Consider the following 57,671-nt stretch of genomic DNA (forward strand, 5'->3'; position numbering starts at 1 on the left):
TTTAATCTCCTCGTTTGAAGCTGAGTTAAGCTTATTTAACGTCCGGGCAAGGCTCTCACAAATATCTCCATTGAAGCGAATGGCAATCTCTGATGTAAGTTTGTAAGGACCAAACCGAGCCCCTAAATCATCTCCGGACACACAAACACACAGTTCCTTCAGGAAAGCATTCTCGTAGTAATTGGAGGGGTCCACTGTATAATCGTAATACGCAACAGCAATACCAACATCACGAACTACAGAACGATACTTTTGTGACAGTTCCCCAGCAAGGGTCTTTAACTCAGCCTTATTGCCTGCACTCAGTCTGCCCTCAAACAGAGCGATAAGGTCTAAATCTGATTTTAAAGCTATGGCTTCCCCTCTGGCTACGCTGCCGTATACATACACACTGTGCAATTGTTCAGGAAACAATTTTCTAAGACCGGCGACAGATTGCCGTATGCAAGGCACATACATATTATCAATCTTGTCTTTACTTACATCGCTTACAATAAATCCATTAGAGTCAAGGCCATATCCTGCTTTTAAAATCACCATTTCACTCCCCTCTTACTGTCACTCCGGTACTTTCCTGTTTGTGCTGCCCGCCATGCAGGCAGACCGAACACGCTTAGCTTTACTGATTTTATTCTCTATTTATGCCTGATATGCTTCTGTTCTTTCGTCCGCTTCTTCACCTGCTTTCATCTCAGGGTTATCGCCACAGGCCTCGAGCAACAAATCAACGATATGAACCGCCCGCACCTTATCTGACAGCCCCTCCCGTTCGATACCTAATTTCATTTGCAGCAGGCATCCCGGGTTTGCTGTCACGATTGTATGGGCATTCGTTACGACGACGTCTTCCATTTTATGATCGAGTATTTGCATGGACATTTCTGATTCCACGATATTATAGATGCCGGCGGATCCGCAGCAGCTGTCCGCCCTTTCCATTTCACGGTAGTCTGCTCCTTCGATGGCCTTCAGTAACTCCCGCGGCGCTTCCGCTGTATGCATCACATTGCGCAAATGGCAGGAGTCCTGGTAAGTGACTGTCTGGGCAGGAACGGCAAGCTTTATTTTTTCGTAAAAATTCAGTTCATATAATAGCTGAGAAATGTCCGTTATTTTTGTAGTGAAGGCTTTTGCCCGTTCCCCGTACTCTGCATCATCTTTTAACAAATGGGCATAGTCCACGAGAAAAGCGCCGCACCCTCCAGCGTTACTGATGATAAAATCGGCGTTCAGGTCTTCAAACGCATCGATATTTCTTTTGGCTAGTTCTTTCGCTGTATCCTTTTCCCCGCTGTGGCCATGCAAGGCGCCGCAGCAGTTCTGGTCTTTCGGTATGACCACTTCACACCCTGCCAGCTGCAGGAGCTTAATGGTGGCCTCGTTCGTTTCTTTAAACATCGTATCCATGAGGCAGCCGCTGAAGAAAGCGACTGTCGCCGTTTTGCTGGTAACCGGTGCGTAGGCAGATTCGATTTTCCTGCCCCGTTTTCGGGAGACAGCCGGGAGAACCTTCTCCATATCCTGCATGCTTTTCGGGAAAAGCTTCATAAACCCGATTTTTCGCGTCACGTTCTGCAACCCGCTTCTCTGGTACATCCCCAGTAATCCAACTGCTTTTTCCATCCGGTTTTGATGGGGAAAGAGGCCGTTGAAAACCGTTTTTCTCACTGCTTTCACGTGGGGAGAATGGCGCTTATGGCTGTTAAAAATATCTCTGGCGTCTTCTAAAAGATGCCCGTAATTTACACCGGCAGGACAGACAGGTTCACACGCACGGCAGCCCAGGCATAAGTTCAGCGATCTTTCCACATCATCATCAGGAGCAACGAGGCCGTCATGGACAGCTTTCATCAATGCAATTCTTCCGCGAGGGGAATGGGCTTCGTCATATCCCGTCTCAATATAAGTGGGACAGGACGGCAGGCAAAAGCCGCATCTCATGCAATTAAGCAGTTCCGCCTCGTCCATTTGCTCACGAAAGGACTCGTGGATCTTTTGTTCCCGCTTTGTCATTTTCACAGTCATGAGGACAACACCAGCCTTTTCCGTGAGTTTTCAGTGAACATCTTACCTGGATTCATAATATTCGCCGGATCAAAAGCATGTTTAATCCCTCTCATAATGGCCAGGCCTTCTTCGCCGACTTTCCACTCCAGATAAGGGGCCTTCATCTCTCCCACCCCATGCTCGCCGGTAATTGTTCCTCCAAGTTCAATCGCTTTGTGAAAAATCTCTTCGAACGCTTCTTCCACCCGCTTCATTTCATCTTTATCTCTGGAATCTGTCGGACAGGTTGGATGCAGGTTTCCATCCCCTGCATGGCCAAATGTACAAATAGTGACGTCATATTTTTGGGCAATCTCCATAATGGCTCTCACCATGTTGGCAATTTGTGAGCGTGGGACTGTGGCATCCTCCAGGATCGTTGTGGGTTTCAAACGAGCGAGGGCTGAAAGGGCAGCTCTTCTGGCGGTCGTCAATGCCTGTGCTTCCGCTTCGGAATTGGCAACCTGGACAGCTTTCGCATTTTCATACATACATATGTCAGCCATCTTTTTCATATCCCGTTCTACGATTTCTGGCGGACCGTCCTGCTCAATTAATAGTACTGCTTCCACGTCTGTCGGCAGACCGACTCTCGCGAATTCTTCCACAGCGACTAATGTTGGTTTGTCTAAAAACTCCAGTGTGGCAGGGATAATTTTAGCCGCAATAATCTCCGACACTGTTTTTGCCGCTGTATCCATATCATGAAACATCGCAATCATCGTCTGCTTCGTTTCCGGCATGGGAATCAGTTTTAACGTTGCCTCTGTGATCACACCGAGTGTTCCCTCAGACCCTACGAAAAGGCGCGTCAAATCGTAGCCGGCAACATCCTTCGCAAGCTTCCCTCCTGTCCGGATGATCTCGCCGTTTGGAAGGACTGCTTCCAGGGCCATGACGTAATCCCGGGTCACCCCGTACTTTAAGCCCCTTAACCCTCCGGAATTTTCATTGATGTTCCCACCAATAGTGGAGATTTTCATGGAGCTCGGGTCCGGAGGATAAAACAAGCCTCTCTCCTCTACTGCGTTAATGAGGTCCAGTGTAATGGCACCAGGCTGTACCGTGACGGTTAAATTTTCTTCATCAATTTCGAGAATTCGGTTCATATGTTTAAAAAGCAGGACAATGCCCCCTTGCGTCGGCACCGTGCCTGCACACAGGTTCGTGCCTGACCCTCTTGGGACAATAGGGATTTTTTCTTTTCGGCAGACTTTCACAATCTCTGAAACTTCTTTCGTGTTGCGGGGAGCGACCACCGCATCGGGCATCGACTGGAAGTTCGGTGTCGCGTCATAGGAGTATACAAGGCAGCCTGCTGAGGAATCATCAAAGTTTTCCGGGCCAACAATTTCTATCAATTTCTTCCTGGGGCGTTTCTTAAGCATCATCGTCCTCCTTTATTTTTGTGTGACTTTTAAATTTGGCGTGATTAGGGCTGAGTTTGGCGCGATAACCCTTTAGTTCCGCGTGATAATCTCCTCATTCGGCGTGATTAAACTTCAGTTCCGCGTGATAACCCTCTCATCCGGCGCGATTAACCTTTTATTTCGCATGATAACCTCCTCATTCGGCGTGATTAACCTTCTGTTCCGCGTGATAAACTCCTCATTCAGCGCGATTAACTTTCTGTTCCGCGTGATAACCTCCTCATTCGGCGTGATAACCTTCTGTTCCGCGTGATAACCCTCTCATCCGGCGCGATTAACCTTCTGTTCCGCGTGATAAACTCCTCATTCCGCGTGATTGGAGGGGTAATCGCACAACTTCCCCCTGGTTCGCGTGATTCACCAGGTGATGCGCACAGGATCCTGAGCCATTCGCACAACTTAGAATAATTATTAACTAACTTCCGTGCTTACTCGACAGCTGTTGCTTCGCAGCATCATGTGGATCCGTTCTTCTTAATTAGTAGATTAGTCTAAAAACGCCCATCCTTCTATAGAGAAAAATAAAAAATACAGCTGTTTTATCCGTTATTTTTTGTATGATTATCCAAAAAGTAAAGAGCCATATAAAGATTTACTGCATCAGGAAAATGTTTTAAATTCAGGCCGGTTAGTTCCTCCAGCTTTTTTATCCGGTAATGAAGGGTGTTCACATGAATGTGGAGACTTGATGCCGTTAATTTCACCGACATGTTTTTCTGAAAAAATACCCGGAATGTCTCCAGCAGCTCATCGTTATTTTGGACATGAGCTAAAATACGGCGAGTAGACTCTTCCTGAGTTTGAGGGCTAACTTCATTTAAACAGAGCTCCAGCCGCAGATTTTCTTCATAGACAACTTCTTTTTTTTCACGAATAGCCGTTTGCAGAGCTTTCTCTGCCTGCTCAAAACTGTCTGCCAGAGCATCGCTGTCAGCTCGCCGGCCAATTCCGGCCGCTATGTTTGTTTCCCACGAGCTCTTTACAAATACTTTCAGCTGGTTTATCTTCTGATTTAAAATACTGGCATTATGCTGTTCATCAACACTATGTATCAGGAGGATTCGGTCTTCTCCCCAGGGGATTAAAATGTCTTTCGGGAAGGAATTATTCCATACAGAGGTTAGCTGCCATAGGCCCGTGTACATGAGCCCTGTTTTATTCAGTACTTGAGTTAAGATCACTTGCCTTGGGTCTGCCAAAGAAATATCCAGTACTTTGGCACGTTCTGAAAGCTCCGGCCGTTTGTTTTTCGGCTGCAGCCAGTCAAAAACAAAAGCCTCTGTCATTCGCGAACGGAGCTGTGTCTGTTCAGTGTAGTAACTCTCCTGGATTAACAGCTCCGTCATTTTTTTAAGCAATTCACCATACGGCTCGGTCTGTGCAGGCTCCCCTGTTATCCCAATAACGCCAACCACTTTATTTAAAAAGAAGACCGGTAAGTTTAAGCCGACCTTTACTCCTCTTAATCGTTTTTCATCTTCTTTGTTGATAAAAATTTTCTGTTTTTCCTCGATACAGATGAGCGCTCCTTCATGGAAGCTGCCAGTTCGCTTTTCATCCGTACTGGCAATAATGATTCCATCCAGGTTAACCACAATGATCTCTTCATCTATGAGCTTCTTAACTTCTAAAATTATTTTTTTCGACAGCGAATCAGATAGCATGGGGCAAGCTCCTTTTTTAAAAAAATAGACGATGCATTATAATCACCAATTCTCTTTTTCCGCAGAAAAATCCTTTAAATATATATCTGGGAGACCATTACGTGAAAAAAGCACACTCCTTTTTTTCAGAGTGTGCTTCTGGTTATTTCTAATGTTTTAACCGTTCGTATCATTGTCGTTCAGGCCATCCAGACTGTTATTATCCTCCTCATTGATTTCGATATTCACGTCTCTGTGGTCTTCTTCCACGTCCGTTTCCGTGCCGCAGGCTGCCACGACTAACAGACCCGATATAGACAATGCAGTAAGTAACTTTTTCATCGCAAAACCTCCTAAGTGAATGAATAAAAATATTAGATAATTAGTTCCTCTGTTAGTACTTATAACTTTTTTCCATACATTTGAAACATCGGTTTTGATGAAGGGCAGTGGATCCAGCGTGAAACAATCGCTGTGAAACAAGATTTTTCGGGTGGTGACAGGCACCACCCGAACCACCCGAATAGTCCTAAAGTATTATAGGAAATATCACTTAGGGGTAATTGAATTTTGCAGGAGGAAGCAGGAGAATAATACTTAACTTTACTTTTCGGTAAAGTTCGAAATCCCGGTATTGGTTAGTGGGCAGCCATTTGACCAGTCCGGGATTTTGTTTTTTTCAGGAGAGCTTAGTATAATTTAAGTGCAGAAAATTCAGATAACAGAGGTGCCATTATGAATACTATCAGGAGAGAACAAAAAGCGGGAATATATATGGGATTCCTTTCTGCTGCGGGCTGGATACTCGTGCTAATATGCATGTTTTTTCTGACTCCGCCTGAACATTACCTGCTGTATTTTATGCTCGTGATCTTTCTTGGCTTTACGGAGTATTTTCCCCTTCCCGTATGGAAAGGAAGCAGCTCTTTAAGCTTCCCGATTATTTTTTCACTGGATCTGGTTTTTGGTTTCCCGGCCATTATCTTCAGCTATGCTCTGGTAGTTATGACTGTGAATCTCCTTCACAGGCGGCCTTTAAGAATTATATTGTTTAATCCGGCACAGCTTGTAATCAGTTACGCTGCGGCAAAAGGAGCTGCGGTATTATTTTTCAGCGGAGGTTTTTTTGCGGATCATTTGGTTCCAATGAGTGAACTGGCAGTGTTAATCGTTTTATTTTATCTGATTAACAATTTTCTCGTGGATATCGTGTTATGGATCAGGCCCCAGCCGTACCGCTTTTCGGTCTGGATGCAGAAGTGGGCTTCAGAAGTCTTCAGCGCTTTTATTTCCTTTTTCTATATTTCCCTTATGTTCTTTTTAGGCAGCCAGGAAAACCGGGGCAACCTTGATGTCTTTGCCGCATTTTTCTTTTTTTCTCCCCTTGTCGGCCTGTCCCTTCTTTCCTCAACCATTGCACGTCTGAAAATAGAAAAAAACCGCCTCAACGCTATGTTTTCTTTCACAAAGGATTTAAACCAGACGGTACATACGGCAGAATGGAAAGACGGCCTGACCAATCATATTCAGGAGTTGTTTCACGCGCAGGCAGTCTTCTTAATCAGAAAAGAAGGAAACTGGAAATTCGATTTTAAAGACGGAATGACTGCAGATACAGATAAACCTCTGGAATCAGCTCACGTCGGGGAAATCAAAGACGTACTTGTAATAGAGAACAGAAAGAAGATGTCCGGCCCCCTTGATTATTATTTTCATAAAGGAATAAGGTCCGTAGTATATTCTCCCCTAACCCTTGAAGACGACTGCATCGGCGTGTTAGCGGTTGGGCGGACCAGAACATACAGTTTTGAGCCCCAGGATATCCGCTCTATTGCTACTCTGGCAAATCAGCTTGCAGTAGCGTTGAAAACCAAATCTTTAATTACTGAACAAAAGGAGAAAAGAGTGCTTGAAGAAAGGAACAGAATTGCCCGGGAGATTCATGATGGAGTAGCTCAGACACTGGCAGGGGCGGTGATGAATCTGGAAACGGCAAAGAAGAAGTTTTCAGAGAAGCCGGATGAAGCCTTGCTGCTTATGGACAGGAGCCTTCACGGCCTTCGAGGGGGATTGAAGCAGGTGAGGGAATCCATTTATGCATTGAGGCCAAAGCCAACTGAAAGAGTGACACTCCAGGAAGCGATCCAAAAACGCGTGGAAATTATAAGAAACCAGCAGACCTTCAGCCTCGATTTTGAAGTTCGCGGCAATCCCTTCCCGATGCCTCTGTATGTTGAGAAAGTAATGTTTGATACTTTTCAGGAGAGCATTCAGAATACTATTAAGCACGGACAGGCAACCAAAGCGGAAGTTCTGCTCAGCTATCAAAGCGAACATGTTTTATTAAAGATTAAAGATAATGGACAAGGCTTTTCTCTGTACGATGCTATTTTAAAATCAAAAAATGAACCCCATTTCGGTCTTTTAAGCATGAATGAAGAAGCGGAGGAAATTGAAGGTTCATTGCAAATAGACAGCAAACCTGGTGAAGGGACTGAGATATCATTAACGGTACCGATTGAAAAAATGAGAGGAGACGAGGAGAATGATTAAGATCATGCTTGTTGATGATCATGGTGTGTTAAGGGACGGGCTGAAAAATATCCTGCATCTGGAAGAGGATCTGAAAGTTATCGAGGAAGCTGTTTCCGGAGAAGAAGCATTGAGAAAAATGGATAAAGCAAAGCCTGATATCGTAGTGCTTGATATTAATCTCCCTGATAAAAACGGAGTGGAAATCACGAAAGAAATGAAACAGAAATACAAAGATGTGAAAATATTAATTCTTACGATGCACAGCCATAAAGAGTATTTCATGTCTGCTATACGTGAAGGGGCGGACGGCTATTTACTGAAAGATGCCCCTTCTGAACAGGTTGTAGAGGCAGTACGCACTGTGATGCGGGGAGAGTCTGTTATTCATCCCGTTATGACAAAAAAACTCCTGAGTTTTCATCATCAGGAAGAAAAGCAGGAAAAAGAATCAGAACTCACAGAGAGGGAAAAAGAAGTGCTCGTTTGCCTCGTGGAAGGGCTGAGTAACAGAGAAATCGGGGAGAAATTGTTTATCAGTGAAAAAACTGTCAAGATTCATGTAAGCAAAATCTTCAGAAAGCTGAATGTTAAGAGCCGTTCCCAGGCGGTTATTCATGCGGTTCAGCAAAATTTAGTCCCTCTTCCATAAGTAAAACCGAAGGCTGATAAATCCCCAAAATATAGCCCGCCAGCCGGCGCTAATACTTTAGTATTAGTTGAAAATAAAACTTCCGCTTACTTGTTTACTCCTTCTGCAGAATAGATTACTCCGTAAGAAATTGTGATAATTTGAGTAATATTTCAAAAAATTCTGTACAGGAGGAATAATAATGCGGAATTACGTAAAGTTAACTCTGGCTTTTTTACTTGTATTTTCTGTTTTTCTGCCATACGGAACAGGCGTCCAGGGCAGCAATACATCAGAAATCACAGACGCGGTCGACAGCAAATTAAGAGACGCGCTATCAACGGTGACCGGTCCGCTGGAAGTAATAGTTACTTTTGAGGGGGACGGTGCTCCATCCAAGGAAGATGTAAGCTTATTGAGCAATTTGGGAATTGAAGAAGGGATAACCTTTGAGAATCTCCCAATTGCTGGTGTGGTCGCAACGAAAGAACAGATTCTTTCTCTGGAAGAATCGGGACAGATACGTTCTTTATTTTTAAATGAAAGACTCGAATATGAAAATGCTTCTTCCACTGCACTGACAGGAGTGGATAAAGTCCGGACAGACGACAGTTTAAGAAAAGCGAACGGCGGACTGCCTGTTTCTGGTAAGGGCGTTGGAGTAGTGATTAATGACAGCGGGGTTGACGGCACCCATAATGATCACAAATTCAGGGAAAACCTCATCCAGAATGTTATGGGGGCAACAAACCTGAATGCAATCAGCGGTCTTCTTCCAGTTACTTATGTAGAGAATGTCCCTAACACGGACTCTGATTCGGGCCATGGAACACATGTGGCTGGAACCGTTGGCGGGACAGGCGCACGGTCATCCGGAAAATATGAAGGTGTCGCTCCAGGTGCAAATCTTGTAGGTTATGGCTCAGGAGCAGGTATAGCAATACTGGATACGATTGGGGCCTTTGACTACGCTCTTACGCACCAGCACCGTTATGACATTCGGGTAATCACGAATTCATGGGGCTCCACTGCCGATGCAGGAACCGATTTTAACCCGGATGATCCTATCAATGTAGCAACAAAAAAGCTGTATGACCGTGGAATAGTAACAGTTTTTTCAGCAGGAAACTCTGGGCCTGGAGAAGCAACGATTTCAGGAAATTATAAAAAGGCCCCATGGGTCATAACAGTTGCGGCAGGAACAAAAGACGGCAAGCTTGCTAACTTTTCTTCCCGCGGCCTGGATGGTAACGGCGGTACAGTTGTCGTGGATGGTGAAGAATGGACCTGGACAGACCGCCCGACGGTTACAGCGCCGGGAGTCGATATTATATCTACCCGGGTGGTTTCTCCTCTGTCCGTGTTATCCGCTGACAAAGATATCGAGATGATTGAACCCGCTTACCTGCCTTATTATACAACGATGAGCGGTACTTCTATGGCAGCTCCCCATGTAGCTGGTATAGTCGCTTTAATGCTTGAAGCAGATCCAACCCTTTCACCAGTTGAAGTAAAAGAAATACTTGAAATGACGGCAACAAATATGCCTGGATACGAGACCTGGGAAACCGGAGCGGGATATGTGAACGCACATGCAGCTGTGGATCATATCTTAAATGGAACTGAGTACGGCAGTACCTTAAAAATGAATTATGAATTTAATGCAAGCACTGAAATGGAAGTGAATCAGGAAGAGGTAATAATTGATTATAATCCTCTGTCCCTCAATGGTAATAGTAAAAGCTTTACAGTGGAGGAAGGCTTGTCTGAACTGACTGCAAAAGTTGACGCTTATGGCCTTTTAGGGCTGACTGGCAACACTATCAATTTAATTCTGGAAGACCCTGAAGGTAACGAATACCGAAGCGGAATTTCCGCATTGTTTACTCTCTTTACTGACAGAACAGTACAGGTGATTTCGCCAACGCCTGGAACCTGGCATATGAAGCTGGAAGGCCTGGAGGGAATAGCCCTCCCTGAAAAAATAGAGGGACAGCTGACATTTAAGCGTTCCGGGAGCTTTACCGGGCTGGACGATATAGCAGGACACGAAGCGGAAGAGGCTATTAAAGTTGCTGTTCAGAATAAACTGGCAGACAGCTACAATGATAATAATTTCAGGCCTGACCACAGACTCACAAGGAATGACCTTGCCAGGTATTTAGCGGTAGGGAACGGCATTCGCCAATCAGCTCAAGGCAGCTGGAAGGATGTTAAAGGAGCCGACACGCCGTTTATCCAGGCGGTAACTGCTCAGGGAGCCGCTCTGAAAGACGGAAATCAGGTATTTAACGGAGTTATGCTGGAAAGGGAAAATGGTAAGTTTGCTCCGAACCAAAACGTTACAAGGGAAGAGCTTGCATACAGTCTGGTGCAGTCTCTCGGGCTTCAGGAAGAAGCGGAAAAACACTCGGGAGATGTAACCGTTCAATATGAAAACGACAGAGTTAAATTAAAAGATTCAGACAGTATATCCGACCAATACAAAGGATACGTGCAGCTTGCTCTTGACCTGAATATACTAAATGCGCAGTTTTCTGTTTCTCAGGGCCGCTTTGACTTAAAACCGACAGTTGAAGCTGTTTTCGAACCGGAAGAGACAATGACAAGAGCAGATTTCGCTGTGGGAATAACTCGTTTTTACGCCTCTTACTTACAATAACAATGGAAAGGTCTGCCTCATGGCAGGCCTTTTTTTCAGTTCGCTTCAGAACCCGCCAGATAAATTAAAACGTCACTCAGTAGGAGTTCTATTCATCCCCCGCTGATTGCTAGTTAAACTAATCGGGATGTTAGTGTCCGTTATCTCCCGCCTAATAAACATCTTCGCTTCCGCTCATGTTTTGGATTGGAGTTTTACGGACGGTTGCCTCGGGATAAAAAACTATTTTTAAAAAGCATCATACATCTTTCGTATAATCCGCGGCTACTACTTATGCCCTCTAAATTACTCCCTTTGCAGAATTGTTGGAATTGACTGAAATTGACACAATGTCTATATAAGCTTTAATAAATTTATAAAGGAGATGTCTGAATGAATCGATTGTTATCGCTGTTTTTAATTTTAGTGCTGGTAATGCCTGTGTTCTCTTTTTCCGTCCCAGGTTCCCAGGCCCAGGCAAGCACTTTGAGCAAAGTCCTTGACCCAAACTTGAAAGAGGTACTGCCGGCTTTAACAGGAACTGCCGAAGTTATAGTAACCTTTAAGGGCGATGCTGCCCCTTCAGATGATCAGCTGGGTATTCTTGATACTCTCGGAATTGACAGCGGGGTTGTCATGAACAACCTGCCAATAGCAGGAGTGCTGGCTACAAAAACGCAAATCGAAAAGCTCAGTGAAAGTGACGAAGTACTGTCCATTTATTTAAACGAAGAGCTTGAATATTTTAACGGGGATTCCAACAGTCTCACAGGAGTGGAGAAAGTCCGCACAGACGATGATATGAGAAGAGCAAACGGCGGAATGCCTGTATCTGGTAAAGGCATTGGAGTAGTTGTAAACGACAGTGGCGTGGATGGTACACATAACGACCATAAATTTGGCGAAAACCTGGTCCAGAATGTACTTGGCTCAACAAACCTTAATGCGGTTTCTTCTCTTCTGCCAATCACCTATAAAGAAAATGTAATCAACACAGACACTAATTCAGGACATGGTACTCATGTAGCGGGAACGGTAGGCGGCACAGGTGCCCAGTCCGGCGGAAAATACGAAGGTGTCGCGCCTGGAGCTGATTTAATTGGCTATGGTTCCGGCGGAGTTCTTCTTGTCCTTGACGGGATCGGCGGCTTTGATTATGCCATTACTAACCAGTCTAAATATGATATTAGGGTTATTACAAATTCATGGGGTTCTTCCGGTGACTTTGACCCGCATCATCCTATAAATATAGCCAGCAAAAAAGCATATGACAGAGGAATTACTGTTCTGTTCGCGGCAGGTAATTCAGGTCCTGGTGAAAATACACATAATCCATATGCAAAAGCTCCCTGGGTTATATCAGTCGGCGCTGGTGTGAAAGATGGTTCTTTAGCTGACTTCTCATCCAGAGGAACAAAGGATAAAGGAGGAACCTTTGATTTTGAAGGGAAAGAATGGACTTGGGAAGACCGTCCAACAGTAACAGCTCCTGGAGTGGATATCATTTCAACGAGGGTAATAGCACCCCTTTCTGCGTTGTCTGCTGAGAAAGATATTGAAATGATAGAGCCGGCTTATCTTCCCTATTATGCAACAATGAGCGGAACATCCATGGCAACTCCTCATGTAGCAGGAATCGTCGCTCTTATGCTGGAAGCGAATCCGCTCCTTTCGCCAGATGAAGTTAAATCTATTCTCGAAAAAACGGCTACTAATATGCCTGGGCATGAACCATGGGAAGTGGGAGCAGGATATGTTAATGCCTATGCCGCAGTTGAAGCTGCTTTTAACGGCACCGAATATGGCCAGACTTTAACGATGGATAAAGATTTTAACGCTGATGCATCAGCAACAACAGAAACTCAGGACTTTTCAGTTGATTTCAATCCACTAACTTTCATTTCTGAGAATGCGTATGAGTTTCAAGTGGAGGACGATACTGCCCATTTGACTGCGAGAATAGATGCGAAAGGACTGCTGGAGGAAACAGGGAATCCTGTTAACCTCGTCCTTATATCTCCTGATGGAGAAGAATACAGCTCCGGTGTCAGTCTATTGTTTCCGCTTGATTTTACAAGAACAGTTTCAGTAAGCTCTCCCCTCTCCGGAACTTGGAAAGCTGAAATCCGCGGCCTGCGCGGAAATGAATTAAATCCTTTTGGTCTGGCTCTCCCTGATGAGGTTACTGGTACCCTGTCTTTTTCCTCAGTAAGTGAATTTACAGGGCTCGATGACATTGAAGGTCATCCTGCGGAAGGAGCTATTAAGCTTGGTGTTTCAAACAGACTTTTTGACGGTTTGGATAATGGAGGGTTTTCACCTGATGCAGATCTGTCACGAAAAGATCTTGCTGAATACTTAGTTATGGGAGCAGGCATCCGCCAGGCAAAAGGACACCAATTTACCGATTTAGGTAATATTGAAACAGCATATATTGAAGCTGCAACAGCTCAAGGGTCTGCTTTAAAAGACACTGTTCAGCGTCAGCAGCCTGTAATTGCACCTTTAGAAAACGGAGAATTCGCACCTTCAGGGTCTGTAACAAGAGAGCAGCTCGCGTATTCGTTAGTGCAGAGCCTGGGGCTGGAGGAAAAAGCGCTTGAGCATTCAGGGGATATAACAGTGCAATATAATGACAAAAGAATCACTCTCGATGACAGCGGTCAAGTTTCGGATAAATATAAAGGCTATGTACAGGTTGCTCTGGATTTGAATATACTAAATGCTGGTTTTACAGTGTCCCAGGGGCGTTTTGACTTAAGACCCACAGTTCATGCTGCTTTCTCCCCTGAAGAGACAGTATCCAGAGGCGAATTTGCGGTAGCAATGACAAGATTCTATAATGCTTATCTTAAATAATCACACTGGATAATCATGTTCAGGGAGGGAAGCCGGCATTTTACCGGCTTCCTTTTTTGTTCTGTCAGCGTGAAACAATCGCTGTGAAACAAGATTTTTCGGGTGGTGACAGGCACCACAACTGTAGTATCCTTAACTTGAGTCCCTGAACCTGTCAGAGTTGTCCGTTACCCTTGTCATTGATGCTTAAAATACATTTTAAAGGGTGTGCGTTTTCTTGCTTAAAACTAGTAAACAATTAAATGAACTGCTTGCTGAGGCTGCCCGTGAGGTGGATTTCTCCGGTACTGTCCTTATTAAAGAGAAAGATGAGATTGTCTTTCAGGCAGCTCATGGTTTTGCAAACAGGGCGGAGAAACTGGAGAACAAGCTGGATACTAGGTTTGGCATTGCTTCCGGCTGTAAGCTTTTTACCGCTATTGGCATTTGCCAGCTGGTGGAGAATGGAGTGGTAAGCTTTGAAACAAAGCTTGCGGACTGTCTGGATATAGAGTTTCCTAATTTTGATCCTGACGTGACAATCCACCACCTGTTAACTCACACTTCTGGTATGCCTGATTATTTTGATGAAGCTGTGATGGAGGATTTCGCCGATCTCTGGAAGGAGCAGCCCATGTATTTGCTGGACAGCCTTGCTGCATTTTTGCCCATGTTCCAGAAAAAAGAGATGCTGTTTTCTCCCGGAGAGAGATTCTATTACAATAATGCCGCTTTTATATTGCTCGGGTTAGTTGTTGAGGAAAAAACAGGTATGCCGTTCACAGAGTACATCGTCGAGAATATATTCAAGCCTGCCGGTATGGCTGATTCCGGTTATTTTTCCCTGGATCAGCTGCCGCATAATACTGCACTTGGCTATATCGACCATGAGGACGGGAGCTGGAAAACAAATGTGTACTCCATTCCTGTTAAAGGAGGCGCAGATGGAGGGGCGTTCACGACTTCAGGCGATATGCTGAAGCTGTGGAAAGCACTCCTTTCCTTCAGGCTGCTAAAAGAGGACACAACGAAGCTGCTCCTCACCCCGCATGCTCATGTGGAGGAAGATGACTATTACGGATATGGCGTATGGATTGTGAAGAAGGATGATGACAGCATTTTCAAGTACCACGTAATGGGCTATGACCCGGGTGTGAGCTTCCACTCCGCTTATTATCCTGAAGCAGACGTCACTTTAGTGGTTTCTTCCAATAAAAGCGAAGGTGCGTGGACGATTAATAAAGCAGTGCAGGGAGTTTTATAAGATCATAGACAGCTTGCTGTAAAAAGCTATTTACCTATAATACACAAGAAAGCACACTCTGGTTTTTAATGCAGAGTGTGCTTCTTATTTCGAAAAATCAGCTGCTTCTTATCCATTCATATCATTGTCGTCGTTCATGTCATCTGTTTCGTTATTTTCCGGCGCCTCGCCTTCACTGTCATCAAGATTATATTCTGTATTATCATTCATGTTTTGTTGTTCTCTGTCGTTTTCGTCCACATCCGCATTTTCGCCGCCGCACGCTGCCACGACTAACAAACTGGATAATGACAATGCAGTAACTAATTTCTTCATTTCGAACCCTCCTCGTTAATTGACCCTTTTAGTACATATAACTTATTTTCATAAATTTAAACATCTTATTGATTGGTGACGGGATATTGTCGTGAAACAATTTTTGTGAAACAAGATTTTTCGGGTGGTGCCTGTCACCCCCCGAAAGCAACTGGGAACCTTTTCCACCAGAGAACCGTATAACATATTAAAACCTAAGCCAGGAGGTTATTAACTATGAGAATATACTTACTGAAAATGTTCATTTCTCTTTTCGTTCTGCTCGGAATTGTAACTGGCATTGCCCTTTATTTTGATTTCGCTTTTTCAAGTACTGCATTTGTAGTTGGTGCAGTAGCCTGTCTTATTACTTACTCCGGCTCCGGATTTTCTGCTATGGGGGAAGCGAATGCCTCCATCTCCCAGTCAGGAGGTTATTTGCCAAAAGGCGAAAGCATGAAAACGGCCTCCTCCCTGAATCCCTATTTAATTGCATCAATACTGTCCTTCATATCAAGTTTTACAATCTTTATATTGCTCGGTATTTAATTTATATTTTTCAAAAAGGAAGAGTTGATCTGCACTTATGTTCTCGCTGCTGGATATTCAGAGAACCATTATTTTCAACACACAACAAAGCCTCCCAGAATCCTGTGATTCTGAGAGGCTTCTATTCTGCTTAATTACCTTAGAACTCTACCTCAATATCCACTTCATCTCCTGCATCTTCCCAGTCTTCGTCATGTGGTGCGCTCCAGACTAATCTTACTGATTCTACTTCTTCCGCATTGGAATTCTCCAGAACAAAGAAGAAGCTCCCGCTTTGGCTGGTGCCGGCCATCATTTCACCGTCAATATGGTCGCTCAGCCACATGTCGCTTTCCAGCTGCTCTCCTGTGCTCGTTGACATTCTTGCCTGCCCGGCGTAAAAAGTAATGTCTTCGTCGGCCGTATTTTCTACCTGTATGTCAACCTGGATGTAATCCAGCTCGTCCGTTTCAAGGAAATCGGCCATTTCACCGGTTAATTCTCCAGACACAGCTGCCACCTGCTGAATATCCATGATGATCGGTCCAGTTTCAATCGTATCAATGTCGTCCTGGCGGTTATGGAGAGTAAAGACGCCTCCTTCATTTTCAATTGTGTCGCCCACTTCCGTTTCCCAGGTGTCATCAGCCAGGTCTTCTCCAAGATCCTCATCGTTCTCGTCCCCGGCGGCTTCCTCGTTCGTCTCATTGTCGTTCAGGTCAGGGTCTGTATCCTCCAGACCGTTGTTGTTCGTCCCGTCTTCTTCATTATCATTCCCGTCATCGGCGTCATCGTCGAGATTGTACTCGGTATTGTTATTCATGTTTTGCGCATTTCTGTTGTCTTCATCCACATCAGCTTCTTCACCGCCGCAGGCTGCTACGACTAATAGTGTTGATAAAGAAAGAGTTGTACATAACTTTTTCATCGCAGAATCCTCCTTGTAAGTGAATTATAATTGGAATATAATTTCCTTAATTAGAAATATACGTAATTTAACTTGGTTAAACAAGGAATTTGTTTGGAGAAAAATTCTGTCTGTTAATCTACCTCTTTTTCAAGTTTCACCATAGCTGCCACCTGGCCATCAGATGTCGATTAGCTTTGCTTTAGATTCCAAAATTAAGGAAATATAGAAATGGAATAAATGCTAATAATTAATGTCAGTATTCCTAAAAACCGCTGACTTTCGTGAAGATTTGTCAGTCCGCTGAAGAGCAGCATAAAAGCTAAACAGAGCATCATATATGGATACATACTAACTATTAGTGTAAAAGATAAAATCTACAGGACTACACCAATGAAGAAGCAGTCATTTGACCGATCTTATATATTTTTAATGTCATACAACTCCTCCCTTTAGTTACTAATTAATTGAATGTTTAACTTTTATAACCATATTTTGAATCGTACTTTTATGCCGCTATACATGCAGAGCCCTTTAAAGCACAAATAATAAACGGAGATTCTCCGGTTATAGATAGGCTGGAACTCATTTCGGGGTAATTTAAGGGGAGGTTTTCCGGTTATGTAAGGTAAAATCTTATATTTTCGCGTTTTTCGAGTCAATAGTCGGAATCTCTCCGTCTATTTAAGCATTTTTTATTAGTAATTAATAATTAAGCGGAATTTTTCCGTCTATTGAAACCAGAGGATGCATCTCCTACACCCAGGGGATGAACCAACCTCATCAAGAAACCTTATTCATCTGCTAAACCTGCTTCCCAGTCCGATAAGCGCCCCCTTGAGCTTTGAGAGTGAATAATAGATAAAGACGCATGGTTGTCCATACGTCTTTTCTTATGAAATCCCCCAATTAACTTTTTCCATGTTCAGTTCGTTTCATCTTTCAACAGCACTTTTTACGAATGAACCCTTACCATCTCGTCAATGACTTCCAGTCGGTATTGTAACCTGATAAACTCATCTTCCGCATCCTCTTCATATTCATCCTCTAACAGCGGGTGCAGCTCTTCTTCCACTGCCCATCTTTCGTATATATGAAGAGTGAAGTTGTAGAAAAATTCGTCCAGGCTGTATCCCAGTTCATCTGCGAGATAAGCATACAGGTTTTGCCTTTCCACACTTTCCTGCAAAGGAGGTAAACGCCTCTCGATAATTTCCTCCAGCCTTTCTTGATTCATGTCAACACCGTAACGTTCGGAAGCCAGGTCATGCCATGCTTGTTCATACTGCATCCTGAGCTGGCTGTCTTCATATACCTGCTCTCTATCCGCTTCCTGGCCAGTAGTAGCATAAATCAGATGATAGAACATAAACCAGTCCCTGTCTTCTCCCTGAAGATTTAACTCCTCAGCGTCACTTATCCCGTCATCAATCATCGTTTTATCCAGTTCCCCAACGGGCTCAAGCTGGTGAATCCTTATAAGGTCTTCCCTTAATTCCTCCGCATCAGAGGAAATCGCCTCATCATCATTGCAGGCACTCAGGAGGAAAACCAGCGTAAATAGCATTAATCCCTTTTTAACCATGGCAGTTCCTCCTCTTTTTTTCACTATTTGCATCTCTGCCTTGGATACTTCTGCTTCTCTCTCTTCTCTATACGAACCCACCACCTAAAAGGTAACAGAATTTACATTTTCCGCTACAAACGTTTTCCAAATTTAAACAAATCTAGTAATGAGCTTTGAAAAAATAATTCTTCTGCACCGAAGAGAGGGCTGGGATTTTCATGGTAAAATAATAGCAGAGGAAATTTCAGGAAGGGACGATGGTGACCAATGATCAAAAACAGAAAGTATTTATACATAGCCGGTATACTTTTTACCATTGCATGGCTATAAACTTCCCTTTCCCCCATGGTTACGGCGAGGCTGTGGGACAAAGCTCTTTTTTCACTATTACCCTAATATCATCGGTATTATTACGCTGTTCATTTTTTTAGGAAGTCTCTATTTCTTTTTGAGCTCTTTAGAAAAATATCATTGGCGGTTGCTTATTGCCGCCCTGCTGTTATTTACTTTTTTGCCCCTGCCTCTTATCAGTTTTTATCAAAACACACTAGCGAAAGATATATATGCAGTTTCTTACGACTCCACCGAGAGTCATTGCGAGTTTGCACAGACTGGTCGCGGAGCGTGTGAGCTTGTGTTTGAAAACCATTCTAGTGAAGAAGTTCATTTCACGGTTGAATTTTTTGAAGAATACTGGTTTGAGGAAGCTTTCCGGTCCCTGTCACTCATGAATAACGGGGCGCCATGCGAAGTTGAACTGAAGGGGAAAGAGCGGAAAACAGTTAAAATTGAAACAGACATTGATTCGTTCGCTTCAGGCTATCATTTGGGTGGTGAATTTATCAATTACGAGATAAGTTTCATCATAAATTCAGAGCAAGGCCAAAGAAGGCTCTAGACGAATAAAAGCCAGTCACTCTCGGGATTAGCCGGTGACTGGCTTTTTCATTTCTGCAGGCACGGTGCCCCCTCGCAACCCTCCGTGAAACAATTTTCGTGAAACAAGATTTTTCGGGTGGTGACAGGCACCAGCTAAGCCAGCTAATTCTTCTGAGGTGGCTGCTCCATCCATCCGTTTTCAATCAGTATCTTCAACCCATCCTCAGCATAAATTGCAACCTCTGCTGACAGCCTCGTGAAATCCATTGCTAAATCCCTTCTAAGCACGTTCGATACAGCAGCGCCATAGTTGCTCATTCCTTGAGCATTCAAAGCAGCTATTAAATTGAGCATTAGTTTATCTGAGAAAGGGGCAGCAGTCGATGATGTAACTCCCGGGTTCCACGTTGAAGGCACCGGCAGCTCTTCCTTTTTCAAGAGCTTTGACAATACTTCCACATGTTTTGACGATATTTCCTTCCCTCTTTTGAAATAGTCATTTAGCTTTCCCGCATTTGTAACCTGCATAAATCCTGCAGTCAAACTAATACCGAGTGTATTGGTTACCAAATTATAAAAAATACTGGCGATTTCAATTCCTAAAAGAGGCCGCTCCCTGCCAAACCAGCCATTTAAAAAGCTCTCTTTTTGCACAAACTCGTTTTTTTCAGGTACAGGTATATAAGGGGCTCTTATCCATAATCCTTTGTTTAATAAGCATAACCTTGCATCATTTAATATCTTAAGCGATTCACTGATGTACCTGTTAAATAAGTTAAAAACATCTTCTCTGGCAATCGTATTGATGGATATTGATCCGAAGTTTAAATTTCCCTTTGCTATAAACCATTGATAAAAAAGTATAAAGGGATCAGTAAACAGTTTTTCTTCTGTTGATAAAATATCCGAATCACTGAATGCCTCCGGTACAGGAATATTCTGACCAAGGAAAATTGTTTTAATTTCATTCATTACCGAGCCACAAAGCTCCATATTTTTATCGTTGATTTGTTTGATCTCCGGATCCTCAACGATTGCATTAAAATATTTTAAAACATAATAGTTCATGCTTTGAGCTTGATATGTATACCATAAATAACCCATTTCCGCACTGGTCAAGTCAATGTTATTGGAAGCCACACTACCGCCCTCCTGAATTTTTAATATGAGGTTATTAGTATCTGCATTTTTTATTGAATTACTACTTTTTTATAAAACTTCATTTACCATTTAATTAAAATAAAGATTGGAGAGAAACTTATTCTGAACTGGGGAGATCTCTTATGAAATTAAAAAAAGCCAGGTCACTCAAGGGATTCGTAAGTAACCGGCTTTTTCGTTTCTCCAGGTAAGGTGCCCCCTCACACTATGGGCAGCCCCTCGGACAATCTGTGAAACAATTTCCGTGAAACAAGATTATTCGGGTGGTGACAGGCACCATTAAAGCATCCTGCGAAGGAATCTTACAGTTCTGTGCATTTTCATTTTGTTGGAGCCTTTAATTAAGATCGTCGAATTTGGTTCAAGTGTCTTCTTTAGTTCTTCATGTAATCGCTCTTTCGTATCAAAATGCTTTACATTTTCTTTCGGAAATCCCGCACTAATTGCTCCTTCTCCGATTAATTTGCCCTGGGACCCCAGAGTATATAAAAGGTCAATCTTCTTTTTGGCGATGTACTTTCCAACTTTTTTATGTCCATGAACAGAATAACTCCCTAAACTAAACATACTTCCCAGGATAGCAATTCGTTTTTGACTACTAATATTTTGCAGAACTCTTATAGCTGCTATAGCTGCTTGTGGATTTGAACTGTAGGTATCATCGATAACTTTTACCTTATTTTTCAAGTGTAAGAGTTTAAGTCTCCTTTTCATTTTCAGAGTGTTTTTTAACCCTTTTTTTATTTCTTCTGTATTGCATCCAAGTTGATGAGTAACGGCAATAGCAAACAGTGCATTTAAAACATGGTGAGATCCAAAAACAGGAATAAAAAACGAGTATTTTTTTCCGTTAATATTTACATCGAAGGTCATACCTTTATCAGCATACTGAATATTAGAAGCAAAATAATCCGCTTTCTTTCTGCAGCCGATTTTCACGACCTTCCCTTTAAAACCAGTTAAATCTAATAGTCTGGAATTTGGGTCATCAGCATTTAAGAACAATAGACCATCTTGTTTCATGCCTTTAATTAAGTTGGATTTCTCTTTTGCAATGCCCCGAACTTTACCCCTAAAATAGCCAGCATGGGCAGATCCAACATTTGTCACCACACCAATTGTAGGTTTAATAATTTTACAATGTTTAGCAATACTTCCTTTACTGCCCATACCAAATTCTAAAACAACACCCTGGTGCCACTGTTTTATATTTTGTATATGCTTTTGAGTTGACCTGTAGTGATTTAAGTTAGCTTTGCTCTTATAAATCGTCCATTTATTTTTAAGAATAGAAGCAATCATTTCTTTAGTTGTTGATTTTCCTGCACTGCCAGTAACGGCTATAATTGGTCTTTCTTTCAAGTGTTTCCCCCTCTTTTCCCGAAGATTACTCTCAGTACATGATTAACTTATGCTTTTTCAGGAAAAGAGGTCTAGGTCGTTGCGTTATATTTACATATTTTCTTATAGAAATAAATAGATTACTTCTTAGGTGAATTACGCGGAGGGTTTTAGCAGAGTATACAAAATAAATTAAAAAAGCCAGGTCACTCACGGGATTCGTGTGTAACCTGGCTTTTTGGTTTCTGCACGCAAGGTGCCCCTCCTCTCACCTCGAGCAACGACCTTTTTTCCTCTTTTACACAATCTGTGAAACATTGGGCGTGAAACAAGATTTTTCGGGTGGTGACAGGCACCACCCGAACAGGCACCACCCGAACTACAGGCACCCGATGCATACCCGGATGCTTTCCGTCAGGTCACGCTGGGGCCAGCCAGGGATTTTACCATGCCTGATAGCCAGGTCATGGGACGCCGGGATATGTATAAATCCGGATGGGACTTGGCTCTTTTCCTGCTGAAAATACCGCAGTCCCCGGTACATCACATTGTTGCATAAATACGTGCCGGCAGTATTGGATATTTCCGCCGGATAGCCTTGTTCTCCAAGGGCAGCAACCATTTGCTTTACTGGAAGAGTGGTGAAAATGCCGTCCTCTCCTGCATCATCAATTTTCTCCCCGTCAGGTTTGTAGCCAGTATTGTCCGGTTCCCCGTCATTGCAGTTGATGGCGATTCTTTCCGGCGTAATCTTGAACCTGCCTCCTGCCAGCCCCAGAGAAATAACCGCATCAGGATTAACCCTTTCGATTTCTTTCACGAGCTGATCGCCGCTTCGGTTAAAATCCACCGTTAAAATTCTGCCAGCAACCTTATATCCGTTAATTACTTCGTTATCAAGCTCTTTCACAATTTCCATCGTTGGGTTCACCGGAAAATTCAAAAACGGCTCAAACCCTGTTAATAATAATGTCTTCATGTTAAAAATCCTCCTCTATTACTGCTCAGTTATTTCTGCAAACTACTTTCGCCGTGAAACAATTGCTGTGAAACAAGATTTTTCGGGTGGTGACAGGCACCGCCCGAAACAGGCACTGCCCTCAAACGCATACTTCCCGGCTTCTTGGTTAGCCTATTCTTATCATCCTTAAATCCGGGAGCAACTTCAATGGATAAAAACGAAAAACGAGAGATCACTTTATCATTAAATGAAAATACGTCGCTTATTGAGAATGAGTTTAAAGATTCCCAGGACATTAAAACCAGTTATTTTACCTTCAAGAACAAGAAAGCCGCAGCTATTTTTATTGAAACGTTAATTAACGAAGAAAAGCTGTCTAAAATTATATTTGAGCGTCTGCCTGGTGTGGAGAACACCCCTGGTGAGATTAGCGAAGTGATTTCCTCAAGTACTGTTACTACCGAAAAAAACACAGATAAAATTGTCGATAAACTTTTGAATGCCTATGTAGTTATTTTTTCAGAAGGAAGCGACCAGGCTATTTGCTTTTCCGTTGCAGAGAACCTTTCAAGAGATATGCAAGAACCGGGCAATGAGATGGTCATCCGAGGGGCACACAACGGATTCATTGAAGATCTTAATACCAATATTCACTTAATAAGAAAAAGAATCGCCAATAAAAATTTAGCAGTGAAATACTTTAAAGTCGGTAAGAAAACAAATACTAATATAGCAATTGTCTACATGAATGAGATCGCCAATCCATCTTTAGTCCAGGAAATCGAGAAAAGAATCCGGGCTATTGAGTCAGATATGATCTTCAATCCTGGATATATGGAAGAGTTTCTTGAAGATCAGCCCTCTTCCCCGTTTCCGGAGATGCTGATGACTGAAAGGCCTGACCGGGCGATGGCAAACATTCTTGATGGCAGAGTAGCACTATTAACCGCTGATAGTCCTACTGCTCTTATTTTACCTTCCGGTTTCTTTACATTTTATCAGTCACCTGATGATTATAACAGCCGCTTTATTGCAGGGTCTTTCTACAGAATGATTCGCATGTTTGCCTTTTTTATCGCGATTTTTTTCCCAGCGCTCTATATTGCAACCATCTCTTATCATTTAGAGGTGATACCTGGTGAACTAATCATACCAATTAAAAGTTCCATTGAGAGAATTCCCTACCCTCCAATAATAGAAGCCTTAATAATGGAATTAACCATTGAACTGATCCGTGAAGCAGGGATACGCCTCCCTAGTCCAATTGGACAAACGATCGGAATTGTAGGCGGGCTCGTTATTGGGGATGCTGTTGTACAAGCTGGATTAGTTTCTAATATTACGATAATTGTAGTGGCGGGGACTGCTGTTGCCTCCTTCGTCGTGCCCTCTCCGGAAATGAATACGGCAGTAAGAATGCTGAGGTTTCCATTTATGTTTGCCGCCGCATCCTTTGGTTATATCGGCATCTCTTTATGCTTTATATTAATGGTTATGAATTTATGTAAGCTGGAGCCTTTTGGTTCCCCTTATTTTGCTCCTCTGGCCCCTCTGCAATTGAGCGGCCTGAAGGATAGTCTCATCAGATTTCCTGACTGGAAAATGTCTAAAAGGCCGAAAGAAGTGCACCCTGAGCAAACAACATCTCAAGGACCTAACAGAGAGTGGGATAAGAATGATTCAGGAGAATAAACAATCCATTTCTCCACGGCAGTTTATGATTTTTATATTACAGACACAAATAGGGGCAGGATTTATTTCTCTGCCCTTTTCTGTCCATACTTCTGAAAGAAGCTCCGACGGCTGGATTACCGTGCTTCTGATCGGCATCATCATTCAGATTTTGATCACTTTATACTCTTTATTAGTTAAGCGCTTCCCTTCGTTAACTTTCTTTGAAATAATGACAGCTGTTTTCGGAAAGTTCATGGGTAAAGCCATATCAGCCGCCTATATATTATTTTTCCTGCTCATTGCGGGCCAAATCCTGTTAGTATACTGTTCGGTACTTGAAGTGTGGGTCTTCCCGCAAACACCCAACTGGGTAATTGTTTCATCCATGAGCCTGGTCGCGTTATACCTGGTGAAGGAAAAACTGCAGATTATCAGCCGTTACCACACTGTCATTTGTTATGTATTAATCATTCTCCCTGTTTTATCACTTCCGGCATATGCAAATGTGGAATTTCGTTATCTGCTTCCAGTCGGTGGAAGCGGCGTTTACACTATTTTAAGTAAAATACCGGATGGTTTTCTGTCCTTTATAGGCTTTGAAGTGATGTTATTTTTATATCCTTTCGTAAAAGGCACAAATAAGCAGAAATATTTAGCAGCAACGTACTCTAATATTTTTTACACAGGCTACACTACATATTTCTCCCTTTTGACTTATATTTTTTTTAGTCCTGAAGAGCTGATGTTAGTTCCTCAGCCAGTGCTGTATATATTAAAAGCTTTTACTTTTCCAGTATTCGAGCGAGTGGATATTTTATTTTTGTCCACATGGACTGTTCTGATCTCCTCCTCTCTGGTCAGTTACGCTTACCTAACCTCACTTGGAATAAAACAGACATTTGGATTACGGCACCATAAGACAGCGGCACCGTTTGTTCTGGCTCTGTGTACACTGATCGCCCTGTACCCAAGAAATGATTTGACAGTTGAAAAGTTTCTGGGCCAGGTCACAAATCTCAGCCTTGCTTTTACAATAGCGGTTCCGGCACTTGTTTTCCTGTTTGTTCTATTATTTAAAAAACAAAAGGTGAGTACATGAAGTATTCGATCAAGCTTTTTCTATTGTGTTTATTATTATTATTTACAGCCGGCTGCTGGGACCAGTTAAGACTGAACGATGTGGATTTAATTTATGCCATGGGTATTGATAAAACGGAAGAAGGAGATTTTAAAGCAACCGTAAGCGTTCCCCGAAGCACCGGAGGACAGGACAGCGGGCAGCTGACTTCTGATATCTTCTCCACTACTGGAAAAACAATAAGAGAGCTGAGAGTAAACCTTGACAATACCATTGGCGGGCTGCTTGATTCCTCAAAAATCAGGGTCATTCTCGTTCACAGAGCATTAGCGGAGGAGGATCTCTATACGATACTGGATAGTTTTTACCGTGATCCACGGGCACCACTGGCCTCTAAAATATTAATTACGGAAGAAAAGGCAGAAAGTCTGTTTCAGGGAATTACTGAAAAACCAGAATTAATAAGCGAGTATTTCGTAGACCTGGTTCAAAGTGCCGAAAGGGATGCAATAGTGCCTGTTGTGAACCTGCAGAACATCTGTCCGGTAATGCTGGACAGAGGCAGAGATTTTCACCTGCCGTTAATCAGCTCAGTTTCTTCGTCAGGCGGTAATTCACTAGTCACTGGAACAGCCCTTTTTACTGGCAAAAAGATGTCTGGACAGCTTACAAATAATGAAAGCATAATAGCAAACCTCTTAAGTGACATCGTTTCAAAAAACGATAAAATAATCATGACAACAAATTTGCCCGATAATGGCCAAAGTGAGAGTCACGGCTATATTACGTATCAAATCGATGAATATAAAACAAAAATGAATATCATCCCAAAGGAAGGCAGTTATGAAGCAGAGTTTGATCTTCATTTATTTTTAAATGTCCTGGAGTATCCTCCCGATAAGCTGAGTGAACACGATACCGTGGCAAAATTAAATCAGGATGTTGAAGATGACCTTCAGATTCTAACGGATAATACAGTTAAAAAACTTCAGGAATCCGGATCAGACCTTTTTGGAATACGGAGGGAGATCATGGCATTTCATAATGATAAATTCGACGAAGAGGAAGAGGCATGGAAAGAATCATATGCCGAAATGGCGGTAAACGTGAATGTGGAGGTTGAAATAATCCATCACGGGATTATTAACTAATTCAATGAGTGATTTTCAGAGACCCGCCGGCTGACTCCACCAGAATACCCCCGTCCTTGAATTGGACGGGGGTAATTATGTTAGGTTGGTTTTCGCGGAGGGGCTGTTCCCCCTACTCTGCCGGTCGCTGGAAGCGTGAAACAATCGCCGTGAAACAAGATTATTCGGGTGGTGACAGGCACCGCCCGGGTCACCCCCGTTGCGCTTTCAGCACCAGCCTTGTGAACCAGTATGCGGTGAAGGCTATTCCTATATCAATGAGGAACAAATGAAAATAGTTCATACCTTTTCTAAGATCTATATACTCCAGATACACCGAAACCGGCGCAAGCCCGAACGCAAACAGGGCACTTACTACTATCGCATATAGGTAAAAGTAGTAGTTTTTTCCTTTATTAGTACAGTACTGATATACAAATAAAAAGGCGACAGGAAGAACTGAAGCAGTCATATTAAGGGAAAATGGAAGATACGGGGTTAAAAAGCGCTGCTGGATAAAATACAGTGTACTTTCCAGCAGCAGACTTACGTAGGTCCATAATACATGCACAGTATAACCAAAGAAAAATATTTCAAAAATCCTTCTGCGGTCAACAAAAAAATAAATCAGTATCAGCGGCAGCAGTGTAGCAGAAAGAACGATGGAAAACTCCCAGGTAGCCGGGCTTGAATACTCATTCCAATAAGATAATATCAATGAATTCAGCTCATCTATATTACTGTATATCTGATCCCAATATTCGGTGTAAGTCACAGGAAAACCTCCAAAAAATAATTTATATAGTGAGGTTTTCCATTTACCCGTGTTTTCATCCAAATTTCCCACAATATTCAGTGCATGCCTGCCAGCAACGTTATGGCCTCATATAATTACTGCCCTAATCGTTATTCTGGCTGCATGGAAGTGGGGAGTTTTGTAGAACTCCCCCTGATTATTCAGAGACTTCCTTCTGTCCGTTAAAACTGATCTTAAATCCTTTAGCAAAAGACTTGAGTATTTCCACTAACTGTAACGAAACCTCATCTGCTGAGCCCTCGTATCCTGTCCTTATCCACTCCAGGATCAGCCCCGCCGTCCCGTGAGCCATATACAGCTTTTGCTGGGCGGAGTTTATATTACTTTTCCCAGTCGCGGATAATACGAACTCTTCCTCAAGAGTTTCATAAATAGCCCGGGGAAGATCCTGGTAAAGCCCCGGAATTGTATCTTCTTTCAGGTAAAGATTAAAGAAATCCTTATTTTCAAATATAAAATGGATGAGGTCAAAGGATCGCGGACCCATAGAAGCAACATAGACTTCTTTTCCCTTTACATAACGATCAACACTTTTGCATTTAACCTGGGTGAACATCTCTTTCCGAAGTTCTTCTGTTATATGCTCTTTATCTGTGTAATGAAGATAAAATGTAGTCCGGTTATACTGTGCTCTCGTTACAATATCGGTGATGGAGACATGGCTGTAGCCTTTTTCATTTATTAGTTCTGTAAAGGCTTTTTTCAAATGGGATTTCGTCCGTTCGCTCTGTTTTGAATGCTTATCCGTCTTTGCCTTCATCCTTCTTTCCTCCTAAATAAAAAATGCATCAACATAAAAAGCAAAACTGTCGATCTGGTCAACAAATGCAGTATTTTTACTGATTGTGACAATATTGTGTATGCGATTACAATCAAAATAGAAACCTAATAATATTTTATCACATCTTAAAACAGGAGCTGATACTGATGAAAAGATACGAAAGTAAAACAGTTATCATTACCGGAGGAGGGTCCGGTCTTGGAAGAGCAGCTGCAGTGCGAGTTGCTGAAGAGGGTGCTAATCTAGTACTGGTGGATCTGAATAAGGAAGCGCTGGAGGAAAGCCAAAAGGAAATCCTCGAAGCAGTTCCCGAAGCACAGGTTGAACTTGTTGAGGCAAACGTGGCAAAAGAAGAAGATGTAAAAAATTATGTCCAGTATACGAAGGAGAAATTCGGCAGGATCGACGGCTTTTTTAACAATGCCGGTATTGAAGGAAAACAAAATCTAACAGAAGATTTCGGGAGCGACGAATTCAAAAAAGTAGTCGACATTAACTTAAATGGTGTCTTCTACGGCATGAAATACGTCCTGGAAGTAATGAAAGAGCAAGGCTCCGGCTCCATTGTTAACACAGCTTCTGTAGGAGGAATTCGCGGAGTAGGCAACCAGTCAGGCTACGCGGCGAGTAAACATGGGGTTGTGGGATTAACGAAAAACTCAGCTGTTGAGTACGGCCAGTTTGGAGTCAGCATTAATGCGATTGCCCCAGGTGCTATTATGACAGCAATGGTCGAAGGCTCTCTGAAGCAAATGGCCGGGGACAACTGGGAGGAAGCAGGAAAAGAATTTGTCAGCGTTAACCCAATGAAACGTTTCGGTAAGCCGGAAGAAGTGGCAAGCCTTGTAGCATTCCTGCTGTCTGGTGAAGCAAGCTTTATTAACGGCTCAGTCATCAATATTGACGGCGGGCAGTCTAACAAATACTAAAATTAAATTAGCGTAAAAAAAGGCTGCTTCAGTGCCAGACACTGTAAGCAGCTTTTTTTCGTTTTGCTAATAGAGTGGGGGCGATTTCGCAAGTAGAACCACTGATTTCGCAAGTAAGACCCTTCTTTTCGCAATAAGGTTTTTTCTTCAAAGATAATCATACCTGATTTCCCCACAATATTTAAAAAACCACTTCCGCTTCCACATCATCGCCCACATCTTCCCAATCTTCGTCAAACGGGGCGTCCCATACTAAGGTCGCTGACTCGATTTCTTCTGCGCTGGTTTCTTCCAGGACGAAAAACAGGCTTCCGCTCTGTGTCCCCTCTTCCAGCGGCTCACCAGCGAGATGGTCGTTAAGCCACCTGTTGCTCCGGAGTTCTTCGCCAGTGTCCGTTATCAACATAGGCTGGCTTACGTAAAAGTTAACTTCTTCATCACCGGTATTTTCCACAGTGATGTCCACCTGCACATAATCTATCTCGTCTTCCCGCAGCTGATCCGCAAGCTCGCCGCTAATATCTCCTGATGCAGCGACTGCCTGTTCAATTTCCAGCACAACAGGACCGCTTTCAATCGTATCTGTATCTTCCTGACGCTGCTGCACGGTAAATTCACCAGCTTCGTTTTCAATCGTTTCTCCGGCATCTGCTTCCGCTCCGTCAGCTGCTAAGTCGTCAGCCGCATCGCCATTCTCGTCATCACCGTCCTGAGCAGTATCGCCTTCTCCATTATCATTAATCTGATTTTCATCAGCATCACTTGGGTTTCCCTCGTTGTCCTGAGGATGTTCATTTTGCTCCTCCCCGCCGCACGCGGAAAGGACCATCACTGTTGTGAAAGACAAAGCTGTTAAAAATCTTTTCACCTGCAAATTCCCCTTTCAAAAAACATATGTAGTTCAGACACTACTTGTCTGTTTCCTTACGCAGTGTGTTTTAAAACTACAAATTAATTAAATCCCCAATCCCGGACATCCGCCCATCCTCCCACAGGCCAACTTCCCCTCTGAAGGCAGCCGCATAGAATGCTCTTATCAATCTCATGGAGGGAACAGCCATAATGTACTACAATCCTAACCCATACCAATACCCTTATTTTTCCAACACGCCCATGAATCGTTCCGGGAGTACGGAATTACAGAGCCAGGATACTTACTCACAGGTTGCCGGGGCATTGCTTGACGGGCTAAAAAGAGAGTCTGAATCAGCTGATTTATACAGCAGGCTTGCCGAGGCAGCTCCAGACGAAGAGCAGAAAAATGAAATGCTGCAGGCTCTCAATCTTAAACGTGCCAATATAAATGAGTTTACGATCCTTTATATTAACCTTACAGGGCAGCAGCCTGTATACGAGACTCACCGTATTGCTTTTGACAGCTATCGGGACGGGCTTCAAAAAGCACAGGAAGCAGGTGCTGAAAACTATGAAAATTACCGGTATAACGCTTTTCACACCCAGCATCCGATGGTGCAGAATATTTTTATGCACGCTTCCGCCTGTGAACAGGAAAATCAGGCACGATTTGAAACAATAGATGAAACTACTGAAGGGCAGGATTTCGGTTCGAGACCTTATGTAGTAAATATTGAAACTGCAACGAAGCAGAACAACACGTTCCGCACTGCTTTATGGACAGGAGACCATTTGCAGGTGACATTAATGAGTATTGATGTTGGCGATGATATTGGATTAGAAATTCACCCTCATCTTGACCAGTTCCTCCGTATCGAGCAAGGGAAGGGCCTCGTCCAGATGGGCGACAGCAGAAACAACTTAACCTTCCGGCAGGAGGCTTCTAAGGACTTCGCCATCATGGTTCCTGCAGGAAAATGGCATAATTTAACCAACACAGGAAATGTTCCACTGAAGCTTTATTCCATTTACGCACCGCCTCAGCATCCATTCGGCACTGTCCATAAAACGAAAGCGGAAGCCCTCGCTTCGGAAGAACATCATGATTAATATTTCTTAAATTAAATTGGGGGGCCACTAATATGGCCCCTGTCTTATTGACCCTGGCTGAAACTTCACTCCCTCTCATTCCGTAACCAGAGGCAGTGACTTTTTAGGAAGGATGTTTTTCTTGTGAGTAAGTTATTTGTGTTATTTATTGGTTTTCTGGTTATTTTACTTTATCAGTATTTTTTCACCGGAGAGTTCGGGATTGAACAGCTTGGCTTTGTCCTCGTAATACTCGCTGCTTTAATCTCAGTCTTCTTTATTTCGAAATGGCAGAAACAAAAGGACAGAAGTTTTCAGCCGGACACTACTGATAATTCCTTTAAAACCAGGCTGGGAGAACGAGTTGCCAATGGGGAAAAACAAATTTACCCTGAGGGAAAAACTGGAGGCTGAGCTGGACGGCTAGAGGTATCAGCTTCAGTCCCGATCGCTGAAATTAGAAACGGAGATTCTTCTTGGCGGATCTGTCATCGCCGATGGAAGAAGGCTGGACACATCAATAAGATCTTTGTACGAGCTTAACGTGAAGGAGCTGCCTGAAGAAGAAGCATATCTGCTGTTGGCAGTGTACATACTGCTCAACTACTACTTCAGATAATCCTGATAAAATGGTAAAACACTGTTATCTATGATATAACGAAAATAGTAATCGTTGGAAAATAATAAGCTGTTAACTGGAGTGATATCTATGAATCTTCCTCAATGCTCATGCTGCGGCCATTCCTATACATATGCTGAAGCAATCAAATATTTATGGAAAAAAGCGTGCCCAAGATGTGGAAAAAAGCAGTTTTTAACTACAAGAAGCAATCTGAGAACCGGGCTTCCTGCAGTAATCATCATCTTTCTGCCCGGCTTTCTTATCCGTATTCTTCTTGACCTGCCGTTTCTCCAGTACCTTTCAATCACCGTGGGCCTGCTGTTAATCACCATTCTGCTCCTGCCATTTTTCTTTGAGTTTACAGACAAAAAACAACCCATCATATAAAGTGAACCTTCAATCGGTGGGGTTTTTTTCATCCCCCACTGATTGTTAGTTGACCCAATCGGGATAATAACAAACGGCTCCCGTTACAAGGAGCCGTTCAGCCTGCGAAAGTGCAGATGTTATATTTTTTTCCAGGCCACGCCCAAAATAAATTATATATGACTGCCTGCTCTTTTATGAGCGCGCCGCTCAATTCCAAAATACACAGCAGCGGTTAAAAATAATATGCTGGAGAGGAATAATGCCATTCCGTTCCACTCACCGTCTAAAAAAGTAATATTTACGAGGGTAACTAAGTGCATTAATGCAGTGATGATAAATAGTATAGTATAGGTTTTCAAAAAAAAGACACTCCAATCAATCAGTTCTTTTCCTTAGCCCGGGTGCGGCCGAAAGCACACAGAGCTGCCCAGAAGGAATCTGAAGCAGAACTCGAATAACTTGCCTTGCTGCAAGTCAGAAAGGCTGTCTATTTCCTCCAGAAGGTTTCACAATCTGCCTTATCCATCATATTAAACTCGATCATTTTCTCCAGAAGTGAATAATCAACCTCATTCTTCCACTTGATACGCACCAGTTCCTTCGTGTGGTCATAGCCAGCCTGTTCAATCTCTTCAGAAAAGCGATTAATTCCTGCTTGTTCAGGGGCAACAGCTATATGCTGTTTGGCAACGCTGAACCCAATAATATATGTATCGTGATCAGTAAACATAGGCTGATTCCACTTAATAACCGGGGTCAAAGTGGGGAATTTGTTCATAATCCATCCCAAAACTTCTTCCATCCGCTCCCGATGGTCCGGATGATCAATACGTGACAAAAATTCTTCAAATACTTCCATCTCGTTTCCTCCCTAAAATAAAGAAATTTTATAGTGAACTTTAATCTTACTAAATAGTGATAAAGAGTGTTCAGGTATCCCAAAACCCGATGGCTCAGGTTAAGCACAATCTGGTAAATAGACGGAAAAATTCCGTTTAAATATAGTGAATAGCATTTAAATCACCTTAATAGACGGAGAGATTCCGCCTATTGGTTCAAAATAAGTGAAAATGAGGGATTTTGCTTTGCATAGTCGGAAAAAATCCCCTTATTTTCCCTAAAATACGTTACATCCTGCATTTAATCGGAAATTTTCCGCTTATTTTACTTCTGCTGATTACTTAATTTTAAAAAAACAAAAATCCCCCTCCTCTTCACACCCCTTATAGTTATTGCAATGTCTGCTTATTCTTTAGTATAAACTTATTTAGTTATGTAATATGGGGAAGCCAGCGGCCTCTTTTGCCGATAGAGCACGTCCCTGACCAGGTTCCGATTTTCCCCGACTGAAAAATAAGAAGTCTTTTTATATCTCAAGTTTTTTAATTATTTTTGCCGGATTACCGCCAACGACTACATTATCCGGCACATCTTTAGTAACTACAGATCCAGAGGCGATAACAACATTGTTCCCTACATTCACGCCTGGATTTATTACCGCCCTTCCTCCGATCCAGACATTATCTCCAAATCTGACCGGCTTTGCAAACTCTTTCCCTGAATTACGTTCCACGGGGTCAAGAGGATGTGTGGCAGTATAGATATGCACACCAGGGGCAAGCATACAATTATCCCCGAACCTTACTTCACATACGTCCAGTATAGTACAATCGAAGTTCGCATAAAAGTTCTCCCCTACATGAGTATTATAGCCATAGTCAAAACGTATAGCTGGCTCAATAAATAAATTTTCTCCAGTGGATCCGAGTAACTCCCTTAACAACTCTGTCCGTGTTTCTCCCTCAGTCTCCAGAGTCTGGTTATAAATCCTGACTTTACGCCTTGCTTCCTCACGTTCTTTAACTAGTACTGGATCTGCTGGTTCATACATTTCTCCAGCCAGCATCTTCTCTTTTTCTGTCTTCATTTCTACATCTCCTTCAAAAATTCTTCTTCAATTAAAATTCAACCTCGATTTCTGGTTCTTCCCCTACTTCTTCATAGTCCACATTTACCGGAGCTTCCCAGATTAATCGCACCGCTTCCACGTCTTCTGCACTGGAGTTTTCCAGGATGTAATAAAAGCTGGCGCTCTGAGTCGTCCCAGCCATCAATAGTTCTTCAATATGCTCGCTGAGCCACATATCACCATCAAGCTGCTCGCCGGTATCAGTTTGCATGGTTCCTGACCCTGCAAAGAAAGTGAAATCTTCCTCCGCTGTGTTTTCTACTGTAATATCAACTTGTATATATTCGACTTCATCTGCTTCCATTACCTGGGCCATCTCCTCACTTAGTGTCCCCGACGCAGCAAGGACTTGCTCGATTTCCAGCACAATCGGACCGGTTTCAATGGAATCAATATCGTCCGCGCGGCTGTGGAGCGTGAATACCCCAGCCTCATTCTCTATTGTATCTCCTTCTTCCCCAGATTCATCTATCGTCTCATCGCTATTTTCCTCCACAGCATTAAACTCATTATTATTATCCGCAGGTATGTTATTTGTACCTTCTGGAGTTCCGTTATTATTACCAGGTGTGCCGGCGTTGTTATCTCTACTGCCTCCGGCATTATCGTCCCCGCAGGCCGTGACGACCATAAGTGTGGAAAAAGACAAAGTGATCAGAAGCCTTTTCATAGCTTATCTCTCCTCAGAAAAATTAGTTTGTCTGCATCCATTCTGGCAGAAAAATGTATTATAAGAACTATTTCCTTATTTTTGAGCAAAACAAACGAATTTCCACGCAGGACGGGGCGTTTATATAATAACATTTTTCAAAAATCGGTCTGTAAAAAAGAGATTTAAAAACACATGTTGATAGTATTCATTGCTTCGAAGCAGTTGGTTATTTAGAATTATTCCAAGAGGTGCGAACACCTTGTGTATACGTGCGAAGCATCCTCCATGTTGTGCGAACACATCAACATTTCGTGCGAACCCCCCTCTCAAATGGACGATCACCTTTCCCGTCCGTGCCAGTAACTCAAATTTCGTGCAAATCACTCAATTCACTTAAAAAAACCTGCTGCCAGTCTCCGCAGACCAGCACCAGGCATCTTATTTATTCAATTTCCAGCCATTCTAATTCTTTTTTTTCAATTGTTCTTAGATATCCTGCCTCGTTTTTGTTTAATAATCGGTAGGCGTACCCCGGGCCGGTTATATGCCAGAAGCCGCTTTCAAATATTTCCACGGCCACCATACTGCGGCTGTTATCATTTATTCTGACCGTGTGAGTATGCCTGCTATGTCTCTCTTCATCTGTCAGCTCACTGTATGGTACTTCCTCCAGCTCTGTCTCTGACAGATCAGCAAGAATCCTGTTTATCGTGTCAGTGTCTTCAATGATCACAAAATCATCCGTTCTGTTCTGGTCATCATATCTGTTTATGGTTATTCTTTCAGCCTGATCCCCGTCCAGTCTGTCTTCCAGTATTTCTTCGAATGTTGTGTAGGTCGATCCTCCAGTACTCTGGTTTATCCCTGCCGCAGCAAGAATTATAACTGCCAGCACCGGCACGATCGTTTTTTTGCTTAAAAACTTAATGACAATTCCCTCATTTCGTCCAGCCGCCTGTTAGCTTTGATGCTTGCTTGCTTTTTCCAGGTCAAGCTCGTACAGTTCCCCCGATCTGTATAATTTCAGGATAATTTCAGCATTTAAGCTTACCGTACCAAGACCGGAGGCGGCGATTTTTTCCAGAACCTGCTCTGCTTCCTTCTCCCGATATTTTACTAGGAAGGCCTCCACACAGCAAGCGGCTAATACAGCAGGATTATCACTTTTCATTAATTGATCGATAACTTCCCTTGCCTCTTTTCTGTTCCGCTTCAGCAGCTTGCCGATTCTGAGAAGCACTTCAGAAGAATCATGTCCGCGTTGAGAGTCGCCTGTTTCCTGTGTTTCTGCAAAAATAACAGCGTGCTCTTTAAAAGCATTTGCCAGTGTTTCGCTAAATTTGGCCACTTCCTTCACCTCAATTGTATATATTTAGTTTTCGTGTTTTGTTGTTTAATTATGTTTTACTCTCCTCAGGGCCGCCTCTGCTTCGGTCCCGCAGCACCCTTTTTCCCATGCTATGCCTCTCTTAGATTTGCAAAATCCCGGGCCGGTTAGGTAAACTTTAATAATTAAGATGATTAATAAGGAGTCTTTCACATGAGTTCAACATTGAAGAGTATTATTGCCCTGGTCGCCGGTCTCGCGGTTTCAGTTCTTACGCTTTATTTTGGGCCGCTTTTAAATCTTCATCCGGCGGTAACGACCATTGTAGCTTTAGCTGCACCAGCTGTCCCGATCATTTATGTTTTAACTTTACTGACGAAAAAGAGCTGAACAGTTCAATCTGTTTATACAAATACAAATAAGAAAGTATTCAAGTCCCAACGAAAGCTGTCTGGCAGGATGGTTCAGCAAATAACCGTCAGGCCAGGTATAGCCGGCGGGTGGAGTATTGCAATTTCTTAATTAAGGAATAAACACTTGTTGAAGCAATAAAGAAGAAAAATAAGAAGTGATAAATTGCTGTAAAAAAAGGGCAGCAGATATGCTGGCAATAAGAGATAAACTTGCCTGGTTCATGATCAATCAGATCTGTGTTTTGAATGAGGCAGTGTATTTTGAAATTATCGGAGGGGCGGATAAGAAACAGCCGTTTTAAAAATTGCTGGTTCAATCAGTTTTGCAAACACTGTTCCAATGTCATTCCTCTGCATTAACCACAGTATTTCCTTGAAACTGTCCCCCACCTCCGCTTCTCAAATATATTAAAGTATAATTCGCCTTCCATACCGTATTTCCTTCATGAAAAATCCCCCGTCCAGAATGTTTTCATCTACGAGCCTGAAAAGGAGAGTATACACCAATCAGACTATTTCCAGGCAATTCTCATTTTTCATCAACCGCCTGGTCCTGTTTGGTAGTATAATTATTCCAACAAAAACTTTTCCTGAAAGAAGGCGTGCCAGATGATGTTTCCAAAGGTCACTATAGCCCTGCTCACCTCCATCATTACCGCATTGCTTCTGCCTGCCGTAATGCCGATTTACACAGATTTCAATTACTTCCAGAACATCTTTCTCTATGCTCTATACGGAGCTCCCGTAATATTCACCTATGGGATCCTCACCTCTATGCTCGCAGACTTCCTGAGCCGCAGGGCAAAATGGAAGCATAAAAGGACATTATCATTTTTCTTTCACCTTGCCTTTGGAGCTGCCTTTATCCTGCCGGCAGGGCTGATTTTTGGGCCAGGAGCTTTCACCGATTTGCTCAGTTTCCTCGGAATGTTACCTGTTTTTCTAATCTGCTCGGCTGTATTTTTTATCGTAAACGAAGCAGTAATGAAATTTGCCTAGACCTTCTTGGAAAAAATAAAGCCGGGAGCTGATAACATGAATGAAAAAATAAATGGTTACTTTAATGATCTGGAATCGGATGACAAAGAGAAGCAGTATGAAGCATATAAAAATATTCTTACTGCCGCAGAGAAGGAAGTGGACTGGGCCTATGAAGTATGGGACCAGCTGGTAGAGGACTTAACCCATATGGATAATCACAGAAGATCAAGAGCGGCTCAGTTTCTGTCTTATCTGGCGGTAAGCGATCCTGAACAGAGAATCCTTCATGATTTTCCGGTCATCTGGGAAGTTACAAAGGATAAAAAGTTTGTTACCGCCCGGCATAGCTTGCAGGCAGTCTGGAGAATCGGCCTGGCAGGCGAACTTCAGAAGAATTTTGTGGTGGATCATCTTGTTAACCGCTACGGAGAGTGTGAAGGAGAAAAAAATTACACGCTGATACGGTTTGATATTATTCAGGGGTTACGGCATTTGTTTAATGCCATAGGCGGTGAGGAGATTAAAGAAACGGCACTGGACTTAATTGCAGAAGAAACAAACGATAAATACCGGAAAAAGTACGCTTCTGTGTGGAAAAATACAAATTAACAATGCCAGTAAGGAGGAATGACTTTGATTAACCGCGGACGGATTTATTTTATCGCAGGCATAGCATTCCAGGCTGCTTTTCTTACGTTATTTTTCGGCGCTATGCTCCCGAGGATGAGCGGCATTACTGGCTTTTCCGTCTGTTTTTCACTTGGTATTTTAAGCCTGATTTCCAGTATTTATTCTTTCATGAACAAGTTTTATTGGTCTGCTCTCCTGATCATTACCTCCGTTATGATCCTTGCCTTCATTTTTTTTATATACTTTTCCGTAGAAGGGGATGGAATGAGCCCGTTAATACTCTACTGAAACAGCTTTCCCCCGTGCCCTCCACCTGAATTCAGGCAGGAGGGCACGGGTGGAAAACAAGCCTCAGACAGCTGCTTCTTCTTTATTTTTCTCAGACTGGTCTACAACTACTGCTCCTGCCGCATCTCCCATAACGTTTACGGAAGTACGGAACATATCCAGTATACGATCGATTCCAGCAACTAAAGCAATCCCTTCGAGAGGAAGACCAATCGTTGTAAGAACGAGGGTAAGCATAATCATCCCCGCCCCTGGAACACCGGCAGTGCCAATAGAAGCTAATGTAGCAGTTAGCACCACCAGCAGAAGCTGCATCATCGTCAGCTCAATCCCGTAAAACTGGGCGATGAACAGAACAGCAACCCCCTGATAGATAGCGGTTCCATCCATATTTACCGTTGCCCCGAGCGGAAGGACAAAGCTGCTCGTTTTTTTAGATACCCCTAAGTTTTCCTCCGTATTTTTCATTGTCAGCGGCAATGTGCCGGCACTGCTTGCTGAACTGAATGCAAACAGCCCTGCAGGAGCGATTCCTTTGAAAAAATGAAGGGGGCTCATTTTTCCTAAGGTTTTCACTGCAATAGAATAGGTAATTGCCGCATGCAGAAGACAGGCCACCAGCACTGCGAGAATAACTTTCAGCAGCGGCAGCAGCACCGAGGGGCCGTACTGCCCCACCACAGGTGCAATCAAACCAAACACCCCGATTGGAGCGAGCCGGATAACGATCCCGGTGATTCGGTACATAACCTCTGAAAAGCCTTCAAAGAATTTGTATACAGGCTGAGCTTTTTCCCCAACAAGAGATATGGCAACGCCAAGGAAGAGCGCAAAAAAGATGATCTGCAGAATATTTCCTTCCACCATCGCCTGGAACGGATTTGTCGGGATGATATTCAACAGCGTATCTACAACACTTGTTTCCTGTAATGCCGGCTCCTCTCCCACAGCTTCCGCAGGTATATTTACCCCGGCCCCAGGCTGAAATGCGAAACCTATTCCGAGCCCGATTGTAATAGCAATTGCAGAAGTAACAAGGTAATAGGCAACTGTTTTTCCTCCCATACGCCCGAGTTTTTTAATATTCCCTGTTCCTGCTACACCGACAACAAGCGTCGCGAGAATTAATGGTACGATAATGAAACGGATAAGGCGGATGAAGAAGTCGCCTAACGGCTGAACAACCTCGATACGGGGGCCAAAAATCGCTCCGAGAATGATAGCAGCAACAAAAGCAATTAAAATTTGAGTTAATAAATTCAGTCTCTTCATTTTGTCAGCTACTCTCCTTTAAAGTTTTGCTCTGATCTCCTCACTGGCAGCACGCATGAAAAACTATTTACCTCCCCCCCTCTGATATTTTTTAAAACACCTCCACTGGCTTTCGATTCGGCGGGATTTCCGATTCAGGAGGTATTACTGATAACATGTATACTTTTAAATCCTTAAATCTATGACGTTTTCAGAAATAGATTACCAGTGTTTGCTGCAAAAAATAGAATCCGTTTCGCCTTCATCTCCTCACACAAAAAAGAACAGCCATTTGTCCGGCTGCCCTCCTATGTGGAAATGTATTCCTTTTTACAGGATAAAAACGTATATTGCTGTCACTATCAGGCTGGGAAGCCCGAAAACAATAATCATATTTCCATATCCTGTCCTCTTGTCCCTGTCCCTTTTTGTTTCCGTGTTGTAGCTGCCCCTTACCCCATCCCCGCTGAGAAGAACTCCGTAAAAAATTCCAGTGCCTATTATTGAACCAATGGCAACGATACCAGCAGCTGCAATGAATATGTCCCATGTGGTGATGAGAGCTATGATTCCCATGATAACCAGAAAGATCAGACCAGTCAGAAACGCTTTCTTTAACATTTTACGCCCTCCTAATTAATTTCTGATTTTTCAGTATTATTTATATACGGAGCGATCTGGAAATAGTTTCATATTGGTGGTGTATTGTGGAAAGCGAACCGTGTTTCATAACGGACGATTTGTCCAAACGCATTCCAGCCAGTTTCATAAACTGTTATTAAACTGCTGAAAAAACTTAGTTTTAAAAGTTACGTTCGGAAAATCGGTAGTGCGAAGCATTTACAGCTGGGGGTGATAGTGATGGCTGAGAGGACAGGTAAAGGAAAAAATATAGCACCGGAAGAAAAAGAAAAACTTAGAGAAGAGCTTGAACAGAAAATAATTGCAGCTTTGTGGCTTCAAGTAGTTGGTCAGTTTGCTGAAGCCTATTATTCCGCCCAATTATTTGCGCTTGATGATGAATCCGAAGGGGAGCAGAAGATCTCCCTCGGACAATGGGTTCAGGTGATCGGCCAGAGCCTCGAAGCGCTTGGGGCTACAAAACAGCATGCTGCTGTCGACCCTCAGCTGCTCATCGCAGCCCAGAAACTTGCCGTTAACGGAAATGCCTTGCAGTCATTAGGCTCAGCAATAGAAACAATAGGAGGAAAAGAAGTCATTCTGGAGGAACTGCTGTTTAATGTGGAGAGGTTTGTTCCTTAGTCTATATTACGGTACTCGTGGATTATCTATTTTCGTTGCTGGACAAATCTTTGGGCTTTTGATGGGATTTGTCCAGCATTCTCATTTTCCTGGACAAATTTTTGCGGTTTCCATGAGATTTGTCCAGCATTCTCATTTTTCTGGACAAATTTCACGGATCTAACTCCTATTTGTCCAGCAAATCCTTTTTTCTGGACAAATTCCACGGATCTAACTCCTATTTGTCCAGCAAATCCTTTTTTCTGGACAAATTTCACGGATCTAACTCCTATTTGTCCAGCAAATCCTTTTTTCTGGACAAATTCTTGCCTTCGTTCGAAGATTTGTCCAGATTAATTACATTATTATACTTTTATAGAAGTTTAAGTAACTGTTACTGGACAAATCTTTGCGGTTTCCATGAGATTTGTCCAATATTCTCTTTTTCCTGGACAAATTCCACGGATCTAACTCCTATTTGTCCAGCAAATCCTTTTTTCTGGACAAATTCTTGCCTTCGTTCGAAGATTCGTCCAGATTAATTACATTATTATACTTTTATAGAACTTTAAGTGATTTAAACTGGACAAATCTTTGCGGTTTCCATGAGATTTGTCCAGCAAATCCTTCTTTCTGGACAAATTCCGCGGATCTAACTCCGATTTGTCCAGCAAACCCCTCTTTCCTGGAAAACCTCTTCCGCATAATCATTCCGCCCAAACCCTCCCTATTACAACAACAGCAGCTACAAAAAGAAGACACCCGCTAACGTAAGCGCCTCACCACGCCTCGCCTCCCGGATGTCCCCCTGAACCAAACTCTAATAAAACTTATGCTTTGTTTTATTGTCCTTCTTCCTAACAAGCTCAAAGCCGCATTGAACAATAGCATGCTCCACTCCCTGCTGCAAAGTGGAGAATGTCTGAATGCCCCTCAAATCCATATCAGAATTTGTTATGTGAATACTTAAATCAGAAGAAATTCCCACCAGGTAGCACGTACCGCCTAGCAGCCTGATCGCATGCGTCAACTGGTGAATCTTATGGACAGTATAATTATCAAAATTCTTAATGCCTGTGAAATCGATGAGCAGGAACTTTGCTTTATGCCTCGATAACTCCACCATGGCTTTTTCCATCAAATCTGACAGCCGGCTTTCGTTAAATTTGCCAACCATAGGAATGACGAGAATATCTTCAAGCACAGGAATGACAGGGGTTGACAACTCCATTACAAGTGAAGTCAGTTCACCTGTTCTTTCTTCCACTTTTCGCTCGAGTGCCATAATATTCTGCTGTTCTTTTTCCCGTGCCAGTTCGTGAATGTTGTTAGCCGGAGTTATATCTGAAGGAAAAATCTCAATCTCATCATATTCATGGCCATTAAGCTGGCTCTGGTTTATTTTGTACCACATTTTTTCATTAAAAATTCCGGTGAAAACTCCAGCCCAGTGGCTCGGGAGCAGTACACCGGCATGATCCTTATTCTTATCTTTAAAAATACGGTGTTCCCAGCTGTTAGTTAACTGGATAACCGCTCTTTTTTCCTCAAGAGAATACGATTTCACCTTGAATTTACCCCAGCCGGCGTTTCTGTAAATATCGCTGTATTCCTCAAGAAGATTCTCTACATCCGTTCTTCCTTGGTAGTAATCACTCACAAGGGTCCCCATTCGATACCCGGTTGCCTCGTATACTGTTTTAGATGCTTCTACCCCTGAGACTTCCTCAATCGTCTCGAGAAAAAGTTCGATTGCCGTGTCCCAGAACAATAACGCCGGAGCTCCGTCAAACGTGAACAGCCCCTCTTTCCTGTCCCAGATGAACTCATTGCTGTCTACCTGCACTTTCACATTTTCTTTCCTCATTAGATCCCCCAGAAAATTGTTTAGTCATAAATATATTTTACAAAACGTTCGTCTACCATACAAAGATCTCACTGTTATTCATCTATGTACCTTAAGCAAAACGGCAGCTTATTAAATGACACTATAAATATATTACAACTACCCCTTTACCCGCTTGCTCCTGTTTCTAATCATCTAAATCAAAATTTATTTTCGTTTACTTGACGAACAATACGACATTTTTCGACAAAAACCCCTCCTTTATTCCTGTTTATAAGCTGATTTTCTTCCCACTTCTTCTATAAATCTCATAAAACCAGTGAAGCGCTCTAACAAACTAGTATTTGTGGTAACTTGTAAAAGATCAAAAAATTCTAACAAGGAGCTGGGGAAACATTGAAAAAATCTACTAAATTTATGTCTGTATTTTCATCTGTCGTAATAGGGGGCGCGCTGTTGGCAGGAGGTATGTCGGCCAGCGCTTCACCTGACCATGGAAGCTATTTAATCGGATTCAGCGGAGGACCGGACCACAAGTCGGTTGAAGCATTCGGAGGAGAAGTAAAACATGAATTCCAACATATGAATGTCCTTGAAGTTACTCTTCCTGAGCAGGCAGTCCAAGGACTTCAAAACAATCCAAACATAGAATTTATTGAAGAAAATGCAGAAGTGGAAGCGTACAATCAGGACATTCCTTGGGGTATCCCTCATATTAACGCCGATGATGTCCAGAACAACTATGGAAACTTTGGTGACGGAGTTTCTGTGGCAGTTCTCGATACAGGAATCGAACACCATGAAGATCTGAACGTTGCAGGAGGTGTAAGCTTCGTAAGCGGGGAACCAGATTATATCGATTACAACGGCCACGGCACCCATGTTGCCGGAACAATTGCGGCTCTTGATAATAATTACGGGGTTCTTGGAGTGTCCCCTGATGTAGACCTTTACGCTGTAAAAGTGCTAGGTGCAGATGGCAGCGGGACAATAAGTGGAATCGCCCAGGGAATTGAATGGACCATAGATAACGATATCGATATTGCAAATATGAGCCTTGGATCCAGCTCTGGTTCCAGCGCCCTGGAAATCGCAGCTAACAATGCGAATAATGCGGGAGTGCTCCTTATTGCAGCCGCGGGAAACAGCGGTGAATTGTTATGGTTTAACACGATTGGCTATCCTGCCCGCTACGATTCCGTCATGGCTGTCGCTGCAATTGACTCAAATAACAACCGGGCTTCGTTCTCAAGTGTAGGTGGAGAGCTTGAGATTTCCGCTCCAGGTGTAAGCGTTCTGAGCACCTACATTGGAAATGACTATGCTTCCTTAAACGGGACGTCCATGGCTTCTCCTCATGTTGCCGGAGCAGCTGCCCTTGTAAAAGCTGCAAATCCTTCCTTATCGAACGAACAGATCCGCCAGGTGCTGAACAATACAGCCAGCCCTCTGGGAGATTCATGGTACTATGGGAACGGCCTTGTTGATGTTGATGCAGCCGTCCGGTCGGTTCAGTAACTAAATTCACCCAAAGGCACCTGCTTCCCTATCATGGGGCAGGTGCTTTTTAATGCATATCATCGTCTCACAGGCGGAATTTACCAGCCAGATGCTGTTTTCACACTGCATAAAGGCATAATACCCCGGAGAACTTAATGACATGGGAGTGATCCTCAGAGAAGGGTGTGGGCAATGACAACAAGCATGCAAAGAATATATAACATCGTATTTGTGATACTCTCCTGGGTAATGCTGCCGTTTTTAGGGACGAAAAATATAAAAAGATTCCTCCCCGCTTCCATCATTATCATTATTTTTGAAATTATTAACGTTATCATCGGAAAAAAGCGTAACTGGTGGCTTTTTTATAATAAACCAAACTCTTATTTTGCAAATGAATTTCCATACAATATCGGCCCGTTCTTTATTGTTTCTCTCTGGTTTCTAAAATGGGGATATGGAAATTTCAACAAATTTATTTTTATGAATGTATTAGGAAACCTCTTTTATGCGTACCCATACTCTTTTGCAGCCGAAAAATTAAAATATTTTAAACTGAATATTACTAACGCACAATTTTTCCGGTACTTCATCTATAAAGCATTCCTCCTCTATGGATTACAGTACATGCTCGAAAAGAGAAAGCTGACAACTAAGTAAGAGGCCCCAACTCTTTTCCACCAAAAACACCCCTTATGTCCGTGCGGCATAAGAGGTGTTTTCCTTAATCGGCTTCTTTTAATCAGCTTTCATTCTCTTCCACGGAATCCATATCCGGGACTTCCTTGTCTGAACTGAATACCGCCTGTGGAACGGCAAGCATTACGACCATCAGTAATGTAATGATAACTACCTTCTTCATTTTATCCCTCCTTCCTCTTTTTCCTTGAATGCTTTGTCGAAAAATTCTGCTGACCTTCGGTAATATGTTTCATTCTTCTCTCTCTCGGCAAGCTCAAACGATATTTTTCCAGCCATTTTAAAATCACCAGCTTTCGAAAAGTAGGAAATCCCCTTCTCCAGATTTGCTTTGAATTGTTCCAGGTTTTTATTTAATAAAAAGTACTTGCCGAGCAGATAGTGGTATTTTCCGAGTACAGCAGGATTCTTCGTGCCTATTGTGTTAAGGGAAGCTATCGGAACTATTTCAGAAAATTTATCGTGCTTTCCCTCAAGCATGTAAATTTCAGCAATTAGTAAATAGCACCTCAGCACTCCTTCTTTATCCTTCAGTTTCTCCTTGAGCCGAAGTGCGTTGATGGCCATTTTGATGCTGTCTCTGTAATTTTTTGTTTTTAAATAGGAGTGGGCAAGGTTATACTTCGCGGAAGACTCCAGTAAAGGATCATTAATATACTTCAGCAGGTTAATCGCCTGATTGTACTTGGAAATTGCCTCCTGCTCATCACCAAGGGCGGACATACTGTTTGCAAGGTGAATACACACTTTCAGCTGTCCTTTCAGGTTGGCATTCTTCTGGTACATCTCCAGCGCATTACTGAAATAATGCACAGCCCGCTGGTACCTGTCCGCTGTAAAATAGCACGTCCCTATATTTTGAAAAAGGATGCTTAAATGCTCTTTATACTGGTTGTTTAACGCGTTATCAATCGCCCTCTCGAAATATGTAATACTCCTCTGTATATTTAGCTTCCTGTACTCTATTACACCTCTGATTCTGTTCAGAACCAGGAGAGGATAAGAGTCAATGCTGGAAGTTCCCGTTAAATACGATATTATTTTATTTTCCGTTTCAGCGGCCTTATGTTTGCTGTATTTAAATTCCCCGAACATCTCCATTGCGAAAAAGTACTGCTCAACGACATCGTTCCCTCTCAGGTCCCCATACTTTTTCTTTACAAGAAGACAACCGGACATAAAGTCATAATCAAGATCTTCATTAAGCCGTTCAAAAATACTGCGAATTTCTTTTCTCAGGGATTCGATTCTTTCTTCCATATCTTTTCCCAGTATATATTCTTCTGTTACATCAAGCTTTTCAGCCAGAGAAGGTGCTATATATTCAGGAAGGCTCTTATGATTATTTTCTATTTCAGATAGATAAGAAGTGGAGATAATTCCCCTGGCAAGCTGTTCCTGAGTAAAGCCTTTTTTCATTCTCAGTTGTTTTATCCTGTTTCCAAGCATTTCAACACCCCCGTTACCTCAGCTGAGTTGACATTATAATACCCAAAATCTGAATTTACAAACAATTGCTCATAGATAAGCAGAAGCTGGAAAACAGGCTATTTTACTAGGTACTTTTTATTTTATGCAGCCCTTTAACAGCCTGACCTCAATGCTGCATGGGAGAATCTCCTTCAGCCGGGCTTCTCTAATCCGGATTTGGATATTACTTCCAGAAAGCTGGGGTAATCTTCATTTTTCAATTTAAAAATAAACAATTCTATTTCAACCTTCTCACAGCAACCCAGCCAAAACCTTTTGATACCCCCCCACTTCTGCCCTACGCTCAACAAACAGATAAACAAAAAAATGGCTGATAGACCTGACCTGATCCATCAACCACCACGTTTTATATAACTCTTAACTTTAATACAACAAAAACACCACTACCGGCGTCAACACCGTCATAAGCACCGTCATAAGCAGAAAGGAAATCGTGCTGACAGCTCCGGCATAATCATTGTCCTCCATAAGCCTCGCTGTGCCAATTGCGTGCCCGGCAGCCCCCATCGCTACACCCTTGGCGATATCACTGTTCACCTGGAATCTCCGATAAACAGCCGGTCCCACTATCGCCCCAAGCATTCCGGACATGGTGCAGATCACTGCGGTCAGCGGGGGGATTCCTCCGTAAATAGCCGCAATATCAATGGCCACGGGCGTAGTCGTATTTTTAAGTAAAGCAGAAATGACAAAGCTTTCATGAATGCTGAACACCCATAACACTATGGCACCGCTGACGATCCCAATAACAGCCCCAAAGAAAACCCACGACACGATCGTTTTCCTGTTTAAAAAAAGCATCTTCCTGTACTTATATAACGGGAGGCTCAACGCCACTACCGCAGGGCCCAGGAACCAGTCGATCCACCTGGCGGAAGCATAGTACGCCTCATAAGTTGTCCCTGTGAGAAAAATCAGCCCGATAATAACCACGGTCGCTGTAAATACCGGCAGTAAAAAACTATGTTTCAGCTTCAGGTAGACAAATTGGGCAGCTCCAAAAACAATTAACGTGACGATTAATCCCATGAGACCGATTTCTCCTTTTTCCCTGCCGTCCGCTCAAGGAGACTGCTCAAAAGGACAAGTACAATGAAAGAGCTGGCCATCATGAGGCTGAAAAAGAAAAGGCCGAACAGACTGACTAAATTATCATATTGAATAATTCCTACAGTGACCGGGACGAAGAAGAGGGGGAGATATTTTATTAAAAGCTTTGCTCCATCCTGCAGCCACTGGCTTAATTTTTCACCGAAAATCATCAGAACAGTAAACAGGAGAAGCATTCCGATAATACTGCCTGGTACCAATGGCAGGAGATAGGAATTTATGAGCCTGCCAACCATATAAAAAACAATGATTACGAGCAGCCCGCCAGCCAGCTTTAATGCATCCTTCATATGTACCACCTCTCAAAGGGGGACCACTGCCCTTTTACAGAACAGTGCCCCTCCAGCCATCTCTTTACTCTGGATGTTTCATCCGCAGCGGGTCGTAAGGAGATAAATCAAGCTCCACTTCCTCACCCATTGCCAGCTTTGCCGCAATCGATCCTGCATACGGCCCCATCGTCAGACCTGACGCACCGAGCCCTGTGACGATCGTAACGTTATCATACTGCGGCACTCTGCCCAAAATCGGCCTGATGTCCGATCCCAGGGGACGAAAGCCGATTCTCACTTCTTTCAATGTCGCCTCTTCAAGACCTGGTGCGACACGAATTCCTTCGTTCAGTACCTCGGCGACACCTCCCGCAGTCAGCCGGTAATCAAAGCCGCTGCCCGTTTCCCGGGTCGCACCAAGGGCTACCCGCTGATCTTCAAAGGCCACCAGATAATGGCTACTGTCCTGAGGCAGAACAACCGGCCAGGACGATGTGTCTTCGTCCAGTGATAAATGGGCAATCTGCCCCCGTTGTGCTTCCTGGCTTACCTTCAGGCCAAGAGGTTCCAGGAGAAAATTCGTCCATGCACCCCCTGCAACGATTATTTCGTCTGCTTCAATCACTCCGTCAGAAGTTATGACTGCTGCTTTTCCATTCTCCAGCTTTTTAAATTCCACTTTCTCTTCAAGAAGCCTGCCGCCATTTTTCTGAAAAGCATTTATTAATGATTTTCCAAGCAGCCTCCCGTCAAGGCGGGCCGATCCTGATATGTATACCCCATGAAGTTCCTCACTCAATGGGGGGAAGTATTCCTGAGCGCCTGGGGCTTCCAGAAGCTTAACCTCTCCGACTTCCGGATGCTCTCTTTTTCTCCATTCCGCCTTTTCTTTTACTTCCTTCAGCTGATTCATGTCGGTACCAACAGCCAGGGCTCCAGTATGGGCATACCCTGTTTCTGTTTCCCCGTCTTCCTTTAGTGAATCAATGAGCTCAGGATAATAGAGCGCTCCCCGGCTCGCAATCGCGAACCAGTCCGGGTCGTCCACTCTGGAAATCCACGGGCAGATAATCCCAGCTCCGGCGAGTGTCGCTTTCCCCTCAAACTCTTTATCTATCAAAAGCACGTCATCCTCTTTCTTCGATAAATAATAGGCAGCACATGCCCCGACGATCCCTCCGCCAATAACAACGTATTTCATCGAACGCCCTCCCCTTTTTCAATGTGAAACCAACCACTTAAACACTGGATATATATGCTAAAATTATAGCAGAGAACATAACAGGTACGCATTAGTATTGATTTGACGGTGAAGGAAATCTATTCATAGATATAAAAGAAGAAGGGGGGAGAAACCGATGAAACTGCCTAAATGCTGGTCATGCAGCTATGAATTTAAATGGGCCGAAGTGTTATTTTTCTTCGACGGAAAAATCAAGTGTCCGGAATGCCGTGAAAAACAATATATAACTACACAAAGCAGGTGGAGGACGGGGGTACTCAGTTCACTAGTCATGGGGGGCCCTTTATTTCCGATAATATTTATCTTCAATACTCCACTGAGCATTTTTCTCCCGGCGTTAGTCATTTTGTTTCTTATAAACATGGCGGTGCAGCCTGCAGTACTGGAGTTTACGGATACAAAACAGCCTGTTGTCTGACCGGGTCGAAGCAGGAGGTCGGCCGCTCACGGTCCAGAGCCTAAATATATCTGCTAAAAACCGTTGCTATGATAATTACCGCCGCCCCAAAAGCTATTTTAATCATTATCGGCCCTTTCCCGGTTATTCCCGCCTTTTCCTCCAGGAAGCGCAAACAATTAATAACCAGCAGAAGCCCTATCAACGTTAACGAGAATCCTACAGTGTCCTGATGAAATGTAGTTAAACGGAACATTACTACCGCTATTAAAACAAGACCGGCATAGCCAAGTATGATGTAAGTATAATAGCGTTTGTCAGGTTTGCTCACCGTTCCCCCTCCTTTAAAATTCTCTGGCTGTGAAAAAATACAGCTGATATCTGGATATATATGTTAATATCATACCAAAGAAAGATGCTTTGCAGTGACCATATTTTCTTTGTTTTCAGGGGAGGGACAGTATGCCAACACTCATAGCATTTATCATCTTTTTTGCAGTCCTTGTACTTATTGAACATTTCTGGAGAAAACGGCTGCAGGGAGAAGAGGAAGTGAAAATCTCCGAGACTCCTGGCAGGAAAATTGATTTCTGGGGCAGAGTGATAATTTCAGTCTCAACTATTATAATGCTTATCTTTGTTTTCTCTTTGGAAGGCATCGAACCCATCAAATGGTTTTTTGCAGTTTATTTTTTACTGCTATATGGCTTTCAGGCCTTTATGGAGTGGAAATATCTCAAAGATTCAAAGGAGTACATCGCAACCTTAGCGGCTTTGGCTGTCGGCCTGATTTTTGTTTTTAATATTGAGGCCATTCTCAACTTATGATCCAGCTGTCCCCATGAATTTTTCATGGAGAACGGAAACATCGACGGCAGAGGAAAAATATTAAAAATGGAACCTCCTGAACTGTTAGTCTATAACTGAAATGATATTCACCTCGGCGATGAGCTTTAACCCTCAGTCATTACTTATAAAATCGAAAAGACCGACAGTGAAAATGTGGTAAATCTTACTGTCACTCATGAAAACATTTTAGGAAGAAATACCGAATTCTGGCCAATCGTTATTTATGATATAAAATCATACATGGAAACCGGGAAATCTATGTTTGGACAGCCAGGAAGCAGTTTTGGATAAAAAAATGTTTCTTCTTTACTAACGGCCTCTGTATTGAGGTACTCCTCTTAAAAAGGTGTGGAAATGGCAGTAGTATAACACTCAAAGTTGGCGAGTTTCTTTATGTGGAATATAAAGCACGAAAGTAAAATAAACGGATTATTTACGTTTATTTATACGTTGGAGCTCTTTCGAAGGCGATATAAGCGGAGGTTTTCCGGTTATGCAAAGAAAAAGCTCTCATTTTCAAATGTTTCGAGTCAATAGGCGGAATCTCTCCGTCTATTTTAGTGTTTTTTTATAATAGTTATGAATTAAACGGAATTTATCCGCCTATCGGCTCCTTACTAATTCATACATCTTTAGTAAGAGAAAGCACCCTTTAGGTTTTAGAGGGGCCGTTTAAAAATAAGAAGATTTGTGGAAGTGCTGATTTCCTCCACCTGCCCATCATAATTGGCGCTGCTCCCTGTCTGAGGCACGATGTTAACAAGCTCCCAGCCTTCTTCCCCGTATTCATCGAGAAGCTCTGCTAAACTGATTTCGTCCTGCTCCTCAATGAACTCCTCCCAAATGTGTACATGATACTCCCACTTTTTCATAGAATCCCTCCCCTTGCTCTATTTATATGAATAGTGGACTGGAAATATGGTAGATTCCTTGCTCAAAAACAGAGCAAAGCCCCTCAATCATCAGCTGATTCGGAGGGGCTTTTGTTTTTTCACATTTTTATTTGGTTTCGTCTCCGATTTTTTCACCAGAGCCAGCAAAAATATCATCCCGATAATACAGGCGGTTCCGAGCCACTGGAACGAGCCGAACGGGGTCTGCAGCCAGAACACCGTTGCTAACACGGCAGACAGTGGTTCCAGGCTTCCAAGGAGGCTCGTTTCTTTCGGAAGAAGGCTTTGCAGACTTTCAATGTAAAACCAGAAGGCAATCATTGTACCGAAAACTATCACAAATATTAAATAGAAATAAGCTTCCATGTTTAATCCGGCGAGATTAAACTGCCATGGTGGATGTATGAAGCTTAACGCCGTTCCTCCAATCAGCATCGCCCAGCCTACGACAACGAGAGAGTCAAATTTCTTTAGCAGGGGAATCGCATACAACGTGTAAAACGCTAATGACACACCAGATAGAAGTCCCCAGATAATTGCCGGCGCAGGTACGGAAAGTGTGGACAGGGTGCCGTTTGTTAAAAGAAAGAAACACCCTGTTAGAGCAAGGGTAACGGTGATGATATCCCTTCCTGTTAAAATGGTCTGCCTCCGGAGCAACAAATACAGAATGATCATAGCAGGGGCAGTATACTGCAGAAGTGTTGCCACGGCAGCGTTTCCATGGTTAATCGATGCCATGTACGTGTACTGTACAGCAAGCATCCCGAGCAGGCCAAAGATAACCAGAGGCAGAGCGGTACTTCTATTTTTCCAGATACCTGTTATTTGCGTGCGGTCCTTTAAAAAATACTGAACAGCTAATAATAGGACGCCTGCTATAAGCAGGCGTGTTGTCACAAGCCAGTTAACGTTAATGGCGAAGTCCTGAAAAAGCTTCTGGGCAACTGTCCCGCCGATGCCCCAGAAGGTAGCCCCTATGATAACAAGCAGAAATCCTGTCTTCCTTGAAGGTTTGTTCATCTCACATTCCCCATCTGTAAATAATCTTAGTTCTAATAATAACTGGAAATAAGTTATTTTAATACTCTAAATTTTTTGTTCTCAAATAAAGGATTCTGATTTCGATCATCGATACTCCCTTTTCGATCATTGGGGGAATTTCGAGAATTAGACTCCTGATTTCGAGAATGAAACCTGCTTTTTCGAGAATTAGACGCCAGTTTTCGAGAATAAGAGCCCCCCCATAATAGAACACCCTTTTACATAAAAAATACCTGGCCAGAATATTCCTGGCCAGGTATCTTTCTGCTGCTGTCTTAGCTTTATTTTTACATCGGAAAGAAAATTGGAATTCCAATCATCATCGCAATAAACAGTACAATTTGCAGCGGCAGGCCTGCACGGAAGAAATCAATGAAGCTGTACCCTCCAGCGGTCATTACGAGAGCGTTCGGCGGAGATGCAACAGGCGTTGCAAATGCCATGCTCGCCGCGACTGCTACCGCGATAACAAACGGATACGGGCTCACGCCAACCTGCACCGCAGTGGTGATTGCAATAGGAGCAAATAAAACTGCTGTCGCCGTATTACTGATGAACTGGCTGAAAAGCATGGTGCTAATATAAAATCCAGCCATCAGCGCCAGCGGGCCGAGCGCTCCCAGAGTATCAATAAACAAATCCGACAGGAAGAGGACTCCGCCAGTCTGTTCCAGTGCCGTTGCCATTGGCAGCATCGCCCCGATCAGGATGACGCTTTCCCAGTTAATTCTTGAATAAGCGTCATTCATATTTCTCAGGCAGCCGGTGAGGACCATGGCAACAGCTGCAATTAAAACAGAAGTCACTGGAGCAAAAATCTCAAATGTCATCAGAGTAAGCATTGCAAGCATAATGACCGCCGCAACAGGGGCTTTTCCGCTCGCTTTTGCCTGGGATGCCTGCTCGCCTGTTTTACCGACCACGACCACATCCTGCTCTTCCTTGGCGATCTCTTCAATATCTTTCCATTGCCCATGAACGAGAAGAGCATCTCCAAATTCAATTTTTTTACCGCCCCAGTCTTCAAAGAAGTATTTTCCCCGGCGATTCATCCCAATTATATTCAGCCCGAATGTTTCCCTTAAATTGACGTCTTTGATCTGTCTGTTTAAAAATTTGGAATGGGGAGTGAAAAGAATTTCCGCCACGCCAATCCTGCGTCCCACCAGCGTTTCTTCTTCTCCTTGTTTTTCCATCAGAGCATCAGCATCTTTTGCAAACCGGTCTACGTCTTCCTTGCTTCCCGCTATAAAAATCGTGTCATCTTGTTTTATCTCAGTATCTGCTTTTGCCGATATCTGCCTTGTACGCGTACGTAAAGATTTATCTCTGTATTTTCTGTCAATGTGAAGCGCATAAACGTTATATTTATCAGGAAGCCGAAGATCCTGAAGCTCTTCCCCAATCAGATTACTTTCAGAGCCTATTTTCACCTGATGGAGCTTCCCGGATAATTTATAGAAGGACATAAGTTCCTCGGGACTCGCTGCCGCGCCTTCTCCTGCTCCCGCTCCTGCATTTCCTTTAACAAGATATTTTCCGAAAAACAGAAGAAACAGCACACCTACTGCAATAGTAATTATGCCAAGGGGAGTGAAGTCGAAGAACGCCAGCCTGTCATACCCGTATTCCGCCAACGTCTGGCTGGCAATCAGGTTAGGGGGTGTCCCGATCAGGGTAAGCACACCGCCAAAGCTGCTCGCAAAGGCTACAGGCATAAGAAACTTGGAAGGGCTCAGCTTCATGCTCGCTGCCACACTCATAATTACGGGAATCAAAACGGCCACAGTTCCTGTATTACTCATAAACGCACTTAACACCGCCACGAGAAGCATCAGCATAACGAGCAGTTTTGTTTCGCTTCCCTTCGCCCACTTAACGACCATTCTTCCTGCCATTTCAGCAAGGCCCGTTCTGAAAATGCCGGCTCCTACTACAAACAGCCCGGCAATCATGATGACAATATTATTTGAGAAACCAGCCAGTGCATCTTCCACGGTGATCAGCCCGGTTAAAACTAAAGCAAGCATAGACATCACTGCCACGAGGTCAGACCTGATTTTTCCCCAGATAAACATAATAGTAGTGATTATTAAAATGATGAAAACAAGAAACAATTCAAGATTCATATAATAAACCCACCTTTTATAAAAACAAAATCTCCAGTCTGAATTAAGTTTTTGAGTACAGGGACTCAACCATTTACTACTGTTTCCCTGTAAAGGGTTGTTTCATGCGGCACTTTACAAGCGCCGTTTTTATGTATTTAACCATTAAAATAAAAAAAGGGGCAGCATGGTTACCTGACGGCTATCCTGCCCTCCCATTCTTTCTATTTCTTTTTACTCTTTTTGTCCTTCCTTTTCTTTTTATCTTTCTTCTTTTTGTCGCTCTTCTCCTCTTTGCTCTCATATATTTCTTCTTTTTTACCATCATCTATTTTTCCATCATTATCTTCTTCGCTTTTTATCTCAGACACAGATTCCACTCTCAAGCGGTGAATTTTCAAAAGTTTTCTCTCATTAGTTTCAATGGTCAGAAAATCTTTTGATACAGAAATAACTTTTCCGTTTACCGTTCCGCGTCGAATAAGCTTAAGTGTTACTTGCTTACCAGTAAGTAGCCGGATGTTCGGCTCCTCTGCTGCATACAGCTCCATTTTCTCCTCCCTTCTGTGCTATCATATATCGGCTCCATCACTAAAACAGCACCTATAGAGCATATATATGCAGAATTGGGAATTCAGTCTGTAATAAACACATGTCCATATAAAAAATAGGCAGAAACACAGGAACTGGTTAATCTGGCCATTAATTGGAGTAATATTCTCCCATTGACACAAGCTTGAATTTTCTATAAATTATAAATCATCTAACTTTTCCGTAAGTCGAAAATATTCAGTACCAGTTTTCCTGAGTAGCTGAAATATACGGCTTCTGCCCCTCCGGAAAACTGTAAAGTGTTCCAGAGACACCCTATATTCACGATTAAAAATTCGATTCAACTTCAACAGTCAGGACACTAGTGCAACTCATGAGTTAGATGGTTCACCGGAGAAAGTTATTATCCCGGTTTACATCCGTAAAACAATTCAGCAAAATTTCAGCAAACTACACAAGTAAAATGGGGGTAATAAAATTGAATGATAACCAGAAACTGTTAAAGGTACTGAATAATAAGGACGTGCTTGCGCTCGCCTTTGGAGCAATGATCGGCTGGGGCTGGGTAGTAACAGCAGGCATGTGGATTACAGGCGCTGGCTCTTTAGGCGCAGTATTAGCTTTTATAATTGGCGGAATTCTAGTATTGTTGGTTGGACTTACCTATGCAGAACTTGCCTCTGCCCTGCCGTATGCAGGTGGAGAGCATGTATATACCTATAAAGCAATGGGCAGGCTGCCCTCGTTTATAGCTACTTGGGCTATCACCTTTGGGTATTTTTCCGTTATTGCGTTTGAGGCTGTGGCACTGCCTACCGTATTCGAATACATAATTCCTAATTTCAGTCAGGGTCACTTATATACGATCACCGGCTGGGATGTTACGATAACCTGGGCCGGGGCAGGTATGCTCGGTTCAATATTGATTGCATGGATTAATTATCGGGGTATAAAATTCACTTCTTTTATAACTTTTGTCTTAACTTTATTAATTTTGGTTGCAGGTATTTTACTTATTACCGGCGGATCAGTGGCCGGGAATGCTGAAAATATGCAGCCGTATTTCCAGTTCGGCCTGGCAGGGATCTTCGCAATTGTAATCATGACACCATTTATGTTTGTAGGATTTGACGTTATACCTCAGGCGGCTGAGGAAATCGACCTGCCGCAAAAGACGATCGGTAAACTCCTGATCTTTTCGGTAGTTCTTGCTGTTGTATGGTATATCGCAATTATCTTTGGGGTTTCCCGTGCTATGAATCCTGAAGCAATTAACCAGTCAGAGTTAGTTACCGCAGATGCAATGGCAGCTGCTTTCGGTGGAAGCCAGCTAATGGGCAACTTTCTCGTTCTCGCTGGAATTGGAGGTATTTTAACAAGCTGGCTTGGTTTTTATGTAGGAGGAAGCCGTGCTATATATGCACTTGCGCGAGCAGGCATGCTTCCAAAAGTGCTTGGAGAGCTTCATCCAAAGTACAAAACACCACATAAAGCAATTTTAATGATCGCTATACCATCCACTCTGGCTCCGTTACTCGGGCGTCCGGCTCTTGTCTGGTTCGTAGAGGGCGGTGGTCTCGGAATGGTTGTTGCCTGGCTGATGGTTGCCATATCTTTCATTATATTAAGAAAGAAAGCCCCGGAGATTGAACAGCACCCCGTCAAGTAGACAGCTGAAATAATAAAAATGTATTAAGCGGCCTTAGCTCTGTACTCACAGGGACTGAGGCCGTTTAGTTTTTCCTGGTAACGGTAATGGTTATAGAACTGTATGTAGTCATCAATGTCTTTTTGTAGTTCCTCGAAAGTATTGTATGAACCAAGCCTGTATTTTTCACACTTCAATTTGCCCCAGAACGACTCCATCGGGCCATTGTCAATACAGCGGCCAACACGGGACATGCTTTGCTTCATATTCGCCTGTTCGATCATTCTCTTAAAAGGATGGGAGGTGTATTGAAATCCTCGGTCACTGTGTAACAGTGCCTGTGAATCAGGTGCTGCCTTCAGAGCTTTTTTCAGCGTTTTAAACACGAGCTCATTGTTGTTTGATTTACCAAGTACATAAGAGATCACGCTGCCATCATGGAGGTCCATAATGGCACTGAGGTAAGCCTTACGGTTACCATACTTCATTTCTGTCACATCAGTTACCCACTTCTGGTTTGGGCGATCTGCCTGGAATTCGCGATTCAGTACATTTTCAGCTGTATGCTGGGGTGAAGAGTATTTATAACGGCATTTCTTACGACGAATGACAGACAAGAGGTTAGCACTTTTCATAAGACGGAGAATACGTTTATGGTTCAAAGGCTCCTTAAAGATCCGGTTCATCGAAATCGCCATTCTCCGATAGCCATAAATACCCTTCAACTTATGTTGAAGAAGAGTCATCTCTTCCATAACTCGTCGATTTAATTTCTCTCTGGCCGAAGGTCTGCGATTCTTCCATTTGTAATATCCCTGCCTGGAAACATGGGCAATGTCACAAAGTAACTGGACAGACATATTTTCTTCCGTGCTGAGTTCGTATATAGCAGTGTACCGGCTATGGTACCGGGTCTCACTCAATACCGCCTCCTTTCGATCTCCTCCAACTTTTTTAAGAACGCATTTTCCGCACGAAGACGCTCGTTCTCTATTTTCAGCTTCTTCATTTCTTTTTCTTCTTTTGTCATTTCTTTTTCCGTTCTTTGCTTTCCACGATTATCCTGAAGAGCTTCTTCCCCACCTTGAAGGTACTTTCTTACCCAGCTGTAAATCTGTGCATAAGAAACCTTGTGAATCTCCACTGATCGGGCATAATCTTTCCCATGAGCCAAACAGTCTTTAACGATTTCAACCTTTTCCTCGAAACAAACCTTCTTTCCCTTGGTCATAGAGCGACTCAATCCTTTCCTGTCATCC

Annotated in this window: 58 protein-coding genes and 1 pseudogene (2 of these 59 only partly in view); 24 read left to right on the top strand and 35 right to left on the bottom strand. The window is 43.1% G+C overall.

Annotation, left to right across the window (positions count from 1 at the left end; all coding sequences use genetic code 11):
* From BK582_RS03325 to BK582_RS26785, 5 genes are all read right to left on the bottom strand, one after another.
* A protein-coding gene (locus BK582_RS03325; protein WP_078592968.1) for a nucleotidyltransferase domain-containing protein crosses the window boundary here: on the bottom strand, positions 1-540 show its 5' portion. 267 nt of this gene lie to the left of the window's left edge; only the first 540 of its 807 coding nucleotides appear in the window; its start codon is at positions 538-540; its stop codon lies off the left edge, out of view.
* Between the two features lie 99 nt (positions 541-639).
* Positions 640-2,025 (bottom strand): (Fe-S)-binding protein, encoded by a 1,386-nt coding sequence (locus BK582_RS03330; RefSeq protein ID WP_420841220.1) that lies wholly within the window; start codon positions 2,023-2,025, stop codon positions 640-642.
* Positions 2,022-3,434 (bottom strand): glycolate oxidase subunit GlcD, encoded by a 1,413-nt coding sequence (glcD, locus tag BK582_RS03335; protein WP_078592969.1) that lies wholly within the window; start codon positions 3,432-3,434, stop codon positions 2,022-2,024. Before glcD ends, BK582_RS03330 begins: the two co-directional genes overlap by 4 nt.
* Positions 3,435-4,015: 581 nt before the next feature.
* Positions 4,016-5,140 (bottom strand): CdaR family transcriptional regulator, encoded by a 1,125-nt coding sequence (locus BK582_RS03340; protein WP_078592970.1) that lies wholly within the window; start codon positions 5,138-5,140, stop codon positions 4,016-4,018.
* A gap of 156 nt (positions 5,141-5,296) precedes the next feature.
* Positions 5,297-5,461, bottom strand: coding sequence for a hypothetical protein (locus tag BK582_RS26785; protein WP_167553330.1), 165 nt, complete (start codon positions 5,459-5,461; stop codon positions 5,297-5,299).
* 393 nt (positions 5,462-5,854) lie between these two features.
* Between BK582_RS26785 and BK582_RS03345 the strand changes: the two genes are divergently transcribed.
* From BK582_RS03345 to BK582_RS03365, 5 genes are all read left to right on the top strand, one after another.
* A complete protein-coding gene (locus tag BK582_RS03345; RefSeq protein ID WP_078592971.1) occupies positions 5,855-7,672 on the top strand; it encodes a GAF domain-containing sensor histidine kinase in 1,818 nt (605 codons plus the stop codon).
* Positions 7,665-8,303, top strand: coding sequence for a response regulator (locus BK582_RS03350; RefSeq protein WP_078592972.1), 639 nt, complete (start codon positions 7,665-7,667; stop codon positions 8,301-8,303). The genes BK582_RS03345 and BK582_RS03350 overlap by 8 nt, the downstream gene beginning before the upstream one ends.
* Positions 8,304-8,484: 181 nt before the next feature.
* On the top strand, positions 8,485-10,944 hold the full coding sequence (locus BK582_RS03355; protein WP_078592973.1) for a S8 family serine peptidase: 2,460 nt from the start codon (positions 8,485-8,487) through the stop codon (positions 10,942-10,944).
* A 372-nt stretch (positions 10,945-11,316) separates the two neighbouring features.
* Entirely contained in the window at positions 11,317-13,782 is a 2,466-nt protein-coding gene (locus tag BK582_RS03360; protein WP_078592974.1) for a S8 family serine peptidase, read from the top strand.
* Positions 13,783-13,999: 217 nt separating this feature from the next.
* The gene (locus BK582_RS03365) at positions 14,000-15,025 is read left to right on the top strand and encodes a serine hydrolase domain-containing protein (protein ID WP_078592975.1); all 1,026 of its coding nucleotides are present in this window, start codon (positions 14,000-14,002) and stop codon (positions 15,023-15,025) included.
* Positions 15,026-15,133: 108 nt separating this feature from the next.
* On the opposite strand, the gene BK582_RS03370 is transcribed toward BK582_RS03365, so the two are convergent.
* Positions 15,134-15,340 (bottom strand): hypothetical protein, encoded by a 207-nt coding sequence (locus BK582_RS03370; protein ID WP_078592976.1) that lies wholly within the window; start codon positions 15,338-15,340, stop codon positions 15,134-15,136.
* Positions 15,341-15,556: 216 nt separating this feature from the next.
* Here BK582_RS03370 and BK582_RS03375 point away from each other — a divergent pair, with 216 nt between their 5' ends.
* Entirely contained in the window at positions 15,557-15,868 is a 312-nt protein-coding gene (locus BK582_RS03375) for a hypothetical protein (protein WP_078592977.1), read from the top strand.
* A 139-nt stretch (positions 15,869-16,007) separates the two neighbouring features.
* Here BK582_RS03375 and BK582_RS03380 read toward each other — a convergent pair whose 3' ends face one another.
* Together BK582_RS03380 and BK582_RS03385 are read right to left on the bottom strand one after the other, a co-directional pair.
* Complete coding sequence (locus BK582_RS03380; protein WP_078592978.1) at positions 16,008-16,775, bottom strand: hypothetical protein; 768 nt, start codon at positions 16,773-16,775, stop codon at positions 16,008-16,010.
* Positions 16,776-17,709: 934 nt separating this feature from the next.
* On the bottom strand, positions 17,710-18,339 hold the full coding sequence (locus BK582_RS03385; protein WP_078592979.1) for a hypothetical protein: 630 nt from the start codon (positions 18,337-18,339) through the stop codon (positions 17,710-17,712).
* Between the two features lie 616 nt (positions 18,340-18,955).
* Here BK582_RS03385 and BK582_RS26400 point away from each other — a divergent pair.
* Entirely contained in the window at positions 18,956-19,219 is a 264-nt protein-coding gene (locus BK582_RS26400; protein ID WP_134163612.1) for a hypothetical protein, read from the top strand.
* A 143-nt stretch (positions 19,220-19,362) separates the two neighbouring features.
* Here BK582_RS26400 and BK582_RS03395 read toward each other — a convergent pair whose 3' ends face one another.
* The 3 genes from BK582_RS03395 to BK582_RS03405 all read right to left on the bottom strand — a co-directional run bounded on the left by BK582_RS03395 (position 19,363) and on the right by BK582_RS03405 (position 22,681).
* A complete protein-coding gene (locus BK582_RS03395; RefSeq protein WP_078592981.1) occupies positions 19,363-20,340 on the bottom strand; it encodes a DUF3231 family protein in 978 nt (325 codons plus the stop codon).
* Between the two features lie 300 nt (positions 20,341-20,640).
* Entirely contained in the window at positions 20,641-21,723 is a 1,083-nt protein-coding gene (locus BK582_RS03400; RefSeq protein WP_078592982.1) for a UDP-N-acetylmuramoyl-tripeptide--D-alanyl-D-alanine ligase, read from the bottom strand.
* A gap of 358 nt (positions 21,724-22,081) precedes the next feature.
* Complete coding sequence (locus BK582_RS03405; protein WP_078592983.1) at positions 22,082-22,681, bottom strand: pyroglutamyl-peptidase I; 600 nt, start codon at positions 22,679-22,681, stop codon at positions 22,082-22,084.
* 189 nt (positions 22,682-22,870) lie between these two features.
* Here BK582_RS03405 and BK582_RS03410 point away from each other — a divergent pair, with 189 nt between their 5' ends.
* Genes BK582_RS03410 through BK582_RS03420 form a run of 3 tightly spaced genes read left to right on the top strand, consistent with a single transcriptional unit; the run spans position 22,871 to position 26,566 of the window.
* Complete coding sequence (locus BK582_RS03410; RefSeq protein WP_078592984.1) at positions 22,871-24,355, top strand: spore germination protein; 1,485 nt, start codon at positions 22,871-22,873, stop codon at positions 24,353-24,355.
* The gene (locus BK582_RS03415) at positions 24,339-25,436 is read left to right on the top strand and encodes a GerAB/ArcD/ProY family transporter (RefSeq protein WP_078592985.1); all 1,098 of its coding nucleotides are present in this window, start codon (positions 24,339-24,341) and stop codon (positions 25,434-25,436) included. The genes BK582_RS03410 and BK582_RS03415 overlap by 17 nt, the downstream gene beginning before the upstream one ends.
* A complete protein-coding gene (locus BK582_RS03420; protein WP_078592986.1) occupies positions 25,433-26,566 on the top strand; it encodes a Ger(x)C family spore germination protein in 1,134 nt (377 codons plus the stop codon). The genes BK582_RS03415 and BK582_RS03420 overlap by 4 nt, the downstream gene beginning before the upstream one ends.
* Positions 26,567-26,756: 190 nt before the next feature.
* Here BK582_RS03420 and BK582_RS03425 read toward each other — a convergent pair whose 3' ends face one another.
* Together BK582_RS03425 and BK582_RS03430 are read right to left on the bottom strand one after the other, a co-directional pair.
* The gene (locus tag BK582_RS03425) at positions 26,757-27,320 is read right to left on the bottom strand and encodes a hypothetical protein (RefSeq protein WP_078592987.1); all 564 of its coding nucleotides are present in this window, start codon (positions 27,318-27,320) and stop codon (positions 26,757-26,759) included.
* A gap of 178 nt (positions 27,321-27,498) precedes the next feature.
* Positions 27,499-28,122, bottom strand: coding sequence for a TetR/AcrR family transcriptional regulator (locus BK582_RS03430; RefSeq protein ID WP_078592988.1), 624 nt, complete (start codon positions 28,120-28,122; stop codon positions 27,499-27,501).
* Between the two features lie 167 nt (positions 28,123-28,289).
* On the opposite strand from BK582_RS03430, the gene BK582_RS03435 reads away from it, so the two are divergent.
* Positions 28,290-29,072: a glucose 1-dehydrogenase gene (locus BK582_RS03435; RefSeq protein ID WP_078592989.1), complete on the top strand. Its 783-nt coding sequence runs from the start codon at positions 28,290-28,292 to the stop codon at positions 29,070-29,072.
* A gap of 181 nt (positions 29,073-29,253) precedes the next feature.
* Here the strand turns inward: BK582_RS03435 and BK582_RS03440 are convergent, their stop codons facing one another.
* Positions 29,254-29,940, bottom strand: coding sequence for a DUF4352 domain-containing protein (locus tag BK582_RS03440; RefSeq protein ID WP_078592990.1), 687 nt, complete (start codon positions 29,938-29,940; stop codon positions 29,254-29,256).
* A gap of 194 nt (positions 29,941-30,134) precedes the next feature.
* Between BK582_RS03440 and BK582_RS03445 the strand changes: the two genes are divergently transcribed.
* The 3 genes from BK582_RS03445 (at position 30,135) to BK582_RS03455 (ending at position 32,025) form a co-directional block, all read left to right on the top strand.
* Positions 30,135-31,037 carry a cupin domain-containing protein gene (locus BK582_RS03445; RefSeq protein ID WP_078592991.1) on the top strand — a complete coding sequence of 301 codons (903 nt, stop codon included), beginning with the start codon at positions 30,135-30,137 and terminating at the stop codon, positions 31,035-31,037.
* A gap of 123 nt (positions 31,038-31,160) precedes the next feature.
* Positions 31,161-31,430, top strand: a complete 270-nt coding sequence (locus BK582_RS03450) for a hypothetical protein (protein ID WP_078592992.1) — start codon at positions 31,161-31,163, stop codon at positions 31,428-31,430.
* A 295-nt stretch (positions 31,431-31,725) separates the two neighbouring features.
* Entirely contained in the window at positions 31,726-32,025 is a 300-nt protein-coding gene (locus tag BK582_RS03455) for a TIGR04104 family putative zinc finger protein (RefSeq protein ID WP_078592993.1), read from the top strand.
* Between the two features lie 152 nt (positions 32,026-32,177).
* Here the strand turns inward: BK582_RS03455 and BK582_RS03460 are convergent, their stop codons facing one another.
* From BK582_RS03460 to BK582_RS03485, 6 genes are all read right to left on the bottom strand, one after another.
* The gene (locus BK582_RS03460) at positions 32,178-32,366 is read right to left on the bottom strand and encodes a hypothetical protein (protein WP_078592994.1); all 189 of its coding nucleotides are present in this window, start codon (positions 32,364-32,366) and stop codon (positions 32,178-32,180) included.
* A gap of 128 nt (positions 32,367-32,494) precedes the next feature.
* Complete coding sequence (locus tag BK582_RS03465) at positions 32,495-32,866, bottom strand: iron chaperone (RefSeq protein ID WP_078592995.1); 372 nt, start codon at positions 32,864-32,866, stop codon at positions 32,495-32,497.
* 507 nt (positions 32,867-33,373) lie between these two features.
* On the bottom strand, positions 33,374-33,934 hold the full coding sequence (locus BK582_RS03470) for a maltose acetyltransferase domain-containing protein (protein ID WP_078592996.1): 561 nt from the start codon (positions 33,932-33,934) through the stop codon (positions 33,374-33,376).
* 31 nt (positions 33,935-33,965) lie between these two features.
* Positions 33,966-34,646, bottom strand: coding sequence for a hypothetical protein (locus BK582_RS03475; protein ID WP_078592997.1), 681 nt, complete (start codon positions 34,644-34,646; stop codon positions 33,966-33,968).
* A gap of 424 nt (positions 34,647-35,070) precedes the next feature.
* Complete coding sequence (locus tag BK582_RS03480) at positions 35,071-35,523, bottom strand: hypothetical protein (protein WP_139368206.1); 453 nt, start codon at positions 35,521-35,523, stop codon at positions 35,071-35,073.
* Positions 35,524-35,586: 63 nt separating this feature from the next.
* Positions 35,587-35,976 carry a hypothetical protein gene (locus BK582_RS03485; protein ID WP_078592999.1) on the bottom strand — a complete coding sequence of 130 codons (390 nt, stop codon included), beginning with the start codon at positions 35,974-35,976 and terminating at the stop codon, positions 35,587-35,589.
* 192 nt (positions 35,977-36,168) lie between these two features.
* On the opposite strand from BK582_RS03485, the gene BK582_RS26795 reads away from it, so the two are divergent.
* The 4 genes from BK582_RS26795 to BK582_RS03500 all read left to right on the top strand — a co-directional run bounded on the left by BK582_RS26795 (position 36,169) and on the right by BK582_RS03500 (position 38,267).
* Positions 36,169-36,345, top strand: coding sequence for a hypothetical protein (locus tag BK582_RS26795; protein WP_167553332.1), 177 nt, complete (start codon positions 36,169-36,171; stop codon positions 36,343-36,345).
* 632 nt (positions 36,346-36,977) lie between these two features.
* A complete protein-coding gene (locus BK582_RS03490; RefSeq protein ID WP_078593000.1) occupies positions 36,978-37,367 on the top strand; it encodes a hypothetical protein in 390 nt (129 codons plus the stop codon).
* A gap of 36 nt (positions 37,368-37,403) precedes the next feature.
* The gene (locus BK582_RS03495) at positions 37,404-37,958 is read left to right on the top strand and encodes a hypothetical protein (RefSeq protein WP_078593001.1); all 555 of its coding nucleotides are present in this window, start codon (positions 37,404-37,406) and stop codon (positions 37,956-37,958) included.
* Positions 37,959-37,982: 24 nt separating this feature from the next.
* Positions 37,983-38,267 carry a hypothetical protein gene (locus BK582_RS03500; protein ID WP_078593002.1) on the top strand — a complete coding sequence of 95 codons (285 nt, stop codon included), beginning with the start codon at positions 37,983-37,985 and terminating at the stop codon, positions 38,265-38,267.
* 63 nt (positions 38,268-38,330) lie between these two features.
* Here BK582_RS03500 and BK582_RS03505 read toward each other — a convergent pair whose 3' ends face one another.
* Positions 38,331-39,539, bottom strand: coding sequence for a dicarboxylate/amino acid:cation symporter (locus tag BK582_RS03505; RefSeq protein ID WP_078593003.1), 1,209 nt, complete (start codon positions 39,537-39,539; stop codon positions 38,331-38,333).
* Positions 39,540-39,848: 309 nt separating this feature from the next.
* Positions 39,849-40,139 carry a DUF5316 family protein gene (locus BK582_RS03510; RefSeq protein ID WP_078593004.1) on the bottom strand — a complete coding sequence of 97 codons (291 nt, stop codon included), beginning with the start codon at positions 40,137-40,139 and terminating at the stop codon, positions 39,849-39,851.
* 240 nt (positions 40,140-40,379) lie between these two features.
* Between BK582_RS03510 and BK582_RS03515 the strand changes: the two genes are divergently transcribed.
* Positions 40,380-40,781 carry a hypothetical protein gene (locus BK582_RS03515; protein WP_078593005.1) on the top strand — a complete coding sequence of 134 codons (402 nt, stop codon included), beginning with the start codon at positions 40,380-40,382 and terminating at the stop codon, positions 40,779-40,781.
* A 26-nt stretch (positions 40,782-40,807) separates the two neighbouring features.
* On the opposite strand, the gene BK582_RS03520 is transcribed toward BK582_RS03515, so the two are convergent.
* Positions 40,808-41,038, bottom strand: a complete 231-nt coding sequence (locus tag BK582_RS03520) for a hypothetical protein (RefSeq protein ID WP_078593006.1) — start codon at positions 41,036-41,038, stop codon at positions 40,808-40,810.
* Between the two features lie 542 nt (positions 41,039-41,580).
* Entirely contained in the window at positions 41,581-42,627 is a 1,047-nt protein-coding gene (locus BK582_RS03525; protein WP_078593007.1) for an STAS domain-containing protein, read from the bottom strand.
* A gap of 396 nt (positions 42,628-43,023) precedes the next feature.
* Between BK582_RS03525 and BK582_RS03530 the strand changes: the two genes are divergently transcribed.
* Entirely contained in the window at positions 43,024-44,124 is a 1,101-nt protein-coding gene (locus BK582_RS03530; RefSeq protein ID WP_078597775.1) for a S8 family peptidase, read from the top strand.
* Positions 44,125-44,298: 174 nt separating this feature from the next.
* On the top strand, positions 44,299-44,766 hold the full coding sequence (locus tag BK582_RS03535; RefSeq protein ID WP_078593008.1) for a hypothetical protein: 468 nt from the start codon (positions 44,299-44,301) through the stop codon (positions 44,764-44,766).
* A 198-nt stretch (positions 44,767-44,964) separates the two neighbouring features.
* On the opposite strand, the gene BK582_RS03540 is transcribed toward BK582_RS03535, so the two are convergent.
* The 4 genes from BK582_RS03540 to BK582_RS03555 all read right to left on the bottom strand — a co-directional run bounded on the left by BK582_RS03540 (position 44,965) and on the right by BK582_RS03555 (position 48,879).
* Positions 44,965-46,254, bottom strand: coding sequence for a helix-turn-helix domain-containing protein (locus tag BK582_RS03540; RefSeq protein WP_078593009.1), 1,290 nt, complete (start codon positions 46,252-46,254; stop codon positions 44,965-44,967).
* A 405-nt stretch (positions 46,255-46,659) separates the two neighbouring features.
* On the bottom strand, positions 46,660-47,325 hold the full coding sequence (locus BK582_RS03545) for an LrgB family protein (protein WP_078593010.1): 666 nt from the start codon (positions 47,323-47,325) through the stop codon (positions 46,660-46,662).
* Positions 47,316-47,696 (bottom strand): CidA/LrgA family protein, encoded by a 381-nt coding sequence (locus BK582_RS03550; protein WP_078593011.1) that lies wholly within the window; start codon positions 47,694-47,696, stop codon positions 47,316-47,318. The genes BK582_RS03545 and BK582_RS03550 overlap by 10 nt, the downstream gene beginning before the upstream one ends.
* 64 nt (positions 47,697-47,760) lie before the next feature.
* Positions 47,761-48,879 (bottom strand): NAD(P)/FAD-dependent oxidoreductase, encoded by a 1,119-nt coding sequence (locus tag BK582_RS03555; protein WP_078593012.1) that lies wholly within the window; start codon positions 48,877-48,879, stop codon positions 47,761-47,763.
* 157 nt (positions 48,880-49,036) lie between these two features.
* Here BK582_RS03555 and BK582_RS03560 point away from each other — a divergent pair, with 157 nt between their 5' ends.
* Entirely contained in the window at positions 49,037-49,339 is a 303-nt protein-coding gene (locus BK582_RS03560; protein WP_078593013.1) for a TIGR04104 family putative zinc finger protein, read from the top strand.
* A gap of 40 nt (positions 49,340-49,379) precedes the next feature.
* Here BK582_RS03560 and BK582_RS03565 read toward each other — a convergent pair whose 3' ends face one another.
* A complete protein-coding gene (locus tag BK582_RS03565) occupies positions 49,380-49,649 on the bottom strand; it encodes a hypothetical protein (RefSeq protein WP_078593014.1) in 270 nt (89 codons plus the stop codon).
* Positions 49,650-49,780: 131 nt separating this feature from the next.
* On the opposite strand from BK582_RS03565, the gene BK582_RS03570 reads away from it, so the two are divergent.
* Positions 49,781-50,146 carry a DUF4181 domain-containing protein gene (locus BK582_RS03570; RefSeq protein ID WP_078593015.1) on the top strand — a complete coding sequence of 122 codons (366 nt, stop codon included), beginning with the start codon at positions 49,781-49,783 and terminating at the stop codon, positions 50,144-50,146.
* A 680-nt stretch (positions 50,147-50,826) separates the two neighbouring features.
* Here the strand turns inward: BK582_RS03570 and BK582_RS03575 are convergent.
* The 4 genes from BK582_RS03575 to BK582_RS03595 all read right to left on the bottom strand — a co-directional run bounded on the left by BK582_RS03575 (position 50,827) and on the right by BK582_RS03595 (position 54,763).
* Positions 50,827-51,039 (bottom strand): DUF4177 domain-containing protein, encoded by a 213-nt coding sequence (locus BK582_RS03575; protein ID WP_078593016.1) that lies wholly within the window; start codon positions 51,037-51,039, stop codon positions 50,827-50,829.
* 90 nt (positions 51,040-51,129) lie between these two features.
* Positions 51,130-52,083, bottom strand: coding sequence for an EamA family transporter (locus BK582_RS03580; RefSeq protein ID WP_078593017.1), 954 nt, complete (start codon positions 52,081-52,083; stop codon positions 51,130-51,132).
* 308 nt (positions 52,084-52,391) lie between these two features.
* Positions 52,392-54,233, bottom strand: coding sequence for an SLC13 family permease (locus tag BK582_RS03590; RefSeq protein ID WP_078593019.1), 1,842 nt, complete (start codon positions 54,231-54,233; stop codon positions 52,392-52,394).
* Positions 54,234-54,436: 203 nt separating this feature from the next.
* On the bottom strand, positions 54,437-54,763 hold the full coding sequence (locus tag BK582_RS03595) for a hypothetical protein (protein WP_078593020.1): 327 nt from the start codon (positions 54,761-54,763) through the stop codon (positions 54,437-54,439).
* 479 nt (positions 54,764-55,242) lie between these two features.
* Here BK582_RS03595 and BK582_RS03600 point away from each other — a divergent pair, with 479 nt between their 5' ends.
* Entirely contained in the window at positions 55,243-56,433 is a 1,191-nt protein-coding gene (locus tag BK582_RS03600) for an APC family permease (RefSeq protein WP_244895334.1), read from the top strand.
* Between the two features lie 23 nt (positions 56,434-56,456).
* On the opposite strand, the pseudogene BK582_RS03605 reads toward BK582_RS03600, so the two are convergent.
* Positions 56,457-57,377 (bottom strand): annotated as a pseudogene (locus BK582_RS03605) (IS3 family transposase); the annotation flags it as partial.
* Positions 57,332-57,671: the 3' portion of a helix-turn-helix domain-containing protein gene (locus BK582_RS03610; protein WP_088035827.1), read on the bottom strand. Its footprint extends 332 nt past the window's final position; only the last 340 of its 672 coding nucleotides appear in the window; its start codon lies off the right edge, out of view; it ends in the stop codon at positions 57,332-57,334. The gene BK582_RS03610 and the pseudogene BK582_RS03605, both read right to left, overlap by 46 nt.

The organism is Evansella clarkii (genome assembly GCF_002019695.1).
Lineage (GTDB): Bacteria > Bacillota > Bacilli > Bacillales > Salisediminibacteriaceae > Evansella > Evansella clarkii.

Bases quoted from the DNA above. Each gene is read 5' to 3' on its own strand.
- BK582_RS03525 (WP_078593007.1), bottom strand. From the start codon at position 42,627: ATGAGGAAAGAAAATGTGAAAGTGCAGGTAGACAGCAATGAGTTCATC.
- BK582_RS03385 (WP_078592979.1), bottom strand. From the start codon at position 18,339: ATGGTTAAAAAGGGATTAATGCTATTTACGCTGGTTTTCCTCCTGAGT.
- BK582_RS03380 (WP_078592978.1), bottom strand. From the start codon at position 16,775: ATGAAAAAGTTATGTACAACTCTTTCTTTATCAACACTATTAGTCGTA.
- BK582_RS03595 (WP_078593020.1), bottom strand. From the start codon at position 54,763: ATGGAGCTGTATGCAGCAGAGGAGCCGAACATCCGGCTACTTACTGGT.
- BK582_RS03360 (WP_078592974.1), top strand. From the start codon at position 11,317: ATGAATCGATTGTTATCGCTGTTTTTAATTTTAGTGCTGGTAATGCCT.
- BK582_RS03490 (WP_078593000.1), top strand. From the start codon at position 36,978: ATGATGTTTCCAAAGGTCACTATAGCCCTGCTCACCTCCATCATTACC.
- BK582_RS03430 (WP_078592988.1), bottom strand. From the start codon at position 28,122: ATGAAGGCAAAGACGGATAAGCATTCAAAACAGAGCGAACGGACGAAA.
- BK582_RS03445 (WP_078592991.1), top strand. From the start codon at position 30,135: ATGTACTACAATCCTAACCCATACCAATACCCTTATTTTTCCAACACG.
- BK582_RS03570 (WP_078593015.1), top strand. From the start codon at position 49,781: ATGCCAACACTCATAGCATTTATCATCTTTTTTGCAGTCCTTGTACTT.
- glcD (WP_078592969.1), bottom strand. From the start codon at position 3,434: ATGCTTAAGAAACGCCCCAGGAAGAAATTGATAGAAATTGTTGGCCCG.
- BK582_RS03340 (WP_078592970.1), bottom strand. From the start codon at position 5,140: ATGCTATCTGATTCGCTGTCGAAAAAAATAATTTTAGAAGTTAAGAAG.
- BK582_RS03580 (WP_078593017.1), bottom strand. From the start codon at position 52,083: ATGAACAAACCTTCAAGGAAGACAGGATTTCTGCTTGTTATCATAGGG.
- BK582_RS03560 (WP_078593013.1), top strand. From the start codon at position 49,037: ATGAAACTGCCTAAATGCTGGTCATGCAGCTATGAATTTAAATGGGCC.
- BK582_RS03510 (WP_078593004.1), bottom strand. From the start codon at position 40,139: ATGTTAAAGAAAGCGTTTCTGACTGGTCTGATCTTTCTGGTTATCATG.
- BK582_RS26785 (WP_167553330.1), bottom strand. From the start codon at position 5,461: ATGAAAAAGTTACTTACTGCATTGTCTATATCGGGTCTGTTAGTCGTG.
- BK582_RS03530 (WP_078597775.1), top strand. From the start codon at position 43,024: ATGTCTGTATTTTCATCTGTCGTAATAGGGGGCGCGCTGTTGGCAGGA.
- BK582_RS03550 (WP_078593011.1), bottom strand. From the start codon at position 47,696: ATGAAGGATGCATTAAAGCTGGCTGGCGGGCTGCTCGTAATCATTGTT.
- BK582_RS03465 (WP_078592995.1), bottom strand. From the start codon at position 32,866: ATGGAAGTATTTGAAGAATTTTTGTCACGTATTGATCATCCGGACCAT.
- BK582_RS03575 (WP_078593016.1), bottom strand. From the start codon at position 51,039: ATGAAAAAGTGGGAGTATCATGTACACATTTGGGAGGAGTTCATTGAG.
- BK582_RS03345 (WP_078592971.1), top strand. From the start codon at position 5,855: ATGAATACTATCAGGAGAGAACAAAAAGCGGGAATATATATGGGATTC.
- BK582_RS03415 (WP_078592985.1), top strand. From the start codon at position 24,339: ATGATTCAGGAGAATAAACAATCCATTTCTCCACGGCAGTTTATGATT.
- BK582_RS03475 (WP_078592997.1), bottom strand. From the start codon at position 34,646: ATGAAAAGGCTTCTGATCACTTTGTCTTTTTCCACACTTATGGTCGTC.
- BK582_RS03410 (WP_078592984.1), top strand. From the start codon at position 22,871: ATGGATAAAAACGAAAAACGAGAGATCACTTTATCATTAAATGAAAAT.
- BK582_RS03330 (WP_420841220.1), bottom strand. From the start codon at position 2,025: ATGACTGTGAAAATGACAAAGCGGGAACAAAAGATCCACGAGTCCTTT.
- BK582_RS03515 (WP_078593005.1), top strand. From the start codon at position 40,380: ATGGCTGAGAGGACAGGTAAAGGAAAAAATATAGCACCGGAAGAAAAA.
- BK582_RS03405 (WP_078592983.1), bottom strand. From the start codon at position 22,681: ATGAAGACATTATTATTAACAGGGTTTGAGCCGTTTTTGAATTTTCCG.
- BK582_RS03420 (WP_078592986.1), top strand. From the start codon at position 25,433: ATGAAGTATTCGATCAAGCTTTTTCTATTGTGTTTATTATTATTATTT.
- BK582_RS03470 (WP_078592996.1), bottom strand. From the start codon at position 33,934: ATGAAGACAGAAAAAGAGAAGATGCTGGCTGGAGAAATGTATGAACCA.
- BK582_RS03555 (WP_078593012.1), bottom strand. From the start codon at position 48,879: ATGAAATACGTTGTTATTGGCGGAGGGATCGTCGGGGCATGTGCTGCC.
- BK582_RS03375 (WP_078592977.1), top strand. From the start codon at position 15,557: ATGAGAATATACTTACTGAAAATGTTCATTTCTCTTTTCGTTCTGCTC.
- BK582_RS03355 (WP_078592973.1), top strand. From the start codon at position 8,485: ATGCGGAATTACGTAAAGTTAACTCTGGCTTTTTTACTTGTATTTTCT.
- BK582_RS03370 (WP_078592976.1), bottom strand. From the start codon at position 15,340: ATGAAGAAATTAGTTACTGCATTGTCATTATCCAGTTTGTTAGTCGTG.
- BK582_RS03455 (WP_078592993.1), top strand. From the start codon at position 31,726: ATGAATCTTCCTCAATGCTCATGCTGCGGCCATTCCTATACATATGCT.
- BK582_RS03535 (WP_078593008.1), top strand. From the start codon at position 44,299: ATGACAACAAGCATGCAAAGAATATATAACATCGTATTTGTGATACTC.
- BK582_RS03495 (WP_078593001.1), top strand. From the start codon at position 37,404: ATGAATGAAAAAATAAATGGTTACTTTAATGATCTGGAATCGGATGAC.
- BK582_RS03590 (WP_078593019.1), bottom strand. From the start codon at position 54,233: ATGAATCTTGAATTGTTTCTTGTTTTCATCATTTTAATAATCACTACT.
- BK582_RS03350 (WP_078592972.1), top strand. From the start codon at position 7,665: ATGATTAAGATCATGCTTGTTGATGATCATGGTGTGTTAAGGGACGGG.
- BK582_RS03505 (WP_078593003.1), bottom strand. From the start codon at position 39,539: ATGAAGAGACTGAATTTATTAACTCAAATTTTAATTGCTTTTGTTGCT.
- BK582_RS26795 (WP_167553332.1), top strand. From the start codon at position 36,169: ATGAGTTCAACATTGAAGAGTATTATTGCCCTGGTCGCCGGTCTCGCG.
- BK582_RS03540 (WP_078593009.1), bottom strand. From the start codon at position 46,254: ATGCTTGGAAACAGGATAAAACAACTGAGAATGAAAAAAGGCTTTACT.
- BK582_RS03545 (WP_078593010.1), bottom strand. From the start codon at position 47,325: ATGGGATTAATCGTCACGTTAATTGTTTTTGGAGCTGCCCAATTTGTC.
- BK582_RS03435 (WP_078592989.1), top strand. From the start codon at position 28,290: ATGAAAAGATACGAAAGTAAAACAGTTATCATTACCGGAGGAGGGTCC.